This is a genomic window from Neobacillus jeddahensis, from assembly GCF_000612625.1.
Classification (GTDB): Bacteria; Bacillota; Bacilli; order Bacillales; family Cytobacillaceae; genus Neobacillus; species Neobacillus jeddahensis.
Map to the genome: position 1 here is coordinate 1 of NZ_CCAS010000017.1, position 57,342 is coordinate 57,342.

Annotated in this window: 68 protein-coding genes (1 of these 68 only partly in view); 8 read left to right on the forward strand and 60 right to left on the reverse strand. The window is 41.0% G+C overall.

The features are described 5' to 3' along the window. Positions 1-172 precede the first annotated feature (172 nt). Positions 173-403, reverse strand: coding sequence for a hypothetical protein (locus TY15_RS09890; protein ID WP_040203317.1), 231 nt, complete (start codon positions 401-403; stop codon positions 173-175). A gap of 137 nt (positions 404-540) precedes the next feature. Here TY15_RS09890 and pdaB point away from each other — a divergent pair, with 137 nt between their 5' ends. Beyond that, the gene (gene pdaB / locus TY15_RS09895; protein ID WP_040203315.1) at positions 541-1,293 is read left to right on the forward strand and encodes a polysaccharide deacetylase family sporulation protein PdaB; all 753 of its coding nucleotides are present in this window, start codon (positions 541-543) and stop codon (positions 1,291-1,293) included. Between the two features lie 88 nt (positions 1,294-1,381). Here pdaB and TY15_RS09900 read toward each other — a convergent pair whose 3' ends face one another. Beyond that, positions 1,382-2,068, reverse strand: coding sequence for a KinB-signaling pathway activation protein (locus TY15_RS09900; protein ID WP_040203314.1), 687 nt, complete (start codon positions 2,066-2,068; stop codon positions 1,382-1,384). Positions 2,069-2,217: 149 nt separating this feature from the next. Here TY15_RS09900 and gerD point away from each other — a divergent pair, with 149 nt between their 5' ends. Further along, on the forward strand, positions 2,218-2,841 hold the full coding sequence (gene gerD, locus TY15_RS09905) for a spore germination lipoprotein GerD (RefSeq protein WP_040203312.1): 624 nt from the start codon (positions 2,218-2,220) through the stop codon (positions 2,839-2,841). A gap of 70 nt (positions 2,842-2,911) precedes the next feature. Here gerD and TY15_RS09910 read toward each other — a convergent pair whose 3' ends face one another. The 8 genes from TY15_RS09910 to TY15_RS09945 form a co-directional block, all read right to left on the reverse strand. Then, positions 2,912-3,964, reverse strand: a complete 1,053-nt coding sequence (locus tag TY15_RS09910) for an Mrp/NBP35 family ATP-binding protein (protein WP_040203310.1) — start codon at positions 3,962-3,964, stop codon at positions 2,912-2,914. A 149-nt stretch (positions 3,965-4,113) separates the two neighbouring features. Continuing rightward, positions 4,114-4,836, reverse strand: a complete 723-nt coding sequence (gene cwlD / locus TY15_RS09915) for an N-acetylmuramoyl-L-alanine amidase CwlD (protein WP_275452005.1) — start codon at positions 4,834-4,836, stop codon at positions 4,114-4,116. A gap of 90 nt (positions 4,837-4,926) precedes the next feature. Beyond that, a complete protein-coding gene (locus TY15_RS09920) occupies positions 4,927-5,370 on the reverse strand; it encodes a YbaK family protein (protein WP_040203307.1) in 444 nt (147 codons plus the stop codon). A 180-nt stretch (positions 5,371-5,550) separates the two neighbouring features. Beyond that, positions 5,551-6,639: a glycosyltransferase gene (locus TY15_RS09925; protein WP_040203305.1), complete on the reverse strand. Its 1,089-nt coding sequence runs from the start codon at positions 6,637-6,639 to the stop codon at positions 5,551-5,553. Between the two features lie 196 nt (positions 6,640-6,835). Then, on the reverse strand, positions 6,836-8,740 hold the full coding sequence (locus TY15_RS25140; RefSeq protein ID WP_081799377.1) for an NTTRR-F1 domain: 1,905 nt from the start codon (positions 8,738-8,740) through the stop codon (positions 6,836-6,838). Between the two features lie 304 nt (positions 8,741-9,044). Further along, complete coding sequence (locus TY15_RS09935; RefSeq protein ID WP_042374378.1) at positions 9,045-10,274, reverse strand: glycosyltransferase family protein; 1,230 nt, start codon at positions 10,272-10,274, stop codon at positions 9,045-9,047. Positions 10,275-10,331: 57 nt separating this feature from the next. Then, on the reverse strand, positions 10,332-11,024 hold the full coding sequence (locus tag TY15_RS09940; protein ID WP_040203303.1) for an N-acetyltransferase: 693 nt from the start codon (positions 11,022-11,024) through the stop codon (positions 10,332-10,334). Between the two features lie 79 nt (positions 11,025-11,103). Then, entirely contained in the window at positions 11,104-12,087 is a 984-nt protein-coding gene (locus TY15_RS09945; protein ID WP_040203300.1) for a glycosyltransferase, read from the reverse strand. A 142-nt stretch (positions 12,088-12,229) separates the two neighbouring features. Here TY15_RS09945 and TY15_RS09950 point away from each other — a divergent pair, with 142 nt between their 5' ends. Then, the gene (locus TY15_RS09950) at positions 12,230-13,234 is read left to right on the forward strand and encodes a DUF4855 domain-containing protein (RefSeq protein WP_040203298.1); all 1,005 of its coding nucleotides are present in this window, start codon (positions 12,230-12,232) and stop codon (positions 13,232-13,234) included. A 177-nt stretch (positions 13,235-13,411) separates the two neighbouring features. On the opposite strand, the gene TY15_RS09955 is transcribed toward TY15_RS09950, so the two are convergent. The 4 genes from TY15_RS09955 to TY15_RS09970 are packed head-to-tail and all read right to left on the reverse strand — an operon-like array spanning position 13,412 to position 17,530. Next, positions 13,412-14,401, reverse strand: a complete 990-nt coding sequence (locus TY15_RS09955) for a glycosyltransferase family 4 protein (RefSeq protein ID WP_040203295.1) — start codon at positions 14,399-14,401, stop codon at positions 13,412-13,414. Beyond that, positions 14,376-15,347 carry an NAD-dependent epimerase/dehydratase family protein gene (locus TY15_RS09960; RefSeq protein WP_040203294.1) on the reverse strand — a complete coding sequence of 324 codons (972 nt, stop codon included), beginning with the start codon at positions 15,345-15,347 and terminating at the stop codon, positions 14,376-14,378. The genes TY15_RS09955 and TY15_RS09960 overlap by 26 nt, the downstream gene beginning before the upstream one ends. A 2-nt stretch (positions 15,348-15,349) precedes the next feature. Then, on the reverse strand, positions 15,350-16,426 hold the full coding sequence (locus tag TY15_RS09965; protein ID WP_040203293.1) for a Gfo/Idh/MocA family protein: 1,077 nt from the start codon (positions 16,424-16,426) through the stop codon (positions 15,350-15,352). Next, entirely contained in the window at positions 16,427-17,530 is a 1,104-nt protein-coding gene (locus tag TY15_RS09970; protein ID WP_040203291.1) for a DegT/DnrJ/EryC1/StrS family aminotransferase, read from the reverse strand. Between the two features lie 337 nt (positions 17,531-17,867). Between TY15_RS09970 and TY15_RS09975 the strand changes: the two genes are divergently transcribed. From TY15_RS09975 to TY15_RS09995, 5 genes are all read left to right on the forward strand, one after another. Next, positions 17,868-19,178: a nucleotide sugar dehydrogenase gene (locus TY15_RS09975; protein WP_040203289.1), complete on the forward strand. Its 1,311-nt coding sequence runs from the start codon at positions 17,868-17,870 to the stop codon at positions 19,176-19,178. A 202-nt stretch (positions 19,179-19,380) separates the two neighbouring features. Further along, positions 19,381-20,097 carry an SDR family NAD(P)-dependent oxidoreductase gene (locus TY15_RS09980; RefSeq protein WP_040203287.1) on the forward strand — a complete coding sequence of 239 codons (717 nt, stop codon included), beginning with the start codon at positions 19,381-19,383 and terminating at the stop codon, positions 20,095-20,097. Further along, positions 20,097-21,125, forward strand: coding sequence for an S-adenosylmethionine:tRNA ribosyltransferase-isomerase (locus TY15_RS09985; protein WP_040203285.1), 1,029 nt, complete (start codon positions 20,097-20,099; stop codon positions 21,123-21,125). The genes TY15_RS09980 and TY15_RS09985 overlap by 1 nt, the downstream gene beginning before the upstream one ends. A 177-nt stretch (positions 21,126-21,302) precedes the next feature. After that, the gene (locus tag TY15_RS09990; RefSeq protein WP_040203284.1) at positions 21,303-22,415 is read left to right on the forward strand and encodes a GAF domain-containing sensor histidine kinase; all 1,113 of its coding nucleotides are present in this window, start codon (positions 21,303-21,305) and stop codon (positions 22,413-22,415) included. A 14-nt stretch (positions 22,416-22,429) separates the two neighbouring features. Further along, the gene (locus TY15_RS09995; protein WP_040203282.1) at positions 22,430-23,071 is read left to right on the forward strand and encodes a response regulator; all 642 of its coding nucleotides are present in this window, start codon (positions 22,430-22,432) and stop codon (positions 23,069-23,071) included. Between the two features lie 346 nt (positions 23,072-23,417). Here TY15_RS09995 and rpsI read toward each other — a convergent pair whose 3' ends face one another. From rpsI to rplJ, 46 genes are all read right to left on the reverse strand, one after another. Continuing rightward, complete coding sequence (gene rpsI / locus TY15_RS10000) at positions 23,418-23,810, reverse strand: 30S ribosomal protein S9 (protein WP_040203281.1); 393 nt, start codon at positions 23,808-23,810, stop codon at positions 23,418-23,420. 22 nt (positions 23,811-23,832) lie between these two features. Continuing rightward, the gene (gene rplM, locus TY15_RS10005) at positions 23,833-24,270 is read right to left on the reverse strand and encodes a 50S ribosomal protein L13 (RefSeq protein ID WP_040203280.1); all 438 of its coding nucleotides are present in this window, start codon (positions 24,268-24,270) and stop codon (positions 23,833-23,835) included. Positions 24,271-24,548: 278 nt separating this feature from the next. After that, positions 24,549-25,298 carry a tRNA pseudouridine(38-40) synthase TruA gene (truA, locus tag TY15_RS10010; RefSeq protein WP_040203279.1) on the reverse strand — a complete coding sequence of 250 codons (750 nt, stop codon included), beginning with the start codon at positions 25,296-25,298 and terminating at the stop codon, positions 24,549-24,551. A gap of 12 nt (positions 25,299-25,310) precedes the next feature. Beyond that, the gene (locus tag TY15_RS10015; RefSeq protein ID WP_040203278.1) at positions 25,311-26,108 is read right to left on the reverse strand and encodes an energy-coupling factor transporter transmembrane component T family protein; all 798 of its coding nucleotides are present in this window, start codon (positions 26,106-26,108) and stop codon (positions 25,311-25,313) included. Then, positions 26,105-26,974: an energy-coupling factor ABC transporter ATP-binding protein gene (locus TY15_RS10020; protein WP_040203274.1), complete on the reverse strand. Its 870-nt coding sequence runs from the start codon at positions 26,972-26,974 to the stop codon at positions 26,105-26,107. The genes TY15_RS10015 and TY15_RS10020 overlap by 4 nt, the downstream gene beginning before the upstream one ends. Then, positions 26,950-27,789: an energy-coupling factor ABC transporter ATP-binding protein gene (locus TY15_RS10025; RefSeq protein ID WP_040203273.1), complete on the reverse strand. Its 840-nt coding sequence runs from the start codon at positions 27,787-27,789 to the stop codon at positions 26,950-26,952. Before TY15_RS10025 ends, TY15_RS10020 begins: the two co-directional genes overlap by 25 nt. Positions 27,790-28,368: 579 nt before the next feature. After that, complete coding sequence (gene rplQ / locus TY15_RS10030; protein WP_040203272.1) at positions 28,369-28,731, reverse strand: 50S ribosomal protein L17; 363 nt, start codon at positions 28,729-28,731, stop codon at positions 28,369-28,371. Positions 28,732-28,783: 52 nt separating this feature from the next. Next, on the reverse strand, positions 28,784-29,728 hold the full coding sequence (locus tag TY15_RS10035; RefSeq protein WP_040203270.1) for a DNA-directed RNA polymerase subunit alpha: 945 nt from the start codon (positions 29,726-29,728) through the stop codon (positions 28,784-28,786). A 175-nt stretch (positions 29,729-29,903) separates the two neighbouring features. Then, entirely contained in the window at positions 29,904-30,293 is a 390-nt protein-coding gene (gene rpsK, locus TY15_RS10040) for a 30S ribosomal protein S11 (protein ID WP_024027886.1), read from the reverse strand. A gap of 22 nt (positions 30,294-30,315) precedes the next feature. After that, positions 30,316-30,681 carry a 30S ribosomal protein S13 gene (gene rpsM, locus TY15_RS10045; RefSeq protein ID WP_026565543.1) on the reverse strand — a complete coding sequence of 122 codons (366 nt, stop codon included), beginning with the start codon at positions 30,679-30,681 and terminating at the stop codon, positions 30,316-30,318. A gap of 21 nt (positions 30,682-30,702) precedes the next feature. After that, the gene (gene rpmJ / locus TY15_RS10050) at positions 30,703-30,816 is read right to left on the reverse strand and encodes a 50S ribosomal protein L36 (protein ID WP_000868344.1); all 114 of its coding nucleotides are present in this window, start codon (positions 30,814-30,816) and stop codon (positions 30,703-30,705) included. 42 nt (positions 30,817-30,858) lie between these two features. Then, positions 30,859-31,077 (reverse strand): translation initiation factor IF-1, encoded by a 219-nt coding sequence (gene infA / locus TY15_RS10055; protein WP_034676129.1) that lies wholly within the window; start codon positions 31,075-31,077, stop codon positions 30,859-30,861. A gap of 192 nt (positions 31,078-31,269) precedes the next feature. Further along, positions 31,270-32,016 carry a type I methionyl aminopeptidase gene (map, locus tag TY15_RS10060; protein WP_040203267.1) on the reverse strand — a complete coding sequence of 249 codons (747 nt, stop codon included), beginning with the start codon at positions 32,014-32,016 and terminating at the stop codon, positions 31,270-31,272. Beyond that, entirely contained in the window at positions 32,016-32,666 is a 651-nt protein-coding gene (locus TY15_RS10065; protein WP_040203266.1) for an adenylate kinase, read from the reverse strand. Before TY15_RS10065 ends, map begins: the two co-directional genes overlap by 1 nt. Positions 32,667-32,724: 58 nt before the next feature. Next, on the reverse strand, positions 32,725-34,020 hold the full coding sequence (gene secY / locus TY15_RS10070) for a preprotein translocase subunit SecY (protein WP_040203264.1): 1,296 nt from the start codon (positions 34,018-34,020) through the stop codon (positions 32,725-32,727). Further along, complete coding sequence (rplO, locus tag TY15_RS10075) at positions 34,020-34,460, reverse strand: 50S ribosomal protein L15 (RefSeq protein WP_040203263.1); 441 nt, start codon at positions 34,458-34,460, stop codon at positions 34,020-34,022. Before rplO ends, secY begins: the two co-directional genes overlap by 1 nt. 33 nt (positions 34,461-34,493) lie before the next feature. Next, positions 34,494-34,673 (reverse strand): 50S ribosomal protein L30, encoded by a 180-nt coding sequence (gene rpmD, locus TY15_RS10080; protein ID WP_024027891.1) that lies wholly within the window; start codon positions 34,671-34,673, stop codon positions 34,494-34,496. A gap of 13 nt (positions 34,674-34,686) precedes the next feature. Continuing rightward, positions 34,687-35,187 carry a 30S ribosomal protein S5 gene (gene rpsE, locus TY15_RS10085; protein ID WP_040203260.1) on the reverse strand — a complete coding sequence of 167 codons (501 nt, stop codon included), beginning with the start codon at positions 35,185-35,187 and terminating at the stop codon, positions 34,687-34,689. Positions 35,188-35,211: 24 nt separating this feature from the next. Beyond that, positions 35,212-35,574 (reverse strand): 50S ribosomal protein L18, encoded by a 363-nt coding sequence (gene rplR, locus TY15_RS10090; RefSeq protein ID WP_040203257.1) that lies wholly within the window; start codon positions 35,572-35,574, stop codon positions 35,212-35,214. 32 nt (positions 35,575-35,606) lie between these two features. Continuing rightward, on the reverse strand, positions 35,607-36,143 hold the full coding sequence (gene rplF / locus TY15_RS10095) for a 50S ribosomal protein L6 (RefSeq protein WP_040203256.1): 537 nt from the start codon (positions 36,141-36,143) through the stop codon (positions 35,607-35,609). A gap of 31 nt (positions 36,144-36,174) precedes the next feature. Further along, positions 36,175-36,573: a 30S ribosomal protein S8 gene (rpsH, locus tag TY15_RS10100; protein ID WP_040203254.1), complete on the reverse strand. Its 399-nt coding sequence runs from the start codon at positions 36,571-36,573 to the stop codon at positions 36,175-36,177. Positions 36,574-36,603: 30 nt separating this feature from the next. After that, on the reverse strand, positions 36,604-36,789 hold the full coding sequence (rpsN, locus tag TY15_RS10105) for a 30S ribosomal protein S14 (RefSeq protein WP_007085277.1): 186 nt from the start codon (positions 36,787-36,789) through the stop codon (positions 36,604-36,606). 24 nt (positions 36,790-36,813) lie between these two features. Beyond that, positions 36,814-37,353 carry a 50S ribosomal protein L5 gene (gene rplE, locus TY15_RS10110; RefSeq protein ID WP_040203253.1) on the reverse strand — a complete coding sequence of 180 codons (540 nt, stop codon included), beginning with the start codon at positions 37,351-37,353 and terminating at the stop codon, positions 36,814-36,816. A gap of 28 nt (positions 37,354-37,381) precedes the next feature. After that, positions 37,382-37,690 (reverse strand): 50S ribosomal protein L24, encoded by a 309-nt coding sequence (gene rplX / locus TY15_RS10115; RefSeq protein WP_040203251.1) that lies wholly within the window; start codon positions 37,688-37,690, stop codon positions 37,382-37,384. Positions 37,691-37,726: 36 nt separating this feature from the next. Beyond that, positions 37,727-38,095: a 50S ribosomal protein L14 gene (gene rplN, locus TY15_RS10120; protein WP_034676100.1), complete on the reverse strand. Its 369-nt coding sequence runs from the start codon at positions 38,093-38,095 to the stop codon at positions 37,727-37,729. A gap of 39 nt (positions 38,096-38,134) precedes the next feature. After that, positions 38,135-38,398, reverse strand: a complete 264-nt coding sequence (gene rpsQ, locus TY15_RS10125; RefSeq protein WP_040203248.1) for a 30S ribosomal protein S17 — start codon at positions 38,396-38,398, stop codon at positions 38,135-38,137. 23 nt (positions 38,399-38,421) lie between these two features. Then, positions 38,422-38,622 carry a 50S ribosomal protein L29 gene (gene rpmC, locus TY15_RS10130; protein ID WP_040203247.1) on the reverse strand — a complete coding sequence of 67 codons (201 nt, stop codon included), beginning with the start codon at positions 38,620-38,622 and terminating at the stop codon, positions 38,422-38,424. After that, complete coding sequence (gene rplP, locus TY15_RS10135; RefSeq protein WP_040203246.1) at positions 38,612-39,046, reverse strand: 50S ribosomal protein L16; 435 nt, start codon at positions 39,044-39,046, stop codon at positions 38,612-38,614. The genes rpmC and rplP overlap by 11 nt, the downstream gene beginning before the upstream one ends. Positions 39,047-39,048: 2 nt before the next feature. After that, positions 39,049-39,705 carry a 30S ribosomal protein S3 gene (gene rpsC, locus TY15_RS10140; RefSeq protein ID WP_040203244.1) on the reverse strand — a complete coding sequence of 219 codons (657 nt, stop codon included), beginning with the start codon at positions 39,703-39,705 and terminating at the stop codon, positions 39,049-39,051. 3 nt (positions 39,706-39,708) lie between these two features. Further along, the gene (rplV, locus tag TY15_RS10145; protein WP_040203242.1) at positions 39,709-40,050 is read right to left on the reverse strand and encodes a 50S ribosomal protein L22; all 342 of its coding nucleotides are present in this window, start codon (positions 40,048-40,050) and stop codon (positions 39,709-39,711) included. A gap of 17 nt (positions 40,051-40,067) precedes the next feature. Further along, positions 40,068-40,346 carry a 30S ribosomal protein S19 gene (gene rpsS / locus TY15_RS10150; protein WP_040203241.1) on the reverse strand — a complete coding sequence of 93 codons (279 nt, stop codon included), beginning with the start codon at positions 40,344-40,346 and terminating at the stop codon, positions 40,068-40,070. A gap of 60 nt (positions 40,347-40,406) precedes the next feature. Beyond that, the gene (gene rplB, locus TY15_RS10155) at positions 40,407-41,237 is read right to left on the reverse strand and encodes a 50S ribosomal protein L2 (RefSeq protein ID WP_040203240.1); all 831 of its coding nucleotides are present in this window, start codon (positions 41,235-41,237) and stop codon (positions 40,407-40,409) included. 29 nt (positions 41,238-41,266) lie between these two features. Continuing rightward, positions 41,267-41,551, reverse strand: coding sequence for a 50S ribosomal protein L23 (rplW, locus tag TY15_RS10160; RefSeq protein ID WP_040203238.1), 285 nt, complete (start codon positions 41,549-41,551; stop codon positions 41,267-41,269). Beyond that, positions 41,551-42,174 carry a 50S ribosomal protein L4 gene (gene rplD / locus TY15_RS10165; RefSeq protein ID WP_040203237.1) on the reverse strand — a complete coding sequence of 208 codons (624 nt, stop codon included), beginning with the start codon at positions 42,172-42,174 and terminating at the stop codon, positions 41,551-41,553. Before rplD ends, rplW begins: the two co-directional genes overlap by 1 nt. A gap of 29 nt (positions 42,175-42,203) precedes the next feature. After that, positions 42,204-42,830: a 50S ribosomal protein L3 gene (rplC, locus tag TY15_RS10170; protein WP_040203236.1), complete on the reverse strand. Its 627-nt coding sequence runs from the start codon at positions 42,828-42,830 to the stop codon at positions 42,204-42,206. Between the two features lie 41 nt (positions 42,831-42,871). After that, positions 42,872-43,180: a 30S ribosomal protein S10 gene (rpsJ, locus tag TY15_RS10175; protein ID WP_026565521.1), complete on the reverse strand. Its 309-nt coding sequence runs from the start codon at positions 43,178-43,180 to the stop codon at positions 42,872-42,874. A gap of 480 nt (positions 43,181-43,660) precedes the next feature. Continuing rightward, entirely contained in the window at positions 43,661-44,848 is a 1,188-nt protein-coding gene (tuf, locus tag TY15_RS10180) for an elongation factor Tu (protein ID WP_040203234.1), read from the reverse strand. A gap of 130 nt (positions 44,849-44,978) precedes the next feature. After that, positions 44,979-47,060 (reverse strand): elongation factor G, encoded by a 2,082-nt coding sequence (gene fusA, locus TY15_RS10185; RefSeq protein ID WP_040203233.1) that lies wholly within the window; start codon positions 47,058-47,060, stop codon positions 44,979-44,981. A gap of 48 nt (positions 47,061-47,108) precedes the next feature. Continuing rightward, on the reverse strand, positions 47,109-47,579 hold the full coding sequence (rpsG, locus tag TY15_RS10190) for a 30S ribosomal protein S7 (protein ID WP_040203232.1): 471 nt from the start codon (positions 47,577-47,579) through the stop codon (positions 47,109-47,111). Between the two features lie 39 nt (positions 47,580-47,618). Next, on the reverse strand, positions 47,619-48,041 hold the full coding sequence (gene rpsL, locus TY15_RS10195; protein ID WP_026565517.1) for a 30S ribosomal protein S12: 423 nt from the start codon (positions 48,039-48,041) through the stop codon (positions 47,619-47,621). Between the two features lie 104 nt (positions 48,042-48,145). Beyond that, positions 48,146-48,394, reverse strand: a complete 249-nt coding sequence (locus TY15_RS10200; RefSeq protein WP_040203226.1) for a 50S ribosomal protein L7ae-like protein — start codon at positions 48,392-48,394, stop codon at positions 48,146-48,148. A gap of 205 nt (positions 48,395-48,599) precedes the next feature. Then, a complete protein-coding gene (gene rpoC / locus TY15_RS10205; RefSeq protein ID WP_040203225.1) occupies positions 48,600-52,199 on the reverse strand; it encodes a DNA-directed RNA polymerase subunit beta' in 3,600 nt (1,199 codons plus the stop codon). 96 nt (positions 52,200-52,295) lie between these two features. Beyond that, positions 52,296-55,856, reverse strand: coding sequence for a DNA-directed RNA polymerase subunit beta (gene rpoB / locus TY15_RS10210; RefSeq protein WP_040203223.1), 3,561 nt, complete (start codon positions 55,854-55,856; stop codon positions 52,296-52,298). Between the two features lie 252 nt (positions 55,857-56,108). Continuing rightward, the gene (locus TY15_RS10215) at positions 56,109-56,708 is read right to left on the reverse strand and encodes a class I SAM-dependent methyltransferase (RefSeq protein ID WP_040203222.1); all 600 of its coding nucleotides are present in this window, start codon (positions 56,706-56,708) and stop codon (positions 56,109-56,111) included. Positions 56,709-56,813: 105 nt separating this feature from the next. Then, on the reverse strand, positions 56,814-57,176 hold the full coding sequence (gene rplL / locus TY15_RS10220; protein WP_040203220.1) for a 50S ribosomal protein L7/L12: 363 nt from the start codon (positions 57,174-57,176) through the stop codon (positions 56,814-56,816). 57 nt (positions 57,177-57,233) lie between these two features. Continuing rightward, positions 57,234-57,342 carry the final stretch of a 50S ribosomal protein L10 gene (gene rplJ / locus TY15_RS10225; RefSeq protein ID WP_040203219.1) on the reverse strand. The gene runs 392 nt beyond the window's last position, so the window shows 109 of its 501 coding nt (coding positions 393-501); the start codon falls outside the window, past its right edge; its stop codon occupies positions 57,234-57,236.

The following is a 57,342-nucleotide window of genomic DNA, read 5'->3' on the forward strand; positions in this document are numbered from 1 at the left end:
AACAAATATCTCAATCGCTCAAAAGCGACTTTATTAATATATCATCCGCAATTTGTAATGTCAACAACTTTTTTTAATTTGTATTAATTACTGTCAGCAGCAACGTTTATTACTATAACAAGATAATAATTAGTTGTCAACGGAGTTTATTAAAAAAGTTAAAAATATTTCTTTATCCCTTTTTTCTATCCCTCTTACCTCTTCTCATATATTTAAAGCATTCCTGAGGAGACGCCACTCGCTTAAATAAAGCAAACAGAATTTTGTATCGCTCTTCCATTGCTCTTTTAACTATATGATCAATTCTCTCGTCCTTTAAATCAAATAATATTTCATCCATCTCTCTTTTAATAAGGTATTCCATTTCCTTTACCTCTTTATCATTAATGAGAAGCCCAAACATTGAATAACCTCCAGCGAATTTCTGTAGTTATAGTAGTCTTTTCCATTTATTGAAATTTTATAATGACTTTCTTAATCATATTTTGAAAAATTCAAGCATAGGTTGAGACAAGGATAGTATTGGACGAGGTGGGAATGATGAATTTCTTTTTTGTATTAAACGGGAAGGCTTTAAAGAATGTATCACTCATTTTGATTGCTGCTTTTTTCACAGCATGGTTTCTTTATATGGAAAACCTTGCACAGCTTCCGGTCTTTTCAGCAAAAGATGGATCGAATGCTATTTATCGAGGTGAAAAGGACCTCGCCCTTACGTTTAATATTGGGTGGGGGGATGAGAAGGCTGAACCTATTTTAGATATCCTAAAAAAGGAGAATGTAAAGTCTGCTACTTTCTTTTTAGCAGGAACGTGGGCAGAGCGACATCCTGACATTGTGAATCGTATTGCCAAAGAAGGATTTGAAATTGGAATCCTCGGATATGATTATGTGGATTACAAAGATCTAGAGGATGCAAAAATTGCAAAAGATATTTCCAAGGCTCAGGAAGTTTTTAAAAAGTTAAGTGTGAAAGACATCAAACTTCTACGTGCCCCGACAGGTCATTTTGATGAGCGTACGTTAAAAATTGCTAAGCGCTATGGGTATACGGTTGTCCATTGGAAAATTGATTCAAAGGATTGGCAAAATCCTGGGGTAGAAAAAATTGTCAACAATGTTAACAAGGCTGAAAAAGGCGATATCGTTCTTTTACATGCCTCTGATTCCGCCAAACAAACGGCTAAAGCCCTGCCGCTTATTTTGCAAGAAATTCGTCAAAAAGGCTTAAAGCTCGTATCCGTGTCTGAAATGATTGCGAACGGAGAAGTAAGTTCCAAAGAAATAAAATAGCCATTGCTCTTAAGAAAAGCGCTTGGAGCTGGAGCATTCTCGAAGTTGAATCATATAAATTCTTATCTGATATAGGAAAACCGCCCATTTACATGGACGGTTTTTTGCTCATTTTCTTTTTCTTACTATTGTTTGTAGTAGACTTTGGTTGAGCTGCGCGTTTTTGTCTTTCCTGCTCCGATTGCGTATTCAATCGATGAAGAATTAATAATTGATAGGCATTACAAGCCATTAAAGCAACCATCATTAAGTAAAGCCAGCTCTTTTCATTTTCACGCAAGACAGGCACCCACTCTACCAAGGTGACCACAATCATAAAGAATAAAGCAGGGATAAAAGCCCCACGATTAGTTTGTTTTACTTTATACCAGGCAACAATCAGTGCCACACCTAAAAGAAGGATGGCCAGTCCAAAATACGGGAGAAGCGAATCCCCTGGTTTGGCAAATTTCTCATATCTTAAGTAGATTAAATCAAATAACCCAAAGAGAATCAGTACGACTTGAACGGCATTCCAAAGCGAAGCTGATTTAAATATCCCTAATCCAAAACGGTGAATTGTTAAGTAGGAAAAAAAGCCCATTTGGCTGATGACACTAAACAAAAAGCCCATCACAATTAACCAAATTAAGGTTGATAAAATATCAATGATCTGAAATTCAGTAAAATACGGTTGAAACTCATTCCAACGAATAATAAAGCCCACAATAGCCGTGGTGACCCCGCCAACTAATAATGTGGTCATAAACAGTCTTACCCAATTACGGCTTGTCACACTCTAAACCCCCAACATCCAAAAGTACATTCCATTTTGATTGTACCAAGCTAATGGTGAAAAATCTATAATTTCATTTACCAGCGTATAATCTCCCTCTGTTTTCTTCATCCTAAAATTAAGCATTTTTATGTGAAAGGAGCTTGAAAATGAGAGGAAAAAGAACGTTGCTCCTCCTACCCATCATGTTGCTGCTAGCTAGTTGTTCTGCCAATGATTCAAGTGGCGAAGGACAAGTTGATTACGATCAGACGAAGAAAATGGTCGTTGATATTCTGAAAACAGATGATGGTAAGAAGGCAATCCAGGATGTCATGTCCGATGATAAAATGAAGGAAAAGCTTGTGATGGACCAAAAGGTCGTCTCTGAAACCATTCAGCAAACCTTAACGTCTGATAAGGCAACTGATTTCTGGAAAAAAACCTTTAGTGACGCAAAGTTTGCCCAAAGCGTAGCAAAAAACATGAAAACAGAAAATCAACAATTATTGAAGGATTTAATGAATGATCCTGAATATAGAGGAATGATGATTGAGGTTTTTAAAGAGCCTGAAATCCAAAAAGAATTAGCGGATGCCCTTAAAAGTAAAGAATACCGTGAACATTTGCAGAAGGTAATCACAGAGACCGTGGATAGTCCTCTTTTCAAAGCAAAGATTCAAGAATTGCTCTTAAAAGCGGCAGAGGAAACTAAAACGACTTCCAGCAAAGACGAGAGTGAAGATCAATCTAGTAACCAAGAAAATTCTGAAGGACAAGATAGCGGTGCCTAGCATGGCAATGAGCAGCATGCCCCGAAGTTGAAGAAGAAAGGCCTCTCCACATTAGGGAGAGGCCTTTGCTTTACTTTTTAAGCAAACTTGTTACTTTTTGGGCTATTTCTAGATAAATTTTTCCAATTTGGTGATCTTCCTGATAAACAGATGGAGCAAAGTCTTCATCGTTCCAATCAGGTTGATTAAGTGGCAGACGACCAAGCACCTCTGTATTCAATTCTTCAGCTAACTTATCTCCACCGCCGCGGCCGAATACGTATTCTTTTTCACCCGTAACCTTGCTTTCAAAATAAGCCATATTCTCAATGACTCCTAGCACCTCATGCTCCGTGCGTAATGCCATTGCTCCTGCACGGGCTGCAACAAAGGCTGCCGTTGGATGTGGCGTTGTCACGATAATTTCCTTACAAGCAGGAAGCATGGTATGAACATCTAGGGCCACATCGCCCGTTCCAGGTGGTAAGTCTAATAGTAAATAATCAATGTCTCCCCATTCCACTTCATTGAAGAAACTGTTTAACATTTTTCCAAGCATAGGGCCACGCCAGATGATCGGGGCATTGTCTTCTACAAAGAAGCCCATAGAGATGACCTGAACGCCAAAACGTTCAACAGGGATAATCTTTTCCCCACGAACAACCGGACGATTGGTGATCCCCATCATATCGGGTACACTAAAACCGTAAATATCGGCGTCAATAAGCCCCACCTTTTTCCCTAAACGGGCTAGGGCCACAGCTAAGTTGACAGAAACAGTGGATTTACCCACTCCACCTTTACCGCTGGCAATCGCTATGAAAGTTGTTTGCTTGGAATGAAGAAGATTTTTCTCCTCTTCTGGTTCAGCATGGCGATGTTGCGCTAGTACCTCTTCAGGCAACTCACTAAAGCGGATCCCAACCGTTGCAGCTCCCGCTTCTTTTAACAAATTAACAATTTGCGTTTGCAGCTGAAGTTGTTCACTTGTGCCTGTTTTAGCTATTTGCACCTTAACACTAACGTGTTGTTTTTCTTCTTTTATTTTTATTTCTTCAATCGCATCTAATTCAGCTAACGTTTTATGTAAAAATGGTTCTTTGATGCCCCCAAGAATCTCTTGGATTCTTTGTTCAGTTAACATAAAAAAACACCTCACCTAATGAATTCGTTTCCATCTCTCAGTATACCATAACTAGGCATGGAAACAGTTATCTTAATCACACTATACTACCTATAGAAATATCATTAATCTTCCTACACAAAAATAGAAGAAGGGCTTTGCACCCTTCTTTACTCTGTTTCTTTTAGTTCCTTTTCCTTAGTAAAGTAACGCAAAATGCCATTATGAATAGATGCTGCTACTTTTTCTTGGTAGGAGTCTTTTTTTAGCAAGGCCTTTTCTGTCGGATTCGAAAGGAAGCCAACCTCGACCAACACTCCCGGCTTTTTTGCATATTTTAAAATATATACTTGGTTAATGGGTTTTGCTTTACGGGTGGTATTCTCCAAGTTCTTGCGGAGTTCCTCTTGAATAAATTTGGCTGCTCTGGCATTTTCCTTGTGCTGGGGTGCATAGAAGGTTTGGGCCCCACTCCACTGTGAAGAAGGGATCGCATTTAAATGAATGCTGACAAAAAGGTCATTATCGGAGTTATTAATCATCTTTAATCGCTTTTTCAAATCCTCAACTTTTCTCCTGCTATAGCCCCTCGTATCAGGGTCCGCTAAATCTTTATCAGAATCTCTTGTCATAATCACAAGTGCTCCTTGCTCTTGAAGATAATCCCGGACTTTTCGGGTAATCTCTAAAGAAATATCTTTTTCAAGCGTTTTGCCTGTACCTGCTCCCCCATCAGGGCCGCCATGGCCAGCATCTAATAAAATAATTTTCCCTGACAATGGTAAATTCCAGGTTTTCCATGAGTTATTTTCGATAAAATCGTGCTGTAATATGAAAAATAACACAAGTAATCCCGCAATAAACCCAATTATTTTCACTCTGCGCTTTGACACCCAAATCATCCTTCCCGCTCGTCCATGTTCAATAAACTATATGGGACAAGAAGAAGATTTAGAACAGGAAGAATGGATGAGTTTGACTAGCTAGTGCAGACGTAGCTTATGACGCCTTTGTCCTTTATCAAAGCCCTCTTTGAACCATGCGTATATATATTGCTCACAAAGATAATACAACGACTCGCTCATCGCGCCTTCTTCTCCATTTCCCCAATAGAGCAAGAAATTATATAACGTATCTATTAGGTGTTTTTCTTCTTTAAAACAACGATGACGGACATCATCAAGTTTTTCTCCATAATAGCCAAATTTGCTAAACTTTGCCCCTAGAAGGAAGGCTTCAAGGGCCACATCGTAACAGGCCTCTTCTATACCGGTATTCATGACAAAACTCGATGCAAGGGGGGTGGAACCAAAATAATGTTTTACTCGTTCCTTTAGTGTATTAATGGATAGGTCCCGCAAGACGGAACGCTCATATTTGATTTGCTTTTCGCGTTTTTTTTCCTTAAAGGTTGTAATGACAGTCACTTAATTTTCACCTCTTAGAACTATTCTTCATCCCCAGTTCATAAGAAATGCAAAGAGATCGCTGTTTTCCTTTGCCAATTTTTCGCTTCGAAGAATGTTGGATATTACCGGGTTTTTTTCGATACATTATTAGTATTAAGCAGGAATATGTTTCTATGGCTCCGTTTTCTTTACAAGGGACTAAATTCCCTGTCCAATACCAAGCTTTCCTTCAAGCAGTTTCCGATTATGAAGGATTTTTAGATCCTCTGGCCGGTATTTGCCTGCCTCTTCATTATGATTATAGGCATTCGAAAAATCACCAAGATTGTAATAACAGACACACATTTGCAAATGTGGATACCATGTATAGTAGGCCGGATAGCTAAAGCTCCATCTATCCGATTCCGGCACTAATTGTGTAGCAAGATTATACCAGTAGATGGCCGCATTATATTCACGTTTCCGTTGATAATTATAGCCAATCCGGCTACATGTTTCCGCACGCGGGGTTTTGGAGAACTCAAACGATTGGAATAAGGAGCGTAGTTCATTTTCAAGGTCGCCCAGATGACGATAGCAATCCGCTTTGTTAATACAGGAATAAACCTTATCCTCTATCCACCCTTCTAGCAATGCAATATTATCATTGTAGGCCTCAATTGCTTTTTCATAATGACCATTCTCTCTTAGCTCATTTCCATAATAAAAATAATCCCTGGCTGAGAATTCATCGCCACGTTCGATTTTGCTTTGATAAATATTGAGATTTCTGCCAATAGAGTGTTTAATCTTTTTATGCGTAATCGAAATTTCGGAATTTATGATGTTTCCAAACACCTCTAAATACTGGTGGCAATCACCTTTCCAGACAAAATTCTTTGCTCTTTTTACAAGTCGGTTGCGGCGATATCGGAGGGTTACATTACCAAATTCATCTGTTCCAGCGTCATAATACATTGAGACCGAATCCACGGATGGATCTAAGGTCTCCTTCAATTCCTCAAGCTTCCTTTGGTCCGCTTCAAGTAAGACATCGTCAGCATCCAAATATAGAATATATTCCTTTGTAGCATACTTAAATGACTCATTTCTTGCAGCGGCAAAGTTGCCAATCCATTCAAAGAAAAAAACTCGGTCTGTATATTGCTTGGCTATTTCTACCGTACTGTCGGTGGATCCAGTATCGACAATATTGATTTCATCAACAATGTCTTTTATGGTCTCCAGACATCTCGCCAATACTGCTTCTTCATTTTTTACAATCATACATAAGCTTATTGATACCAAATCAATTTCTCCTTTCTACTACTAATAAATTTGCATGGTTATCTGGTTTTACACGTTTCTTTGTATCTTATTTAAACTGCTGCTTTCCCAATTGTGCTTGTACCTATTTTTCTTGAAAAAATGAACAACAGCTAGATTAAAAAAACTTCTCCATCAAGAAGGAGAAGTTGCATTATGAGCATTAATCTCTTGGCTCTTACCTCTGGTCAGAAATTGACGCATCACTATTATTTGTACTTAGCTCAGTTAAAGGATCGTATGGAGGCCCCGTCGGCGTTCCCACTAATAAAGCTATATCAACAGCATTTTCCGGAATTCCCCATGAATTCCCCGAAAAGACAAATATCGCACTATCCACAACAAATCCTCTCGTATTATAAACAACATTATTTACGATATGCCCGGTGGTGTTTGGATTTAAATAAGAAGGTTGGCGGAGAGAGTAAAAAATATTATCTTGGACCAATAAATTAGTCATATTTCCAGCCAATGTCACAAAGCCGCGATTCACTACCCAGCCTGTAGATGGTCCAGCTTGTGGTGGTCCAAAAATAACATTATCAATAATTTTATGATTTGTTCCTCCAATTCGGATAAACTCTACAGCATAAGGATTATTGCTGGTAATTGTCAATCCTTCAATTGTAACCCCATTTCCAAGGACTTGAAATGCAATGACGGCTGCTTGTAATTCAACGATGGTACCCGGATATCCTTTTAAAGTAACTCCTTCTTTATTAATGGTAATGGTTGAGGAAATGGGATATGTTCCCACCAACACATGAACAGTTCCTGTTGGTGAAACTGCCGTTACCCCTTGTTGAATTGTTCCAAACGGATTGGCCTGTGTCCCATCACCATCAACTGCCCCTGCTCGGACATATACCTCATATGGATTTGGTTCAATGGTACCTGTTGGACCAATTGGACCTGTTGGGCCTGTTACTCCTGTAGCCCCAGCTGGTCCAGCTGGTCCAGTTGGACCCTGCACCCCTGTCGGACCAATTGCTCCTGTCGCTCCACCTTGTGGTCCAGTTGGACCCTGTGCCCCTGTCGGACCTGTTGTCCCGGTGGCTCCGGTTACTCCGGTGGCTCCCGTTACTCCAGTTACCCCTGTTGCTCCCGTTGCCCCGGTGGCTCCGGTTACTCCGGTGGCTCCCGTTACTCCAGTTACCCCTGTTGCTCCCGTTGCCCCGGTGGCTCCTGTTGCTCCGGTTACTCCTGTCGCCCCGGTGGCTCCGGTCGCCCCGGTTACTCCTGTTGCTCCAGTTACTCCTGTTGCCCCGGTTGCTCCAGTTACTCCGGTGGCTCCCGTTGCTCCCGTTATTCCTGTCGCCCCGGTTACTCCTGTTGCTCCGGTGGCTCCCGTTATTCCTGTTGCCCCGGTTGCTCCAGTTGCTCCTGTTACCCCGGTTGCTCCGGTTACCCCGGTTGCTCCGGTGGCTCCCGTTACCCCGGTTGCTCCCGTTGCCCCGGTTGCTCCTGTTGCGCCTGTTGCCCCGGTTCCTCCTGTTGCGCTTGTTGCCCCGGTTCCTCCTGTTGCGCTTGTTGCCCCGGTTCCTCCTGTTGCGCCTGTTGCTCCTGTTGCCCCGGTTGCTCCTGTTGCCCCGGTTCCTCCTGTTGCTCCATTAACTTCAGCAGTTAATAAGGCTATATCATCAACCAATACGTCAGAACTTCCTGCCTCAGGCAAACTATTTATTAGCATAAATGCTTGTGTAGTACCCACTGGAGCAGGTGTGGTATTTCCATATACTTCAAGCCACACATCATTTTCTGCATTAAGGAGCCTGTCCACAGGAAGATTAGTAATCAATCCGTATCCAAGGAAATTAAATGCAGCATCATAATAAATAATTGAGATACTGATAGGTGGGCTAGGATCAGTCCCCACTTTCGCCAAAGAAGTAAGAAATTCAAATTGCTCACCAGCTTCGATAGCAACAAGTTGAAAAATAAAAGAATTAGAGTCACCGGTTAATCTTGCAGAAAAGTAACCCGAATGGGAAAATTCGCTTGTGACCTCAGCGTTAACTCCAATCCATGGAGTAAGATTTCCTGTTTCAAAGCCACCATTTGTAATCAGATCTTCAATTGACAAATTATTCACCTCCCTTTCGAATTTGCTACAACATTTTTACTATAAAAACTGCTGAGCAAACCACATTTTATGTACAAGCATCTTAGATGACAGGACACTTTCCTCTGGTAAAAGACACATTTTTGCAAAAAGGGCACAAGTCGTCTGGAACTGGACCATTCACAAAGTCAAATTTCGCCCATTTAATCAGCACCCAACAGACAGAAAAACATGAAATAGTCCACCTCCCCTTACCCCTACTGAAATCAGGTAATGAAAAAGTGAACTATATTTACATTTTCCTATGCACTTTTCAACCTAGTAACTAGGTCAGATAAAATACTCTATCTTTATTTTTTTCCAATAATCTTTGATAAACATCGATCAATCTCTTCTCCATAAGCTCCCAGCTAAAGTGTGTCTCCATTGCCCGACGAGCATTCGCACTCATCATCTTTAGCAGGTCACGGTGTTCATGTAAATAAATAAAGGCCTCGACATAATCTTCTACGGTGGGACTATGCTTATCGATCACTAATCCACAATGGTGGAACCGTATGAAATTTTCCATATCATTTCCTTTATTACAGACAACAGGGACACCATTGTTTAAGGCACTGAAAAATTTATTTGGCATCGCAAACAGTCTATTTAAAGAATTGCGAGTATCAAGGTCTATCCAGCTTACATCAACAGTTTTCATATACTGTGGGATGGAATGATAATCGACCCAATTATGAATAGGAATTCGGTCTTTTAGTGGCTCTGGAATGACAAGCTGAAATCCCCTTAACAGTCCACCAATAATACTAAAATTGAAATCAATTTTTTGATTGGTCAGTTCTGTAATACGAAGAATTTTATCTAACCCACCTCGTTGTGGATGGACAATCCCTTCATAGCAAGCCGTCAAACTACCTTCATTGAATTTCTTCGGTTCGATTATGTTTGCTAAAGGTGGTGAATTGTAGATTAACTCAATTGGAAGGTTCGGCTTTTGAATCAGATACCATGCTTTGATTGATTCTGAGACCGTGAGCAAATAATCGACTTCATCCAGCATGTGGAGCAATAAATCCATTAATTTCAGATTGTCAGGTTGTTTGTTATGTGGATCCGCGTTTAAGTCGCGGCAATCGTAAATCAATTTTATATCTTTTCCCGCTTCCTTCATCGCTCTTTTTATCCCAACTCCAGCGTAGAGGGAATAAAGAGAATGTGCATGATAGATTTCCGCATCCACTGTTAATCCAGCAGCCATTAACGGATCCCTAAAGCCGTAATGATGTTTACTTTTTATATTTAACAGCATCGTTTCGAGCGGTTCCTGACCATATTCATACGTCAGAATATGAATACCCTCATGAATAAAGGATTTGTCCAAAAACTGATCCCTAATTGTTGTAAAGTTTAACCTGCATATATAGCCATTGTACCGCGGTATAATCGATGTAACATCAAATCCGTTCTTTAAGAGACTTTTCGATTCATTTTCAAACATTCTTGAGTCAAAGAGTGTGTTAAACTTCGACAGCATACAAACTTTTACCGACATATCTACTCCTTATACCCTTATTTCGTTCTACCTCATTAACACCAAAGAGCCAAGATTCTATTTAATGATCCTCCCAGGATTACCGACCACTGTCTTATTTGCAGGAACGTCCTTTGTAATTACACTCCCCGCTCCTACAATAGCATTTTCACCAATGGTCACTGCCGGCAGGAGGGTTGCGTTGTTACCAATTTTGGCTCCTCTTTTTATCACTGGTCCCTGATGCTTGTAATTTCCCATTCCCATATATTTATCATTTGAGGATGAACAGCAAGGGCCGATAAAAACCTCATCCTCGATCACCATATCCGCTGTAATATAGCAGCCCGTTTGAATGGTCACACGCCTTCCAATAATCGTATTCGTTTCCACGATGGCATTCCGGCCGATAATGCTGTCTTCACCCACAGTTACCATTTCACGGATGCTTGATAAATCTCCGACAAAAACGCCTGACTCTAGCTTTACGTGGCGGTAAATGACACTATTACAGCCAATCGTGACATGATCTTCTATCAGTAAGGGATCAAGAATCTTCCCTGGCTTACGGGCCATTTTTTTATTAGAGGATGTCGGTTTGCCAAGAACCGTCAGTTCTCCGATTTGGACAAAATCCCCGATTTTTGTATCCTTTTTAATAATGACGTGGTGTCCGATGGTGACATTATTTCCAATGACGACATTTTCTTCGATAACGACGTTCTCACCAATCGTGACATTTACACCTAATTGTGCCGATGCATGGATCATGCACAAACCTCCCTTTCCTACTAAAAATAAGAAAATAACAGAACTTGCTGCCCTTAAGGAGACAGCTCCACTTATGCGATTATAGCTGCTGATAAATTTTTATTAACTCCCCCGCTACTCGTTCGGCCGAGTGATAGGTTTCTACATACCGTCTGCCAGCCATACCAATTTCATGGCGGCGCTGTGGGTTTTGAATTAACTCTAGCAGCACATCTGCGATCGTTTCTGGGGTTGCCTGTACAATTGGCAGGTCCGCTGGGAACTGACTGCGAACATCGTCTCGGATAAAGGCCACTACCGGCTTGCCCATGGCCATTGCCTCCACACTGAACATACCATATGTGCCACATAGTAGCTGATCAATAATGATATCTGCCTTCTGATACATCGCAAGTGCCTTCTCATGACTTATTTTTTCAAGCATCTGATACGTAAACGTCGCTTTCCCATATAATTGATTCACAGCTGCTTCTACATAATCAGATCCTTTAAAGGAACGATTTGTCGGGGCATGGATGATCACCGGATTCGTATTAGTGACAGATGGATACGAAACAGGGAAGGCCTCAAAATTACATGCGAGTGGTAGGACATAGACATTTTTGTAATAATCTTTTACATAAGGATATGCCTCATAATCTTGAACGATAGCTGTATCAATATACTGTGATAGCGTGGTAAGCTGCTTGTTTATTTCTTCATCCGTATAATAAGTCGGCGGAAGTGGATATGGATTCAACCTGCTGACCATCTCAGCCTTACGGACATCACTTCCCCAATGATGCATCACCATCTTCTTCCCCTTTTCCTTTAAAAACGGGAGGTCATTGAAATCCTGCATAAACGTGTTGGCATTATGAAAATGAAAAATATCAGTATTTTTCACCAGAAATTCTAGTTCCTTCATCACCTCAAATGCATCCGTATTGATAATGTCACCTTTATAATTCAAATAGGTGTGAAAACAGTTAAATCCGGCAGCATGGTGCCCTTGCTTCCTTAGTTCTTTACAGATAATCCCCATCTGTCCAGCAATTTCAGTTGGGGTATGCACAATTTTCATATACATCTCTCCTTCCGAATATAGTATATTCACGTTGGATAAGTTGGCTATTTGCAAAGCAATAAATGGGGACATGCGGACTCACCTTTTATTCCTGGAACTCATACGCTGTAATAGGACAAAAAGGAAAGGTGGGAATCGTTTGTCAACTAATGAATTTATGTCAGCGGAAAAGCTCGGTGTACAAAATCATCTTTGCCTGCTTCCCTATGGAGAGGACACTGATAATGGAATTACCAACTGGACTGCTGAGGATTTAATACCCTATCAATCTTATCTAGTGAATGGAGCCCCGATTGATTCAATGTTTGGAGGTTTGATCTTCAATCCAATCAGTGGAAGAAAAAATCATTTTATTTACCCGATGTATACTGATTTTGGTACATTATCAGAAAAGGATGATTGGAAACTAGCTTTAAAAAGGCTTTTTATGGACAAAGTCAATCTAGAGGCTGCTGCTAGTAACACAGCCGATGGAAAAAAAACGGATATTTGGGTGGCCATCCCCTATCCCATTCTTACGCAAACAAACTTTGGGAAAGTAGAAGGAGAAAAGATTAATTTTAAAAGAGAAGAACACAGAATCTTAGCGATGACGTGGTGGATGGACAAGTTTTTAAGTAAATGGAAAAAATCGAAGCGTCTCGACGAAAAATTAACGTTCCGAGGGTTTGTCTGGCCGCGGGCCTCGATTGACAGTCGCGATGAAAGTCTTGTTCAAAAGGTGACAGCCTTTATTCGCCAAAAAGGGTATCTATCATTGTGGTTACAGCAGTATGGTTCCACTGGATGTGTGGAATGGAAGGAGTTTGGATTTGACGCGGCCTGTACCCATCCAAACTTTTACGGAAAAACAGGACCAGACTATACCTGGATTCCCAACTCGACCGTATACGCTAAATATTTTCAGACAGGCATGCAAATTTCCTTTGGAAAAGGTCTGCTCTTTAAGGAAAATCATTTGCTAGATTATTTAAATTATGGTGTATTCAACGACTACATGAATAACAGTCTTCTCGTTTTTGATTTCCCTAATCAAACAATGCGTGATATTTATCAAAATCACCCTAACGAATATGTTTACCTCTATTCCTTCATCAAAAAAGCGTATACTCCTATTTATCCAACAGCAGCATTCCCGTCATAAAAACATGACTAACTGGTTTCAAAAGGTCGGACCTTTGAACCAGTTTTTTTCTGTCCAAAGGTGTATGCCCACTAGAATCACGATCTTGTGACAAAAGGAAAAAAGAAGCTGGGGGAAATGGAGGTAGATCTTCTTCCATTTGAACCAGCCTCACTTACATACTACTTGTTTTGCCACTTACCCTTTTAAATCTGCATAAATGGCGAGTAATTGATCGGCGATGATGTCATGTGAATGATACTTTTCTGCATACGCACGACCCTTTATGCCAAGTTCACGACGCAGCTCCGGATGGTCAAGGAGCCTTTTGGCCTGCTCATATAAATTATCTGGATTGGTATTCACAATCGCTAATTCAGCAGGAAAAGAGGCAATAAGATCAGAGCGAATATACGTTAACACAGGCTTGCCTAGTGCCATTGACTCTACACTTAGTAATCCATAGGAGCCACATAAGACCTGGTCAATGATTATATCTGCATGCTTGTATAACTTAATAACCTCCTCATGATTCATTTTCTCGATGCGGCGGTAGTCAAAATCGTACTCCGCTTTCAGTCTTTCTATCGTTGCTTCGATATAGAAGGTACCCTTAAAATCTGGATTGGTAGGAGCATGCAGGATCAGTGGCCGCTCTTTCTTAACAGATGGATAATGGGGCTGGAAATGGCTAAGATCAATCGCAATTGGAACGACGTGCACCTTCTCATAGTAGTCCTTAACATAGTCATACACTTCATAGTCTTGAACAATCGCTTCTTTAATATAGGCCGTGAGCTTCATCAATTTTGCATGTATTTCTTCATTAGGCGGTGAATCACCGGTATAGACATATGGATTGCGAATTCGTGCCTGTTCATGGAACCTTACATCGTTCCCCCAATGATGCATAATCATTTTCTTGTGTCTACTTTTGATTTCAGGCAAGTCAGCAAAGCCTGGGGATAGCGTTGTACCATAATGGAAATGAAACAGATCATAATAATCGAGTATGTGTGGGATACTTTCCTCCAGTCCTTTCCCATCGGTGTTGACAAGATAGTCTTTATAACCGAGATAGGAATGGAACGTATTATAGCCAACAGAGCAATGCCCCTTTTTTGTCAGGGCACTGCTCAATATTCCCATTTGGCCAGCAATCTCAGTTGTTCCGTGGAAAATTCTCATTTTCCTCCTCCCTTTTAAGCCATATATACGTTTTAGCAATCCCCTCTACAATGGAATGTGGCTTTTTCCAATGCAATTCAGCGTGAATTTTGTCAGCTAGAATACTCCTTCGCTGCACGACATCTACTTTCCGTTTAGGGGCAAACGTTAGTGGTAGATTTGTTTGTCCACTCGCCTTCTGAACCTCTTTAGCCAGATCGAGGACGCTTGTTTCTATCCCTGTTCCGACATTATAAACTCTTCCTATCGCGTTCTCGTCCACCGCTGCCAGTAACACGGCATCCATGGCATCTTCCACATACGTAAAATCGCGTGTCTGACTGCCATCACCAAAGATGATCAGAGGCTGTTGAGTAAGCACCGCTTCAAAAAACTTCGCCACCACTCCACAATAAGGATTTGTGGCAAGCTGGCCAGGACCATATACATTTGAAAATCGCAAAATGCTAACAGGCATTTGGTACATTTGATGATAGACATGGCAATAATGCTCCATTGAAAATTTACTCGCTGCATATGGGAGCTTGATATTATAGTACGATTCCGGGGTAGGAAGGATGTCAGCATGGCTGTAAATGGAAGTAGTCGAGGCATAGATAAACCGCTTTAAGCCCGGACAGCATTCCTGAGCCTTTTGCAGCAATAAAAAGCCGCCGTATAGGTTTGTTTCGAAATCGTCATTAATATTTTCAACTGATAAGACGAGATTTTTACAGGCAAAATGGAAGATATAGTCCACGTTTGGTAAAACCTCTTCCAACACTTTTTCATTCGTAATACTTTCTTGATAAAATGTGATCCGCTCTGATTGTGGAACGGCCGCCCTGTTGCCAGTTGATAGATCATCAATGATATAAATATGGTCACACAGGGGCATAAGCCTGCTCACAAGCTGTGATCCTAAAAATCCCGCACCGCCTGTTACGGCTACTTTTCCGAGATTCATGATTAAGTTCCTTCCCTTCTACACATATCGGTGGTGGAGAACGATGATAAAGGAAAGGATACAGCCTGCTTCGTTAATTCTGATTGGTACATCGCAAAAATAATTTCGAGAGCCTTCTTCCCTTCCGTTCCATCAATCTGCACATGCTTATCCGGTCTAGCTACCGCTTCAATAAAGTCTTCATACATATAGAGCTGTTCATTTCCATCACTTAGAAGCAGATCAAGCTCTTCATTATTGATTGGTTCTCCATCAATGTACCAGCGGGAAATTTGATTGAGTGATGGACCTTCGATGGAAATCGTCCCTTTTTCTCCAAATATCGCTAAAGAATAGCCTAAATTATTTGGCTTAGTCACTATATTAGCCTCAACAATCCCTTTTGCTTGATTTTTAAACTGAATAATACCAACGGCTACATCCTCTGTTTCCTTTAGATATGATGATTGAGCGATTTCACCGTACACGGTCTTCACATCACCGAGAAACCATTGAAGCAAATCGACAAAGTGAATGCCTTGATTGATCAGCATCCCCCCATCACTAGCCCATTTTCCCCGCCAAGCCGCAGCTGAATAATAGTCTGGGGACCGGTTAATTCGAATCGAAGAAACCCCTAGATACGGTTTTCCGATTCTTCCTTCGTCAATCAGCTGTTTAATTTTTTGCATCAACGGGCGAAACCGAAGTTGATGGCAAACCATCAGCTCCTTCCGCTGTTCTTGTGCTAGTGCAATTAATTTATCGGAATCTTCAATCGACAGTGCCATCGGCTTTTCAAGAACCACGTGCTTATGTGAGTGGAGAGCGTCCTTGGCCATCCTGGCGTGAAGTCCTGAGAAGGAGGCAATAATGACCGCATCCATTTGCGCATTTGTGAGCATTTCTTTATAATCCTGAAAGCATTCGACGGAATCGCTATGACCTGACAGGGTTTGGTAAAATTGCTTGGTTTCAGTCATTCTCGCCTCATGGAGATCACTGACCGCTACTAGCTGTGCATCCTTACAGCTAGCCAGTGCCTGAAGATGTTTTCTCGAGATAAAACCACAACCGATCAAGCCAAATCGAACTGCCATTTAGTTCCCATCCTTTTGTCGTAAAATGGCAATAATCTGATCCTGTTCCTTTTCTGTTAAAAATGGATGCATCGGAACAGCAAACAGTTTTTCTGATAACGATTCAGCAATTGGGAAATCTCCCTGCTGGTAACCTAATCCCGCATACACTTCCTGTAAGTGTAGACAGTGGGGATAATAAACACCTGTTTGAATTTGTGCGTTTATTAGTGCTTTCATGAGCTCATCTCGTCGGTCTGATTCCATGCAAAACAAGTGATAAATATGAGCACCATTTTCTGATTCCACTGGCATGGATAAATACTCCACATCTCCTAGGTGCTGACGATAGCGGTCAGCGAGCTCTCTTCTTTTTTGATTCCACTCATCTATTTTGGCAAGATTGACGAGTAAAATAGCTGCGTGTAATTCATCAAGGCGGCTGTTATAGCCGATTCGGTCATGATAATATTTTTTCGTTGTGCCATGTGTGCGGAGTTTTCTAATTTTTCCAGCCAGATCTGGATCTGACGTTGTAATGATCCCCCCGTCCCCCATCGTACCGAGATTCTTCGTTGGGAAAAACGAGAAACAAGCAGCATCGCCTAGACTGCCGACAGGACGATCCATATAAGAAGACCCGAATGCTTGGCAGGCATCTTCAATCACAAGAAGATTGTTCTTTTTCGCAAGCTTGCTTATCTTATCCATAGCAGCAGGCTGCCCAAAAAGATGAACGGGAATAATCGCCTTCGTCGCCGCAGATATTTTTCTCTCAATATCTGCAGGATCAATATTGTAGGAGACAGGATCGACATCAGCAAATACCGGAGTAGCTCCTACCCGTGAGATGGCCTCCGCACTGGCAAAGAAGGTAAATGGGGTCGTAATGACTTCATCTCCGAGCCCAATTCCATATGCCTCTAGAGTTAGAACAAGCGCATCTGTCCCATTTGCAACGGCAATCGCCTCTGCCACCCCCAGTCGTTTCGCTATTTTCCCCTCAAGCTCCTTGACCTTTGGACCTAGAACGTATTGACCGCTGTCTATCACCTCCTCCATTCCTTGGAGAATTTCATTTTTAACACTTTGAAACTGACGCTTTAAATCTACTAGGTTAATCATCTTCTTCTCCTTATCTCTATCTCAGCTATGCCCTTTCGCTTGGTTCTGTACATCTTGTCCCTTTCACGAATAGGCAAACATTTGAGCTAGTATTAAGTTGATTTCACCCTAATCTATGACTCACGAGTACAAGGTGAAACGGCTGTTAACCATTCATCTGTCATTTTCTATCTAAAATATCGAATCACTTCTTCGGTAACTAAAAATAACACTCCTATAATGGTGCGGAAATTCATCTAAATTTCACCGTTTGGTTGTTTGTCCATTACCATCCCCTCCACTGCACATATTTTAATATGTATTATATTTTTTATGGACGAGGAGAGTAGATGAATGAATGGACAGCCATGATTCACAGAGGAAAAAGGACAAAATTGCTGTTATCGGATTAGGGTATGTAGGCCTTCCCTTGTCTGTCATGCTGGCGGAAAAGGGGTTTCAGGTAAAAGGGATCGATTTAGATCACAACAAGGTCTCAATGCTGAGAATGGCTAAAAGCTATATTGGGGACGTAACTGATCTTTCGCTAAAGACGGTAATCGATAGTGGCCATTTCGCCGCAACTACTAATTTTGATGAAATAAAAGAGGTAGACTCGGTTATTATTTGTGTACCAACCCCGCTTACTAAACATAAAACACCGGATGTAAGCTTTATCATCAGTGCAGGAAAAGAAATTCAATCACGACTACAAAAAGGACAACTGGTTATTTTAGAAAGCTCCACATTTCCTGGAACAACAAAGGAAGTATTATTGCCAATTCTTGAACAAAGTGGGTTACGTGCAGGCAGCGATTTCTACCTGGCTAATTCACCGGAACGCATTGATCCCGGTAATGAAAAATTCCGAGTCGAAGACATTCCAAAGGTGATTGGGGGCGTAACTGAGAAGTGTAAGGAGGAGGCATTGTCTCTTTATAAGCAGATTTACCGCGAAGTGGTTCCTGTCTCTTCAACAGAGACTGCTGAGTTAACCAAGTTGCTTGAAAATACCTTCCGCTTTGTCAATATTTCATTTATTAACGAGATGGCCATTCTTTGCGATCAGTTACAGGTTGATATTTGGGAAGTGGTCGGAGCAGCCGCGACTAAGCCATATGGTTTCACCCCATTTTATCCCGGTCCTGGCATTGGAGGACATTGTATTCCCGTCGATCCTCTCTATCTCCAATGGAAGCTGCAGCAATTTGAGACAAGCAGTCAGTTTATCACCATTTCAGCGCAAACGAACCATAACATGATTGACTATATCGTTTCTCGCACAGAGGAGTTATTGGGGGATAAAAAGAATCTGTCTGCTGCAAAGATTTTACTTTACGGGGTTACCTATAAAAAAGATGTTGCCGATACGCGCGACTCGCCGACATTAGAAATTCTCGAGCAGTTCATCGAAAAAGGAGCCAAGGTCAGCTACCATGATCCCTATATTCCTTCATTAAAGATTGATGGGCAGGTATTGATGAGTACTAATTTAACGGATAATCTGTTAAGCGAAATGGATTGTGTGATTATTTTAACAGACCATTCGATTATTCCGCTCGATAAAATCTTAAACCATGCAGCCCTTGTCTTTGATACACGGAATGTGACAAAAGGACATACGGGTACTTCCCAAGTCGTTCGCCTTGGAGAAGGAGCTAGTTTATAATTTCTCACAAAATAAAAAAGACTGAGCAGGAGATTCCAAAACCTCTTGCTTGGTTTTTTCTTTATGTGCCAAGCTAGTAAAAATAAGAGCTCCCTTTCCCCCTCATCCAAAAGTTGTAGAAAAAGTTCATGCTTTTCTCTGAGGGAGGATTTTCCAAAAATTAATATACTTAAAACATCAAGAATAAAGGGGAGAACATAAGATGAATAAAAAAGTTGTCATGATTACCGGGGCGTCCAAAGGGTTAGGTAGAGCATTGACGTTGGCTTTTGCAAAGGAAGGAGCAAGGCTTGCAATTTGCTCAAGATCAGAAGAAGGTCTGATAAAGGTGAAGGAAGAAGCTGTAAGATTGGGTGCTGAGGTACTTGCGGTTACCGCTGATATTTCCAAGTCACGTGATGTGGAACGATTCATTGCGACAGCAGAAGAAGCATATGGTCACATTGATGTCCTGATTAACAATGCCTCAATTTTGGGTCCTAGTCCAATGCCATTGCTGCTTGATTATCCTGAAGACGCCTTCTCCGCAGTGCTTCATATTAATGCTGTATCGTCATTTCTTGTAACCAGAAGAGTGATTCCAGGGATGTTAGAGCGAAATGACGGGTCAATTATCAATGTGACATCTGAGGTAGGACACACAGGTTTTGCGGGATGGGGCGCCTATGGTATATCAAAATTTGCTGTTGAAGGCCTCACCGAAACGTGGGCCGATGAATTAAGCGAGACAAACGTACGGGTAAATATGGTCGATCCGGGCGAAATGGAAACAGAAATGCATCAAATGGCTGTACCTGATTGCGATTACCCATTAGCAAAGCCCGAGGACGTTGTTGGCATATTTTTATATCTTGCATCAAGTAAATCAGCAGGCATAAATGGCCAGCGGTTTGAGGCCCAACTAGAGGAGGAATTATAATGGAGACGAAACCGCTGAATTTTTATCTACCTGACGAACTGAATGCTTCCCACCCCCCTGAAAAACGCGGCTTACGAAGAGATCATGTTCGGATGATGGTACTGGACCGGGCTACAGGGGAAATTAGGCATGATCAATTCTTTTACCTAGCAGATTACCTCCAACCTGGAGATTTGCTCATAGCAAATAATAGTCGCACCATCCCAGCCGTTTTATATGCTAAATGGTCAAGAAACAATGAACCAATGGCATCTAAAGTGGAAGTTAGGTTAGCAAGGCGCCAACATGAAGATATTTGGGACGCACTAGTTGTAGCCAACCCTATTAACGAGGGTGATCAACTAGAATTTTCTCCTGATTTGTTTGCAACGGTGATCAGCGAGAAAAGGAATTCTCCACTTAAAAGGATCCAATTTACAAAAAAAGGCACGGAGTTATTTAATAGTATCTATGATCTCGGTGAACCGATCCGATATGAATACATTGAACAGCCATGGGGGTTGGATTACTATCAAACGGTTTTTGCCAGCCATCCAGGGTCCGTTGAAATGCCCTCGGCCGGTAGAGCCTTTAGCTGGGAGTTGATATTTAAATTGAAGCGTAAAAATATTCAGCTCGATTTTATCCAATTGCATACAGGCCTAAGCTATATGCTTGATGATCAATGGCACCAAACTCCTGATGAGAATGAGGAGGAATATCAAATCTCCGAACAGATAATGGAAAGGATTTTCCAGACCAAAGCAGCAGGCAAAAGAGTCGTTGCGATTGGTACCACTGTGGTTCGTGCGCTTGAGACGGCTGCCAGAAACGGTGCCCTTTCAGGAGTAACATCGCTCTATATCGATTCACACTATCCTTTAAAAATCGTAGACGGAATCATTACTGGACTCCATGAACCGCAGGCAAGCCACCTCGCCATGCTGTCTGCCTTTATAGCTGAGCAGCATTTACTTCAGGCCTATGATCAGGCCATCAAAGCCGGCTATTTATGGCATGAATTTGGGGATATGAATCTGATCTTATAAAATGAAGGATGGTCTGGGTACGATTTCATCTTGATGGTCTTGAAGTAAACAAATTGGAGAAGTCCCTTGCTTAACCTAAAAAGCTGTCGAGATAGACAGCTTTTTGAATTCTATGAAAGAGACACTTACCCTAATAAGCTATAATAACAGTAAATGGAGTGGCTGGAGGAGAATTGTATGTCGGGAGAGAATAAGAATATCGGCATTTTAAAGGAAATTGCTGAGCTACTAAATGAGGGAACAGATCCAAAAGACATATTAGCCGGTGTGCTAAAAAGACTTCTGCAAATAACGGAGCTTCAAACAGGTTGGATTTTTTTAATGGATGAAAATGGTGACCATCAGCTCGCAGCAGATGAGGCCCTCCCTCCTGCGTTGGCAAATGACAATAAACAAAGGATGTGCCAGGGTAGATGTTGGTGCGTCAATAAATACAACAATAATCACCTAAACAAAGCAACAAATATTATGGAATGTAAACGGATTGAAGATGCCCTCGAGGCACAGGCTGGAGAAACATGTGGGCTGACTCATCATGCCACCGTTCCCCTCAGAGCTGGAAATGAGCGTTTTGGAATACTAAATGTCGGTTCACCGAACAAAACACATTTTAAGAAAGAGGAACTTGCTTTACTCGAAGCAGTTGCCTATCAAATTGGAACCGCGTTAAAACGAATTAAACTCACGCAGCGGGAACAGGAGACTGCGCTTGTAGCCGAGCGAAATCGACTTGCAAGGGATCTTCACGATTCGGTTAATCAGCTGTTATTTTCCCTCAGCCTTACTGCACGTGCAGGAGTAGAAATGACAGAACAAGATGAAGTGAAACAAACATTTGGTTATATTCAAGACTTGGCTCAGGAAGCGCTTGGAGAAATGCGGGCATTAATCTGGCAACTACGACCGCTTGGCCTTGAAAACGGCGTGGTGAGTGCCTTGAGAAGTTATGCTGAATTGCTAGGACTATCCATTGAAACCCAAGTAACAGGTGCCACTAGTATTCCCGGAAAGGTAGAGGAAGCGTTGTGGCGAATCGGGCAAGAGGCCCTAGCCAATTGTAAAAAGCATTCCCAGACCACAGAGGTAATTTTACGTTTTCACTCTTCTATGGACGAGGCTATGATAACAATTCAAGATAGCGGTTGTGGCTTCTATTATGAAGAGAATCTCGAAATCCCCTCACTAGGGTTGAAAAATATGAAAACACGGACTGAGGCTTTATCTGGGGAATTTCAATTAATTAGCAAACCAGGAAACGGGACAGAAATACAGATCCGAATTCCATATTAGGGAGGAAAAAATTCGTGAGTATACGCATACTAATCGCCGATGACCATCACGTCGTCCGTAGAGGTCTGGTCTTTTTTCTTCGAACACAAAAGGAGTTTGAAATTATTGGGGAAGCTGCAAACGGGAAAGAGGCCATTGAATTGGCTAAATTACTGAACCCCGATCTCATTTTAATGGATCTAGTTATGCCAGAAATGGACGGAATCCAGGCTACAAAAATCATTAAACAAAAGCAACCTAACATTAAAATCATGATGCTGACAAGCTTTTCTGATCAAGATCATGTGATCCCCGCGCTAGAAGCAGGTGCTTCTGGATTCCAGTTAAAAGACATCCAGCCTGATGAGCTTGTCATTTCGATTAAAAAAATGATCGGAGGAGAAACCCAACTTCATCCGAAAGCTACTTCACAATTATTAGCCAATTTGTCCAATAAAAATGGACAAGGAAAAAATTTATTCGAAGAATTAACGAATAGAGAGTTAGATGTTCTCAAAGAAATCGCTAAAGGTAAGAGCAATAAAGAAATCGCTGGCTCATTATTCATCACAGAAAGAACTGTTAAAACCCATGTATCAAATCTTTTAGCAAAGCTTGAACTTGCGGACCGGACTCAGGCTGCCCTTTATGCAGTTAAACATAAATTAGTTGACTAAATGCAGTAAACGGATGGGATCCATAAACCATATCCGTCATTTTATGCAAAAAACCTCAAATAGAAATGATTTGAGAGCTTATGAACGATCGTAGAACGAAATAATTTTATTATGCTATTTTCAATTGATTATCCCTGAGATGAGCTATTATTATTCGGAGTAAAGGGTGGACAATGGTACATTTCTAAAAGTACAAAATTACTAACGTTACTTTAGACACGTCCCAAATGAAGTTTATTCCATTTATATAATCCGCCCACGGAAATCAACTGACAAATTGAAAAGTGCCTTGATTAAAAACAAAAGACTCCCAACCAAAAGGTTGAGAGTCTTTGAAACGTAAAGATTAACGTTTTGAGAACTGAGGTGCACGACGAGCGCCTTTAAGACCGTATTTTTTACGTTCTTTCATACGTGGATCACGAGTTAATAATCCAGCGCGCTTTAATGTTGGACGGAATTCTGGATCAGCTTGAAGTAATGCGCGAGCAACACCGTGACGGATTGCGCCAGCTTGACCAGTGTATCCACCGCCGCTTACGTTTACAAGAACATCATAGCTGCCAACAGTTTCAGTAGCTACTAATGGTTGCCTTACAACAACACGTAATGCTTCAAATGGGATATAATCTTCGATTTCACGACCATTAATTACAATTTTACCTGTGCCTGGAACTAAACGCACACGTGCGACAGAGCTCTTACGACGACCAGTACCAATATATTGAACTTGTGCCATAGTTTTATTCCCTCCCTCTTAATTAACCGCGAAGTGTGTAAACTTCAGGTTGTTGTGCTTGGTGCGGATGTTCGCTACCAGCGTATACGTGTAATTTTTTGAATGTTTGACGACCAAGAGAATTCTTTGGAAGCATACCTTTAACAGCAAGCTCGATCATTTTCTCAGCATAGTTTGTACGCATTTCTAGAGCTGTTCTAGTTTTTAAACCACCTGGGTGCATTGTGTGACGGTAGTAAATCTTGTCAGTTAATTTCTTACCAGTTAGTTCTACTTTAGATGCGTTAAGAATAATTACATGATCACCAGTGTCAACATTTGGTGTAAAAGTTGGTTTGTTTTTACCACGTAAGATTGCTGCTACTTCAGAAGCAAGACGACCAAGAGTTTGGCCTTCAGCATCAATCACGTACCATTTACGCTCGATATTGTTGGCATTTGCCATAAACGTTGTACGCATTAATTTCCCTCCTAATTAAATCCATAAAGATTATGATTTTCGCACTTTTCGTTGCAGTCAGTTATTCATTCTGTTCCGGGAATGAACGTCTTATGCACTTGTGCGGTTAGATTTCAATTCATATATTTTCAATCACGATGAAGACTTTCCGGGGCTTTATCGTGGTATTAAAAACACACACATATAATATAATAAATTCTATCCATTAAAATGTCAAGAAAATGTTACACCAGGTCAGGTTGTTTTTAAACTTGGTTAAACATATTGTCGATATTCGCTCAAGTATCTAGCTCATAAAATACTTGCCATAGATACAATCCATGGCCTGGAGCGGTTTTCCCGGCAAGGCACCGATCCTTTTTTTCCAAAATAACAGGGATTTCAGCCGCCGGGCGCTTTCCTGCGCCTACCTCAATGAGTGTTCCGACAAGAATGCGCACCATATTATACAAAAAACCATTCCCCACAAACCGAAGGGTCAGCACGTCTTTCTCGATGTTAAAATCGATTGCCTCAATTGTCCGGACTTTGTCGACTACCTCGGTCTTAGCAGAACAAAAACTAGTAAAGTCATGGGTCCCCAGTAAATATTTACTTGCCTCCAGCATCGCCTCAACATTTAAATCGTAAGGATACTGATAGGCAAAATGCCGCAAAAAAGGGTCCCTCTTGGAGGAAAGCTGCAGGAGATAATGATATTCCTTTCCAACCGCATCGAAGCGGGCATGAAAAGTTGGACTCGTCTTCTTGACCGAGCGAACCACAATATCCTCCGGCAAGAGCGAATTCAGGGCATTCTCCCATTTGCTCTCCGCAATCGGCAGCGGTGAATCAAAGTGGATGACCTGTCCTCTGGCATGGACACCTGCGTCCGTTCGGCCGGAGCCGGTCACCTTGACCAACTCGCCTTTATGCATTTTTGCTAACACAGCTTCTAGCTCTGTTTGAACTGTTCGTTTATTTGGCTGAACCTGATAACCGGAAAACCCCGAGCCATCATAGGATATGATGCATTTATACCTTTGCATGGTTTCGCTCCATTATGCACGTAATAAAAATAAAAGAATCGTTAAGATAGCTAAAACAACAAGCTGGAGGGTATCTGCTGCTTTCCAGCTCAATTGCCGATACTTCGTCCGTCCCTCACCACCGCGATAGCCACGAGCCTCCATCGCTACCGCCAATTCTTCTGCCCGTTTAAAGGAACTGACAAACAAGGGAATAAGCAGCGGAATAACCGCCTTAATTCGCTCTTTAAAGGGACCACTGGAAAATTCAACGCCACGAGCCATTTGTGCTTTCATAATCTTATCTGTTTCCTGCATTAGTGTAGGAATAAACCGCAAAGAAATAGACATCATCAATGCCATCTCATGGACAGGAAAGTGAATCTTTTTGAGCGGATTCAAAAGTGTTTCAAGTCCATCCGTTATTTCAATGGGGCTCGTCGTTAACGTCAATAGTGACGTCATCAAAATTAAAAAGAAGAATCGTAAGGAAATAAACACACCCTGCCTAACACCTTCTTCATAAATTTTGATAGGCCCCCATTCAACTAAAAGATTTCCTTCCTTTGTGAAAAGTAATTGCAAGATAAGCGTAAATAAAACAAGCCATAATACCGGTTTTAGTCCGCCATACAGAAAGCGAACTGGAATACGAGACATACCAAGCATATAAAATGTATAAACTCCGATAAGTGCATAAGTAATCCAATTATTGGCTAAAAAAATAATACAAACAAACAAGAAAATAATCAACAATTTGGAGCGCGGGTCCATTTTATGAACGGTAGAATCAGCCGGAACATAGCGTCCAAAAATCATTTTTTCCATCATGAGCGTACACCTCTGCTTAAGACCTCTGTCACGGCAGAAGATAATTCTTCGATAGAGAGATAGATTTTTTCAAGCTTAATTCCCGTCTTCTCCTCCAATTTAAGCTGGAAGCGAACTACTTCTGGAACATCCAAGCCCATTTCGACTAAATCGATAGGATCTGAGAAGATCTCTTCTGGTGTTCCTTTTTTGGCAACTTTCCCTTGTCTCATAATCACAATTTGATCAGCATATCTAGCGGCATCCTCCATACTGTGAGTGACCAGTATCGTGGAAAGCTGTCTTTCTCGATGGAGAGTATAAAACATTTCCATGATCTCATTGCGACCTCTTGGGTCTAACCCCGCGGTAGGCTCGTCCAAGACGATAACATCAGGTTCCATCGCTAATACGCCAGCTATAGCAACACGACGCATTTGACCGCCTGATAAATCAAATGGAGATTTTTCTAAAATATCTTCCGCAAGCCCAACCTGTTTTAAGGCGCGATGAGCCCTCTCTCTTGCCTCATCTGCCGAAACGCCAAAATTCATCGGACCAAACATAATATCCTTTTCGACTGTTTCCTCAAATAATTGGTGTTCAGGAAATTGAAAGACAATCCCGACCTTTTGCCGTACTTGCTTTAAATTTTTATTTTTCTGCTCAGCCTTAATTTCATGATTACCTATTTTAACTATTCCTTTTGAAGGTAACAGGAGCGCATTTAAATGCTGCAGTACCGTCGATTTTCCTGATCCAGTATGGCCAATAATTGCCATAAACGTTCCAGCTGGAATATCAATTGATACATCCTCGATTGCCAATCTTTCAAAAGGGGTGTTTGCCTGATAGCGATATTCTACTTGCTGAAGCGAGATGTCCATAGCTCTGTCACCAACTCTTCTTCTGATAAATAATACTTGGATAAGTTAATCCCTTTTTGGCGGAATGCTTTACTCATTTTCACGGAGAAAGGGATATCCAACCCCAATTGAATCAGTTGTTCATCCATGGAGAATATTTCTTCTGGTGTCCCCTCACGAAATACTTCCCCACCATTCATGACAATGATCCGGTCTGCTTTCGCCGCTTCGTCGAGGTCGTGCGTAATCGATATAACAGTGAGGGATTTCTCCTCTTTTAACACTCTCACTGTCTCAAGTACTTCCTCGCGTCCTCTTGGGTCAAGCATGGATGTTGCTTCATCTAAAATAATAATCGCAGGCCGTAGTGCTAATACCCCTGCAATGGCAACCCGTTGCTTCTGTCCACCCGATAGATGGTGAGGTTCCTGTAACAGAAATTGATCCATTTTGACTTTGCTTAACGAATCATGAACCCGCTCAACCATTTCATCCCTTGGGATCCCATTGTTTTCTAAACCAAATGCCACATCATCCTGTACGGTGGTGCCGACAAATTGATTGTCCGGGTTTTGAAAGACCATGCCAAGTTTTTTGCGGATATCCCAAATGGACGCTTCGGTAAGTGGCAGTCCACAGACAGTAATTTCACCTTCTTGTGGAAACTGCAAGCCATTTAGGAGTTTTGCCATCGTAGATTTCCCTGAACCATTATGACCAACAATCGCCAGCCATTCACCCTCATAGATGTCAAAGCTAACATTATTTAAGGCGTAGCGCTCTTCTGGATCGTATTGGAATGAAACACCCTTTAGTGAAACGATTGCTTCTTTCATTGCCTCTCCTCCTCTCAACTCAGCTCAACTAAATGATCATATCTTTTACTAGATGATATTCACTTCGTGATCTAGAACTGAATCCATCCATCACTTTAACCAAATAACATAAAGGGGTCTGTGAGCAAAGCTCAACTTCACCTAATTCAAAATGAAAAATGCCTATTTTACACTTTGAATTAGGTGAAATGATTTGTTATTGTTATGGCACCGCTCTACTTTCAAATACAAAAAAAGCCCGCACCTCGTCCCCAGGCAGCACGAGAATAAGCTGCAATAAAAGGGATTTCTATAAAAGAAATGGGAGGAGGTGCATGAGCTAGACGAGACGTAAATCAATTTCGGCACATTTAGGATGCTCAATTGACAAAAACATAAATGAAATCAAAACAAGAAGAACAGGCAAGCTGATTTCAAGTTACGGTTAAAAACTTCTCCAAAAACACATTCTGGAGTTACGCTCATCATAACACTCGTTTTGGCTTGGGTCGAACAGATATTAAACTTTCCTTTACAGAAAAAGGGCAAAGAACAAGTTTGTTTGAAAACTGTCCCGCGCCCTTGTTGTCTGTGAGTGTATTAAACTAACTCGATAATAACCATTGGTGCACCGTCACCGCGGCGAGGTCCAAGTTTCATAATACGAGTGTATCCACCTTGACGCTCTTGGTAACGAGGAGCGATATCAGCGAAAAGTTTTTGTACAGCATCTTGACCATTTTCAGCATTAGCAACTTCATTACGAATGTAAGATGCAGCTTGACGGCGAGCATGTAAGTCCCCGCGTTTACCTAAAGTGATCATTTTTTCAACAGTTGAACGAAGTTCTTTCGCACGAGTTTCTGTTGTTTCGATGCGCTCGTTAATAATTAAATCTGTAGTTAAATCACGTAGCATAGCTTTACGCTGTGCACTTGTGCGTCCTAACTTTCTGTATGCCATGAAGGGTTCCCTCCTTTGTTGAAGTCATAAAACGGATATTGCTCTTGTAAGACTAGTCGTCTTTACGTAAGCCTAATCCAAGCTCTTCTAGTTTTGCCTTCACTTCTTCGAGTGATTTGCGGCCTAAGTTACGAACTTTCATCATATCTTCTTCAGTCTTATTAGCTAATTCCTGAACAGTGTTGATTCCAGCACGCTTTAAGCAATTATAAGAACGAACAGAAAGATCGAGTTCCTCAATAGTCATCTCTAGAACTTTTTCTTTTTGGTCTTCTTCTTTTTCAATCATAATTTCTGCATTTTGAGCTTCATCGGTTAATCCAACGAAAATATTCAAATGCTCGGTCAAAATTTTCGAACCAAGAGCAATCGCTTCTTTTGGCCCAGTGCTTCCATCTGTCCAAACATCTAGCGTTAGCTTATCATAATTTGTCATTTGACCTACACGAGTATTTTCTACTTGATAGGACACACGTGAAACTGGCGTATAGATAGAGTCAATTGGAATCACACCGATTGGTTGATCTTCTCTTTTGTTCAGATCAGCAGGTGTATATCCACGACCACGTCTTGCCGTTAAACGCATGCGAAGATGTCCATTTGTAGCCAATGTCGCAATATGAAGGTCGGGATTTAAAATCTCTACATCACTGTCATGAGTAATATTACTTGCTTTGACAGGTCCTTCACCTTGTACATCAATTTCAAGTGTTTTTTCTTCGTCAGAGTAGATTTTTAAAGCTAATTTTTTAATGTTTAAAATGATGGATGTTACATCCTCTACGACGCCTTCAATTGTTGAGAACTCATGAAGCACCCCATCGACCTGAATCGATGTAACAGCGGCACCTGGGAGTGAAGATAATAGGATACGACGTAAGGAGTTACCCAAAGTGGTACCATATCCACGCTCAAGTGGCTCTACGACGAACTTACCATACTTGGCATCATCGTTGATCTCAACCGTCTCGATTTTTGGTTTTTCTATTTCGATCATCAAATAACCCTCCTTCAAAACGTCGAAACCTCAATTAGATTATCTCTAATTGAAATTCCCCCATGTATACGTTCCCGTTTTGTGCACAACAACTGGAATAAATCTTCTGTAATAGTACAAAAAACCAATATCATATCCCATTATAGACACATGATACAAAATCTATACAGAAAAATTAAACACGACGGCGTTTTGGTGGACGGCATCCATTATGAGGAACAGGTGTAACGTCTTTAATTGCAGTTACTTCTAGACCAGCAGCTTGAAGAGCACGGATTGCAGCTTCGCGTCCTGCGCCAGGTCCTTTTACAGTAACTTCTAAAGTTTTCATACCATGTTCGATGGAAGTTTTAGCTGCAGTTTCAGCTGCCATTTGAGCTGCGAATGGAGTAGATTTACGAGAACCTCTAAATCCTAACGCACCAGCACTTGACCAAGAAATTGCGTTACCATGAACATCAGTGATTGTTACAATCGTATTGTTAAACGTTGAACGGATATGAGCGATACCTGATTCAATATTCTTTTTAACACGACGTTTACGTGTATTAGTTTTACGTGCCATTTAAATTAACCTCCTTTGCCGATTACTTCTTCTTGTTCGCAACAGTCTTACGAGGACCTTTGCGTGTACGAGCGTTGTTTTTCGTATTTTGTCCACGAACCGGTAAACCACGACGATGACGTAATCCGCGGTAGCAGCCGATTTCCATTAAACGCTTAATGTTAAGAGAAATTTCACGGCGAAGATCACCTTCAACTTTTAATTTGTCGATGATGTCACGGATTTTGTTTAATTCGTCTTCAGTCAAATCACGTACACGAGTATCTTCAGAAACACCAGCTTCTGCTAATACTTTTTGTGCAGTGTTTTTACCAATACCATAAATGTAAGTCAAAGAGATAACTACACGTTTTTCACGTGGAATATCTACACCAGCAATACGTGCCATAATGAGCGCACCTCCTTAAAATTAACCTTGTTTTTGTTTATGTTTAGGGTTTTCACAGATAACCATAACTTTTCCGCGTCTACGGATAACTTTGCACTTTTCGCAGATCGGTTTGACAGATGGTCTTACTTTCATTATCCTAACCTCCTTAATAGTACGGAGTGCAAGCAAGCATTTTTATTTGAAGCGGTAAGTAATTCTTCCGCGTGTTAAGTCATATGGAGAAAGCTCAACAGTTACTTTGTCACCAGGAAGAATTCGAATGAAATGCATACGAATTTTACCAGATACATGAGCTAGCACAGTATGACCATTTTCTAATTCTACCTTAAACATGGCGTTCGGCAAAGTTTCAAGTACTTTACCTTCGATTTCGATTACATCATCTTTGGCCATCGTTCTCGACTCCCTTCTCTTATTCAGATAGCGTTCTTATTAATAGTAGTGTACAACAAGTCTTCACATTTGTACGAAAGTCCTGCAACCTTACAATCTTAACATATTGAGCAGCATTCTGTCCGCTAGTAACTTTTACAAATTACTATTTTTTCGGATTCGAATGGGTGTTAGCCCTGAAATCACCAAAATTTACATTTTAGTCAAGATTTCAAATCCTGTTTCAGTGATGGCAATCGTATGCTCAAAGTGAGCACAACGTTTTTCATCAACTGTTACAACCGTCCAATCGTCGGCCAATGTTTTCACATACCGGCTTCCGGCATTAACCATCGGTTCAATTGCAAGTACCATCCCAGGCAATAGAAGCGGACCTTTGTTTGGTAGACCAAAATGAGGAATTTCTGGATCCTCATGTAAGTCTTGCCCTACTCCGTGTCCTACATACTCGCGTACAATTGAAAATCCATTTGCTTCCACATACTTTTGAATCGCATGGGAGATGTTCGAGAGTCGCTCGCCCGGTTTTGCTTCATTTAAGCCTTGATAAAGGGATTCCTCTGTAATGTTTAAAAGAAGCTGGGAATTTTCATCAATCGTGCCAACAGCATAAGTCCAAGCAGAATCGCCATGATACCCTTTATAACAAGCTCCAATATCAATACTGATAATATCACCGTCATGAAGAACACGACTACCTGGAATTCCATGAACAAGAACCTCATTCACGCTTGTGCAAATACTGCCGCGAAAACCATTATACCCTTTAAACGAAGGAATTGCATCTTGAGAGAGAATAAACTCTTCTGCAATTTGATCCAATTCTTTTGTGGTAATACCAGGGGTTAAATGTTTTTTTAACTCTTGGTGGGTAAGCGCCACAATTCGTCCGGCTTCACGCATGATTTCAATTTCCCTAGGGGTTTTGCAAATGATCATTAAACTAAGTCCCCAAGTAATTGCTCGATCTCAACAAATACCTTTTTAATATCTTGTTGACCATCGATCGTACGAAGATAGCCTTTTGTTTCATAAAAAGTAAGTAATGGTTCTTGTTGTTTAATGTTAACGTCCAATCGATTTTGAACCGTTTCTGCGTTATCATCTGCTCGTTGGTACAGCTCTCCGCCACATTTGTCGCAGACACCCTCTTTTGCAGGAGGATTAAAGACAAGATGATATGTCGCTCCACAGTCCTTACAAATACGACGTCCTGTTAAACGATCCATTAAAATACTTTTATCCACATTTATATTAATTACATAGTCAATTCTTTTACCTAAATCAACTAATAGATTTTCCAACGCCTCTGCTTGAGGTACAGTTCTAGGAAACCCATCTAAAAGGAAGCCTTTTTGACAGTCTTCTTTGCTTAATCGTTCACGAACAATACCGATTGTTACTTCATCAGGAACAAGTTCGCCCTTATCCATGAATGATTTAGCTTGTAAGCCTAGTTCTGTTCCTTCTTTCATCGCTGCACGGAACATATCTCCTGTTGAGATATGAGGGATGCCGTATTGCTCGACGATTCTTTCAGCTTGAGTACCTTTACCGGCACCAGGAAGCCCCATTAATACTAAATTCACACGTGTTCCCCCCTCGTGCTATAAATAGGTTTTTGGGGAGCAAATGCCCCCAAACCTTTTACTTTATAAAACCTTTATAGTGACGTTTAACTAGTTGTGCTTCAAGCTGTTTCATCGTATCAAGTGCAACACCGACCACGATAAGCAAGCTTGTTCCTCCAATTTGAGCCGATTGCGGTAAATTCGCCAATTTAATAAAAATAGTCGGAAGGACAGCAATAACTGTAAGGAAGATTGCACCAACAAAGGTTAAACGGTATAAGACGCGTGTTAAATATTCTTGCGTGCTCTTACCAGGACGAATCCCAGGTATATAGCCGCTTTGCTTTTGTAAGTTCTCCGCTGCTTGTTCAGGGTTCACTTGAATAAAGGCATAGAAATAAGTAAACGCGATTATTAGAGCTGCATACAAGGTCATCCCGATTGGATGAGAGTAATCTAAGTTTTTCGTAATCCAAAGCGTTACATCATTTGTTGGAAAAAATGATGCGATTGTTCTAGGGGTTACAATGAATGAAACCGCAAAGATAACAGGAATAACACCCGCCGCGTTAACTTTTAACGGCATGTGAGTGGATTGCCCGCCAACTGGATTTCGACCAGCAACAACACGTTTGGCATACTGGATTGGTATTTTACGATTAGCTTGTTGGATGAAAATAACCCCAACGACAATTGCAACAATTGCAAGAAGGATTATGAGCACCGTCACAATTCGTAAGAATAAAGCATCCCCTGCGTTCTCAAACTGTTGAACATAAATTTGATTGATAGTTGAAGGCATACCAGCAACGATACCAGCAAAGATGATGATGGAGATCCCATTTCCAACACCTTTTTCAGTAATTTGCTCGCCCAACCACATCAAGAATGAAGTACCAGCAGTTAACGTAACAGCAATTAAGAGATACGTACCAATACCAGGGTTTTCAATCAATTGTCCACTAGCTAAGTTATTAAAGCCATAGGACATACCTAATGCTTGGATAAATCCAAGCACAATAGTAAAATAGCGGGTAATCTGAGCAATCTTACGACGGCCAGATTCTCCTTGCTTGGACCATTCCGTAAATTTCGGAACCACATCCATTTGTAAAAGCTGGATGATAATCGAAGCGGTGATATACGGCATAATACCCATTGCAAAGATGGAGAATTGTTTTAACGCTCCACCTCCGAAGGTATTTAAAATACCGAAAACACTTAGCTTATCCTGACTAGCAAGTACTTCAGCATTTACATTTGGTACTGGTATAAAGGTACCAAGTCTGAATACGACCAACATTAAAAGCGTAAATATGATCTTACGTCTTATCTCACCCACGCGCATAAAATTGGAGATTGTTTGGAACATTAGATCACCTCAGTAGTTCCACCGGCAGCTTCGATCGCTTCCTTAGCAGCAGAGGAGAATTTGTGAGCTTTTACAGTCAACTTTTTCTCTACGTTCCCTTTAGCAAGAATCTTAATTCCTGCTCTCTCATTGCTTACAACACCTGATTCGATAAGAAGTTCTGGAGTAACTTCTGTACCTTCTTCAAAGCGATTTAAGGCATCAAGATTTACAATGGCATATTCTTTACGGCTAACGTTTGTAAAGCCGCGTTTTGGTAAACGACGGTATAAAGGTGTTTGACCACCTTCGAAACCAATGCGTACACCGCCACCAGATCGAGCATTTTGACCTTTATGACCTTTACCCGCTGTTTTCCCTTGACCAGAACCGATTCCGCGTCCTAAACGTTTACGTTCTTGACGAGAACCTTCTGCAGGTTTTAATTCATGAAGTTTCATATTGGCACCTCCTTATGAAAGAAAAACAATTAATTATTGTTCTTTAACTGTAACAAGGTGAGCAACTTTGTTAATCATACCGCGAATAGCAGCGTTATCCTGATGCTCAACTGTTTGATTTAACTTACGTAAACCTAAGGCAGTAACTGTCGCGCGTTGGTCCTCAGGGCGACCAATTACGCTGCGGTTGAGGGTAATTAAAAGTTTCGCCATTTGATTTCCCCCCTTATCCTAACAGTTCTTCTACTGATTTACCACGTAATTTAGCTACGTCTTCAGCACGTTTTAATTGTGTTAAACCATCAATAGTTGCACGAACCATGTTAATTGGAGTGTTAGTTCCTAATGATTTAGAAAGGATATCAGCTACCCCGCCTAATTCAAGAACGGCACGAACTGGACCACCAGCGATTACTCCAGTACCTTCAGAAGCAGGTTTTAGAAGAATTTCACCAGCACCAAAACGTCCAATTACTTGGTGAGGAATTGTACTTCCAACCATTGGCACTTCAACTAAGTTTTTCTTTGCATCTTCGATGGCTTTACGGATAGCATCTGGTACTTCTTGCGCTTTACCAGTACCGAAACCGACATGACCGTTTTTATCCCCAACTACTACAAGAGCAGAGAAACGGAAACGACGTCCACCTTTAACAACTTTCGCAACACGGTTAACCGTAACTACGCGTTCTTCAAGTTCAAGTTTGTTTGGATCAATACGACGCATCTTTTTGTGTCCCTCCTTTGTCTATTAAAATTGTAAGCCGTTTTCGCGAGCTGCATCAGCTAATGCTTGCACACGTCCGTGGTATAGGTATCCTCCACGATCAAAGACAACAGAAGAGATACCTTTTTCTACCGCACGTTTAGCCACTAATTCGCCGACCTTTTGTGCAGCTTCAAGGTTGCTTGTAGATTCAAGACCGAAATCTTTTTCTATTGTAGAAGCACTTGCTAAAGTTACTCCATTCATATCATCGATTAATTGAGCATAAATGTGTTTGTTTGAACGGAACACATTTAGACGTGGACGAGCTGAAGTACCGCTAAGTTTCGCACGAACACGAGCGTGTCTTTTCTTGCGAGTAGCGTTTTTATCAAGCTTCGTAATCATTTACGTCACTCCTTTCGTTTACCTATGAGGCATTACTTACCTGTTTTACCTTCTTTACGACGAACGAATTCTCCTTCGTAACGAATTCCTTTACCTTTGTAAGGCTCAGGAGGACGTACTTGACGGATATTGGCAGCCAATGCACCAACACGTTCTTTGTCAGTACCTTTAACAATAACTTTTGTGTTAGCAGGTACTTCGATTTCAAGGCCAGCTTCAGGTTCAATTTCAACTGGATGTGAGTAACCAACGTTTAATACAAGCTTGTTACCTTGCTTTTGAGCACGGTACCCAACCCCGATCAATTCTAATCCTCTTGTAAAGCCATTGGAAACACCTTCAACCATGTTCGCAATTACCGCACGAGTTGTTCCGTGCAATGCTCTGTGTTCTTTCGCATCAGAGGGACGAGTGATTGTTACAAGATTTTCTTCAACGTTGATTGTGATATCAGGATTAAAAGAACGAGTTAATTCGCCTTTAGGTCCTTTAACCGTAACAGTATTGTTATTTAAAGTAACTGTAACTCCTGCTGGAATTTCAATTGGTTTTTTTCCTACGCGAGACATTTAGTGCACCTCCATTCATTCAAAAACTCGATTACCAAACGTAAGCTAATACTTCGCCGCCGATTTGTTTTGAGCGAGCTTCTTTATCTGTAATAACACCTTGTGATGTTGAAACTAATGCGATACCAAGACCGTTAAGAACGCGTGGTACCTCATTTGATTTAGCGTAAACTCGAAGTCCAGGCTTGCTTATGCGCTTTAGACCAGTAATAACGCGCTCGTTATTTGCACCGTATTTTAAGAAGATACGGATGATACCTTGTTTGTCGTCTTCGATAAATTCGACGTCACGTACGAAACCTTCGCGCTTTAGAATTTCAGCGATTTCTTTTTTCAAATTAGAAGCAGGCACTTCTAACTTTTCGTGACGCACCATGTTCGCATTACGAATGCGAGTAAGCATATCAGCAATTGGATCTGTCATGACCATTATTTTTACCTCCTTCCCAGACTTGGGGTTTTACCAGCTAGCTTTTTTAACACCAGGAATTTGTCCTTTGTATGCTAATTCACGGAAACAAATACGGCAAAGCTTAAATTTACGGTATACAGAGTGTGGACGTCCGCAACGTTCGCAGCGAGTATACTCTTGTACTTTGAATTTAGGCGTGCGTTGTTGTTTCGCAATCATTGACTTTTTAGCCACGTTTTCGCCTCCCTTATTTAACGATTACTTTTGGAATGGCATTCCAAATTGAGTTAAAAGTTCACGTGATTCTTCATCAGTGTTTGCAGTCGTTACGATAACGATATCCATACCACGAACTTTGCTTACTTTATCGTAATCAATTTCAGGGAAGATTAATTGTTCTTTAATACCCAATGTATAGTTACCGCGACCGTCGAATGCTTTCTTAGAAACACCACGGAAGTCACGTACACGAGGTAAAGAAACAGAAACTAATTTATCCAAGAATTCGTACATGCGCTCACCGCGAAGAGTAACTTTTGCACCGATTGGCATACCTTCACGAAGACGGAAGCCAGCGATAGATTTTTTCGCACGAGTTACAACAGGTTTTTGACCTGTGATCGTTGCTAATTCCTCAACTGCATTATCAAGAGCTTTGGCATTTGCTACTGCATCACCAACACCCATGTTAATAACGATTTTTTCAAGTTTAGGAACTTGCATTACTGATTCATAGTTGAACTTGCTCATTAGAGCTGGAGTAACTTCTTTAACAAACTTTTCTTTTAGGCGGTTCACTTATGGTACCTCCCTTCTAAAATTTAAACTATTTATCTAATACTTCACCGGATTTTGCTACGCGTACTTTCTTGCCATCAACCATAGTGTACCCTACACGAGTTGGGTTACCAGTTTTCGGATCGATAGGCATAACATTTGATACATGGATTGGAGCCTCAAAGCTGATAATTCCGCCTTGTGGGTTCACTTGAGAAGGTTTAGAGTGTTTCTTTACGATGTTTACACCTTCGACAAGAACGCGGCTGTCTTTAGGATAAGCTGCCAAGATTACTCCTGTTTTGCCTTTATCCTTACCAGAGATCACTCTGACTTTATCACCTTTTTTAACATGCATCCGTAAGCACCTCCTTAAAGGCAATTTGGATTTAAATTATAATACTTCTGGAGCTAATGATACGATTTTCATGAAGTTGTTATCGCGAAGTTCGCGAGCAACTGGTCCGAAGATACGAGTTCCACGAGGGCTCTTATCATCTTTGATAATAACACATGCGTTTTCATCAAAACGAATGTATGAGCCATCAGGACGGCGCGCACCGCTCTTTGTACGAACAATAACTGCCTTAACAACGTCACCTTTTTTAACAACGCCACCAGGTGTTGCTTGTTTTACTGTACAAACGATCACATCACCGATACCAGCAGTTTTGCGACCAGAGCCACCAAGAACTTTAATCGTAAGTACTTCACGAGCACCAGAGTTGTCAGCAACTTTTAAACGTGATTCTTGTTGAATCATGTGTGTAACCTCCCTTCGGAATGAAGCTTATCCGAACAATTAAATAATAACTGCTTTTTCTACAACTTCGACTAAACGGAAGCGTTTAGTAGCTGAAAGCGGGCGAGTTTCCATGATGCGTACTACATCGCCAATTTTTGCTGTGTTTTGCTCATCATGAGCTTTAAACTTTTTAGAGTATTTAACGCGTTTACCATATAAAGGATGCTTTTTGTGTGTTTCTACTAGTACAGTAACGGTTTTATCCATTTTGTCAGAAACAACGCGTCCAGTGTAAACTTTGCGCTGGTTACGTTCACTCATTGTGTGAACCTCCTCTCAGGTAATTACTTGTTAACGCTGATTTCTCTTTCACGAACAACTGTCTTCATGCGAGCAATCGATTTACGTACTTCACGAATACGAGCTGTGTTTTCAAGTTGTCCTGTCGCCAATTGAAAGCGAAGGTTGAAAAGCTCTTCTTTTAGAGATTTTACTTTTTGTTCAATTTCAGCAGTGGTAAGGTCACGTAGTTCATTAGCTTTCACTTGATTCACCACCAATTTCTTCTCGTTTTACAAACTTACATTTAACTGGAAGTTTGTGCATTGCAAGTCGAAGTGCTTCACGAGCGATTTCTTCTGAAACCCCAGCAATTTCGAACATAACTTTTCCAGGCTTAACAACAGCTACCCAGCCTTCAGGTGCCCCTTTACCGGAACCCATCCGTACTTCTAATGGCTTAGCAGTGTATGGCTTGTGAGGAAATATTTTAATCCAAACTTTACCGCCACGTTTCATGTAACGTGTCATTGCAATACGAGCAGCTTCGATTTGACGATTTGTAATCCAAGAAGCTTCCATTGCTTGTAGGCCGAATTCACCGAAAGTTACTTCAGTACCGCCTTTTGCTTGACCGCGCATCTTTCCACGGTGTTGACGGCGATATTTTACGCGTTTTGGCAATAACATGATTATTTGCCTCCTTCCGCATTTTTCTTCTTAGTAGGAAGGACTTCTCCCTTATAGATCCACACTTTTACGCCTAGCTTACCATAAGTAGTGTCAGCTTCAGCAGTAGCATAGTCGATATCAGCGCGAAGAGTATGAAGTGGAACAGTTCCTTCGCTGTAATGTTCAGCACGAGCGATATCTGCACCGCCTAGACGACCAGATACTTGTGTTTTGATACCTTTCGCACCAGCACGCATTGCACGTTGAATAACTTGCTTTTGTGCACGACGGAAAGATACACGGTTTTCTAATTGACGAGCAATATTTTCAGCAACTAATTTCGCATCAAGATCAGCTCTCTTGATCTCAAGAATGTTGATATGAACGCGTTTGCCAGTTAATTGGTTTAATGCTTTACGAAGTGCTTCAACTTCAGTACCGCCTTTACCGATTACCATACCAGGCTTAGCTGTATGGACTGTAACGTTCACACGGTTAGCAGCACGTTCGATTTCTACTTTAGAAACAGAAGCATCTTTTAAACGTTTCGTGATATACTCACGAATTTTAAGGTCTTCGTGTAAAAGAGTAGCGAAGTCTTTACCTGCGTACCATTTAGATTCCCAATCACGGATGATTCCGATACGCAAACCGACTGGATTTACTTTTTGACCCACAGCTTATCCCTCCTTCTTTTCTGTTAATACGATTGTAATGTGGCTTGTGCGTTTGTTAATTTGGCTTGCACGGCCCATAGCGCGAGGACGGAAACGTTTTAAAGTTGGTCCTTCGTCAACGAATGCTTGCGAAACAACTAGATTGTTAACATCCATTTCATAGTTGTGCTCAGCATTTGCCATAGCTGATTTTAATACTTTCTCTACGATTGGAGAAGCAAACTTTGGCGTAAGATTTAAAATAGCCACCGCTTCACCAACTTGCTTACCTCGGATTAAATCAACGACTAAACGTGCTTTACGAGGAGCAATACGAACTGTTCTTGCAACAGCTTTAGCTTGCATTTGGATGCCCTCCTCTCTTAACGTCTTGTTTTCTTGTCATCATTACCATGGCCTTTGTAAGCACGAGTTGGAGCAAATTCTCCAAGCTTGTGTCCTACCATGTCTTCAGTAACATATACAGGCACATGTTTGCGACCATCATAAACTGCGATTGTGTGGCCGATAAATTGTGGGAAGATCGTAGAACGGCGAGACCAAGTTTTAACAACTTGCTTACTCTCAGTTTCATTCAACTTTTCGACCTTAACCATTAAATGATCATCAACAAATGGTCCTTTTTTTAAGCTGCGACCCATGAAGGAACCTCCCTTCGTGACTGTTCTACGGTTCTATTTGTGAACCGTAGGATAGCCCCGTTATTTTTTACGACGACGTACGATAAACTTATCTGATTTGTTTTTCTTTTTACGAGTTTTGTATCCAAGAGTTGGTTTGCCCCATGGAGACATTGGTGATTTACGTCCGATTGGTGAACGTCCTTCACCACCACCGTGTGGGTGATCGTTAGGGTTCATTACAGATCCACGTACAGTTGGGCGCTTGCCTAACCAACGATTACGACCGGCTTTACCAATGTTGATTAATTCGTGTTGTTCATTTCCTACTTGACCGACAGTTGCACGGCATTCAGCAAGAATCATACGAACTTCACCAGAATTTAAACGTACAAGTACGTATTTTCCTTCTTTACCAAGCACTTGTGCGCTTGTTCCAGCAGAACGAACCAACTGGCCGCCTTTACCTGGTTTTAACTCGATGTTGTGTACAACAGTACCAACAGGAATGTTAGCTAGTGGAAGAGCATTACCCACTTTAATATCAGCCGCAGGGCCTGACATTACTTCCATACCAACTTCTAGGTTTTTAGGAGCTAAGATATAACGCTTTTCTCCATCAACATAATTAATTAATGCAATGTTTGCAGAACGATTTGGATCGTACTCAATAGTAGCAACGCGTCCTGGAATGCCATCTTTATTACGTTTAAAATCGATGATCCGATATTGACGCTTATGGCCGCCACCTTGATGACGAACAGTTAACTTACCTTGGTTATTACGGCCGCCTTTTCTCGTTAGCGGAGCTAAAAGAGATTTTTCTGGAGTGCTAGTTGTGATTTCAGCGAAATCAGAAGTAGTCATTCCGCGACGACCATTGGAGGTAGGTTTGTACTTTTTAATCGCCATGTTATTTCCCTCCTCTTCTTGTTAGGTTCTTATGCTTCAAAGAATTCGATTTCTTTGCTGTCAGCAGTTAATTTTACAATTGCTTTACGACGTTTGTTTGTGTAACCGCCGAATTTACCCATACGTTTGAATTTACCTTTATAGTTCATGATGTTTACTTTTTCAACTTCAACGCCGAAGATTTCTTTAACAGCATCTTTGACTTGAGTTTTATTAGCTCTAACATCAACTTCGAACGTATATTTCTTTTCAGCCATTAGGTCAGTAGAACGCTCAGTGATAACGGGGCGCTTAATGATATCGCGTGCATCCATTATGCAAGCACCTCCTCTACTTTTTCAACCGCTGCTTTAGTCATGATTAATTTATCATGATTTACAACGTCCAATACGTTGATTCCATCAGCTGTTACTACTGTTACTCCAGGAATGTTACGTGCAGATAATGCTACGTTTTCATCTAGATCAGCAGTTACGATAAGTGCTTTCGTTTCAACAGAAAGGCCACCTAATACTGTTTTGAAATCTTTTGTTTTTGGTGCATTGAAAGCAAGGCTTTCAAGTACTAAGATATTTTCTTCTAACACTTTAGATGAAAGTGCAGATTTGATTGCTAAGCGACGTACCTTTTTCGGTAATTTGTAGCTGTAGCTGCGTGGTGTTGGACCGAAAACAGTACCACCTCCGCGCCATTGTGGTGAACGGATTGATCCTTGACGTGCACGACCAGTTCCTTTTTGACGCCATGGTTTACGACCACCGCCGCGTACTTCAGAACGAATTTTTGTTTTATGAGTACCTTGACGTAATGAAGCACGTTGCATAACAATCGCTTCGAATAATACGTGTTGGTTAGGCTCAATACCAAAAACTGCTTCATTAAGCTCGATATCACCAACTTGTGAACCGTTTTGGTTTAATAATGCTACTTTAGGCATTCCTTTGTTCCTCCTTTCTTAAAAGGTATTTATGCTTTAACCGCACCTTTGATTTTTAATAATGCTTTTTTAGGGCCTGGTACGTTACCTTTGATTAAAAGCAAGTTACGTTCAACATCAACCTTGATAATTTCAAGATTTTGAACAGTAATTTGTTCTCCACCCATACGTCCTGGTAATAATTTACCTTTGAATACGCGGTTTGGAGCAACTGGTCCCATTGAACCAGGACGACGATGATAACGTGAACCGTGAGCCATTGGGCCGCGTGATTGTCCGTGGCGTTTGATAACACCTTGGAAACCTTTACCCTTTGAGATTCCTGTTACATCTACGATATCTCCTTGAGCGAAAATATCAACTTTGACTTCCTGACCAACTTCATATGCTGCTAAGTCGTCTCCGCGGAATTCGCGAATGAAGCGCTTAGGAGCAGTATTTGCTTTCGCAACATGTCCCTTTTCAGGTTTGTTAGATAACTTTTCACGTTTGTCTTCAAAACCAACTTGAACGGCAACATATCCGTCACTGTCAACTGATTTCTTTTGAAGAACAACGTTTGGAGCTACCTCAACAACAGTAACGGGGATTAAAGTGCCGTTTTCTGCAAATACTTGAGTCATACCAATCTTTCTTCCTAAGATTCCTTTGGTCATGTAAGTCACACCTCCTAATTTTGTGTTTGTTTTTATTTTGATTAAAGTTTAATTTCGATATCAACACCAGATGGTAAATCTAAACGCATTAACGCATCAACTGTTTGTGGAGTTGGATTAACGATGTCGATTAGACGCTTATGTGTCCGTTGTTCGAATTGCTCACGTGAATCTTTGTACTTATGAACCGCACGAAGAATAGTGTAAACAGTTTTTTCAGTTGGTAACGGAATTGGACCAGATACAGCCGCACCTGAACGTTTTGCTGTTTCAACGATTTTTTCTGCAGATTGATCAAGGATTCTGTGATCATACGCTTTTAAACGGATACGAATTTTTTGTTTTGCCATTATTTTCCCTCCTTTATTCGCCTATTTTTGAAATAGACATTCTCAGTGAAAATTTCCCACACACTCGCCATGGCAAAGCGGCCGGGTGTGTCAGCAACCTTCCACATCATCGCAGTCAAAGACCAACATTGTCTATTATACATAAAACATAAAGCAAACGCAACATTTATTATCATTTTTTCTTTATGTCTCTGTTTTGAACACTTTTCTTATTATAGCGGCTGTTTCTTGTTTTTTCAACTATTAATATCAATATCCAAAAATGTCCTAATTCAAAATAAGAGAAGGGAATATTTCGAATATATTTATATAGAAGAAACTCGTCTTTCAGCAGTGTTAACGTGGTCTATTTATTTCCGTTCCAGGTCCTCCAAACAACAAACTGAGTAAATCGAAAGGAGCTTATTCAACCTTCTTCTATTATAAATGTACACAAAAAAACAGATGGATCGTCACCCATCTGCTTTCGTTATTTATCAATTACTCAGTGATTGTAGTGATTGAACCTGAACCTACAGTACGGCCACCTTCACGAATTGAGAACTTAGTTCCTTCTTCGATCGCAACTGGAGCGATAAGCTCAACAGTCATTTCAATGTGGTCGCCAGGCATAACCATTTCAGTACCTTCTGGAAGGTGTACAACACCAGTGATATCAGAAGTACGGAAATAGAATTGTGGACGATAGTTTGAGAAGAATGGAGTGTGACGTCCACCTTCTTCTTTTGATAAAACGTAAACTTGTGCTTTGAACTTTGTGTGTGGAGTGATTGATTTTGGCTTAGCCAAAACTTGTCCACGTTCGATTTCTTCACGTGCTACGCCACGAAGAAGAGCACCGATGTTGTCACCAGCTTCTGCATAATCAAGAAGCTTACGGAACATTTCTACACCAGTTACAGTAGTAGATTTTGGTTCTTCAGTGAAACCTACGATTTCAACTACGTCACCAACTTTAACTACACCACGTTCTACACGTCCTGTAGCAACTGTTCCACGGCCAGTGATTGAGAATACATCCTCAACAGGCATCATGAAAGGTTTGTCAGTGTCACGAGTTGGAGTTGGGATCCATTCGTCAACAGCAGACATAAGTTCGTTGATTTTTTCTTCCCAAGCAGCTTCGCCTTCTAATGCTTTAAGAGCAGAACCTTTGATAACTGGAGTGTCATCGCCAGGGAAGTCGTATTCTGTTAATAGATCACGAATTTCCATTTCTACTAATTCAAGAAGTTCTTCATCGTCAACCATATCACACTTGTTCATGAAAACAACTAGGTATGGAACACCTACTTGACGAGAAAGAAGAATGTGTTCACGAGTTTGTGGCATTGGGCCGTCAGTTGCAGATACAACTAGGATACCGCCGTCCATTTGTGCTGCACCAGTGATCATGTTTTTAACATAGTCAGCGTGTCCTGGGCAGTCTACGTGTGCGTAGTGACGAGCATCAGTTTCATATTCAACGTGTGCAGTTGAGATTGTGATACCACGTTCTTTTTCTTCTGGTGCACCATCAATTTGATCGTATGCACGAGCTTCTGCTTTACCAGTTTTTGCAAGAACAGAAGTGATTGCTGCTGTTAAAGTAGTTTTACCGTGGTCAACGTGTCCGATTGTACCAATGTTAACGTGTGGCTTTGAACGGTCGAATTTAGCTTTTGCCATTTGGAAAATCCTCCTTTGGATTATAAAAGTTAAGTATATTTTTTTATGGAAGCTGTGAATTGGTTGTCCCATCTTCTCAGCTTCCACAACTTACAATAGTATTTATACTTTATATAAAGGTAGAAATCAATTATTCACCTTTATTTTTTTTGATAATTTCTTCAGAAACTGATTTTGGAACTTCTTCGTAGTGATCGAAGTGCATAGAGAATACTCCACGACCTTGTGTACTTGAACGAAGAGCAGTTGCATATCCAAACATTTCTGAAAGTGGAACCATCGCACGAACTACCTGTGCATTACCACGTGCTTCCATACCTTCTACACGGCCGCGTCGAGCAGTGATTTGTCCCATAATATCGCCTAGATATTCTTCAGGGATAACAACTTCAACTCTCATCATAGGCTCAAGGATAACTGGCTGACATTTTGAAGCAGCATTTTTAAGTGCCATAGATGCGGCAATTTTAAACGCCATTTCAGAGGAGTCAACATCATGGTATGATCCGTCAAATAATCTTGCTTTAATATCAACTAGTGGATATCCTGCAAGAACACCACGTTGTAAAGCATCTTCAAGTCCAGCTTGTACTGGAGCGATGTATTCACGTGGAACAACACCACCGACAATACCGTTTTCGAATTCGAAGCCTTTACCTTCTTCGTTAGGAGAGAACTCAATCCAAACGTGTCCGTATTGTCCGCGACCACCAGATTGACGTGCAAACTTACCTTCAACTTGTGCAGAAGCACGGAATGTTTCACGGTAAGCAACCTGTGGTGCACCTACGTTAGCTTCAACCTTAAATTCACGACGCATACGGTCAACGATGATATCTAGGTGAAGCTCACCCATACCAGCGATGATGGTTTGACCAGTTTCCTGATCTGTGTGTGCGCGGAAAGTAGGATCTTCTTCTTGAAGTTTTTGTAAAGCTTGACCCATTTTATCTTGGTCAGCTTTAGATTTTGGTTCAACTGAAAGTTGAATTACTGGCTCTGGGAATTGCATAGACTCAAGGATAACAAGGTTTTTGTCATCACATAGAGTATCACCAGTAGTTGTATCTTTCAGACCTACAGCTGCTGCAATGTCACCGGCATAAACCTTAGAGATTTCTTTACGGCTATTTGCATGCATTTGTAGAATACGACCAACACGTTCACGCTTTCCTTTAGTGGAGTTCTGAACATATGATCCAGATTCTAAAGTTCCAGAGTAAACACGGAAGAATGTTAACTTACCAACATAAGGGTCAGTCATAACTTTGAATGCTAGAGCAGCAAATGGCTCTTCATCACTTGAGTGCTTTTCAATTACTTCATCTTCCGAATCCGGAACATGACCTTGAATAGCTGGTACATCTAATGGTGATGGAAGATAGTCAATGACAGCATCTAACATTAACTGAACACCTTTGTTTTTAAAAGCTGATCCACAGATAACTGGGAAGAACTCAACATTAACGGTACCTTTACGAATCGCTGATTTTAGCTCTTCTTTAGTGATTTCTTCACCACCAAGGTATTTTTCCATTAATTCTTCATCTAACTCAGCTACTGCTTCTACTAACTTTTCACGATATTCATCAGCTTGGGCTTTGAATTCTTCAGGAATGTCACGCACTTCAATATCTGTGCCTAGGTCATTACTGTAGAATACTGCGTTCATTTCCACAAGGTCAATGATTGCTGAGAATTCGTCTTCAGCACCAATTGGTAACTGAATTGGGTGAGCATTTGCTTGAAGACGGTCATGGATGGTTCCTACAGAATAGAGGAAGTCAGCTCCAATTTTATCCATCTTGTTTACAAATACAACACGTGGTACTCCATAAGTTGTAGCTTGACGCCAAACTGTTTCAGTTTGTGGTTCTACACCTGATTGAGCATCTAGAACGGCTACAGCACCATCAAGAACACGTAGGGAACGCTCAACTTCAACAGTGAAGTCTACGTGTCCTGGAGTGTCAATGATGTTTACGCGGTGGTTTTTCCATTCTGCTGTTGTCGCAGCAGAAGTAATTGTAATTCCGCGTTCTTGTTCTTGCTCCATCCAGTCCATCTGAGAAGCACCTTCATGTGTTTCACCGATTTTATGAATCTTACCAGTGTAATAAAGGACACGCTCAGTGGTAGTCGTTTTACCGGCATCAATGTGTGCCATGATACCGATATTACGAGTGTTTTCTAAGGAGAACTCTCTTGCCATTGGGTCTTTCTCCTTCCTAGTATGAAAGTTTTTATATTGAAGGTTAGATTACCAACGATAGTGAGCAAACGCTTTGTTTGCTTCTGCCATTTTGTGTGTATCTTCACGTTTCTTAACAGATGCACCAGTGTTATTAGCTGCATCCATGATTTCGTTAGCTAAACGCTCTTCCATCGTTTTTTCACCGCGAAGACGCGCATAGTTCACTAACCAACGAAGACCTAAAGTTGAACGGCGATCTGGACGCACCTCAACTGGAACTTGATAGTTAGCACCGCCAACACGACGAGCTCTAACTTCAAGTACAGGCATGATGTTCTTCATCGCTGCATCGAAGATTTCCATTGGCTCTTTGCCAGAACGTTCGCGAATTGTATCGAACGCAGAGTAAAGAATTTCTTGGGATTTACCTCTTTTACCGTCAACCATCATTTTGTTGATTAAACGAGTAACTAATTTAGAATTATAAAGCGGATCTGGTAATACGTCTCTTTTTGCTACAGGACCTTTACGTGGCATGTATTTTCCTCCTTTCAAAGAAGCTTCTATTTAGGTTGATTATTTCTTAGCTGCTTTTGGTCTCTTAGTACCATATTTAGAACGACCTTGCATACGGTTGTTAACACCAGCAGTATCAAGCGCTCCACGTACGATGTGATAACGTACCCCTGGTAAGTCCTTTACACGTCCTCCGCGAATAAGAACAACACTGTGCTCTTGAAGGTTGTGGCCGATACCAGGAATGTAAGCTGTTACCTCAATACCATTTGTCAAACGTACACGTGCATATTTACGTAACGCTGAGTTTGGTTTCTTTGGAGTCATTGTACCAACACGAGTACATACTCCACGTTTTTGAGGTGAAGATACATTTGTTTGTGATTTCTTGAAGCTGTTATAACCTTTGTTTAACGCAGGTGATTTTGACTTTTCCTCTTTTGATTGACGAGGCTTGCGCACTAATTGGTTAATAGTAGGCATGAATTTTTCCTCCCTTCGATTTTTTGTAAGCCCACACATCCAGGTGGTTCATTTTTTTGCAAAAACAAAGTTTTTGCAGACTACTCTATCTACAAAAACAGTTTTTAACGGATAATAGCAACAGTTGCCGCACCAACATCAATTCCACATGCTTTACCGAGTTTTTTCATCGAATCCACATGTAGGATCGGGACGTTTACCATTAAAGCTTCTTCAACGACTTTTGCTGTAACTTTTTGTTCAGCATCGTCTGCAACGACAAGCTCTATGACGTTTCCCTCTCTTAGTGCTTTCACTGTTTGTTTTGTTCCTATAACAAACTTATGTGCCTGCAATACTTTTTCATAAGACATAAATCATATCCTCCAAAGTATCAGGTGAATAGGAGCACCTTTGATATAGTATCATCTTACCAATTAGATGTCAACAGTAGTTTCTCTTTTTATTGCAAACAACTAAATGTAAGTTATTTCCTTTAAATAGGTACCTGCTGAAATGCAGGTACCATCTATAGGATGCTCAAGCGCTGATATTGAATCGTCGCTTGAGCATGTTTCATTAATCTACAGCAACTGTTTCTTCGGAAGTGGTATCGCGAAGAATCGGCTCTGCTTTTCGATAACGCTGCATACCAGTTCCCGCTGGAACAAGTTTCCCGATGATAACATTCTCTTTCAAGCCGAGTAATTCATCACGTTTACCTTTGATCGCTGCATCTGTAAGAACTCTTGTTGTTTCTTGAAACGATGCGGCAGATAGGAATGAATCCGTTTCAAGAGATGCTTTTGTAATACCAAGTAAGACTGGACGTCCTGTTGCAGGCAATTTACCTTCAAGTAATGCTTTTTCATTGGCATCCGTAAACTGGTGAATATCAAGAAGTGTACCTGGAAGTACCTCTGTTTCACCTGCATCGCTAACACGAATTTTGCGGAGCATTTGACGAACCATTACTTCGACGTGTTTATCGCCAATTTCAACCCCTTGCATGCGGTAAACTTTTTGTACTTCACGCAATAGGTATTCTTGTACAGATCTAACGTCTTTTACTTTAATTAATTCCTTCGGATCGATAGAACCTTCCGTTAATTCCTGACCACGGGCAACTTGATCGTTGATGGCCACTTTCACTCGAGCTGTATATGGGGCATTGTAAGTGCGTGATTCCACTTCGCCTTGTACGACGATTTCATGCTGGCGATCACGTCCTTCATTAATACCCACAACCACACCATCGATTTCTGAAATAACGGCTTGACCTTTAGGGTTACGCGCTTCAAAAATTTCTTGGATACGCGGTAAACCTTGTGTAATATCGTCTCCTGCTACACCGCCTGTATGGAATGTACGCATCGTTAACTGTGTACCTGGTTCACCGATGGATTGCGCAGCAATGATACCAACTGCTTCACCCACTTCAACCTCTTGACCAGTTGCCAAGTTACGTCCGTAACATTTCTTACATACACCATGACGAGTGTTACATGTAAAGGCAGAACGGATTTTTACAGTTTCAACGCCTGCACCAACAATGGTTTCAGCTAAATCTTCTGTAATGAGACCATTTTCAGGAACAAGAACTTCTCCTGTTTCAGGATGCTTGATCGCTTTGCGTGCATAGCGGCCAATTAAACGTTCATCCAATCCTTCTATAATCTCTGTACCGTCTTTTAAAGCACTAATTGTAAATCCACGATCAGTTCCACAGTCGTCCTCACGAACAATAACATCTTGCGCAACGTCAACAAGTCGACGTGTGAGGTATCCTGAGTCAGCTGTTTTAAGTGCAGTATCGGCAAGACCTTTACGGGCACCGTGTGTGGAGATAAAGTATTCTAAAACCGTTAATCCTTCACGGAAACTTGACTTGATTGGTAACTCAATGATCCGTCCAGCCGGGTTGGCCATCAGACCACGCATACCAGCAAGCTGTGTAAAGTTAGAGGCGTTACCACGGGCACCGGAATCACTCATCATAAAGATTGGATTTGTTTTATTCAAGGATTTCATTAGTTTCCCTTGAATGGTATCCTTGGCAGCACTCCAGATGGCGATAACACGATCATAACGCTCATCTTCCGTGATTAGACCACGTCTAAACTGCTTCATTACGTTATCTACTTTTTCTTGTGCTTCATGAAGAATTTGTTGTTTTTCAGGAAGTACGACGATGTCAGCCACACCAACAGTAATACCAGCTTTTGTTGAGTGTTTAAAGCCTAAATCCTTCATGCGATCAAGCATTTTCGACGTTTCAGTAATTTTGAAGCGTTTGAATACTTCTGCAATGATATTTCCAAGGATTTTCTTTTTAAACGGATCAATCAATGGCATTTCCTTGATTCGCGCTTTTACGTCTTCACCTTTTTCAACGAAATAATTCGCTGGTGTTTCAACTTCTAAATTATGTCTAGTTGGTTCATTGATATATGGGAAAGATTTAGGAAGAATCTCGTTAAAAATAAGTTTACCAACCGTAGTGATTAATAACTTATTGTTTTGTTCTTCAGTAAAGGTTTCATTTCCCAATGAACGAGCATGAACCGCAACACGTGTATGAAAATGAACATACCCATTTTGGTAAGCAAGGACAGCTTCACTTGTATCTTTAAATACCATTCCTTCACCAACTATTCCCTCACGTTCCAGGGTCAAGTAATAGTTACCTAATACCATATCCTGAGAAGGCGTAACAACTGGTTTACCATCTTTAGGGTTCAAAATATTTTGTGCAGCTAACATCAAGAGACGAGCTTCTGCTTGTGCTTCTGCTGAAAGTGGAACGTGAACAGCCATTTGGTCACCATCAAAGTCTGCGTTATAAGCAGTACATACAAGTGGATGTAAACGGATTGCTCGGCCTTCTACTAATGTTGGTTCAAACGCCTGAATTCCCAATCTATGCAATGTAGGGGCACGGTTTAATAGAACTGGATGCTCTCTGATAACATCTTCTAGTACATCCCAAACATCAGGTGAAACTCGTTCAATTTTCCGTTTAGCTGACTTAATGTTATGGGCCAGACCTTTTTCAACTAATTCCTTCATAACAAATGGTTTGAATAGCTCCAACGCCATTTCTTTTGGAAGACCACATTGATACATCTTAAGGTTTGGACCTACAACGATAACGGAACGACCAGAGTAGTCAACACGTTTACCTAGTAAGTTTTGACGGAAACGACCTTGTTTACCTTTAAGCATATGCGAAAGCGATTTTAACGGACGGTTACCAGGACCTGTAACAGGACGACCGCGACGGCCGTTATCGATTAAAGCATCAACTGCTTCTTGAAGCATACGCTTTTCGTTTTGAACGATAATGCTTGGTGCACCAAGATCCAATAAACGCTTTAAACGGTTATTACGGTTAATAACACGACGGTAAAGATCGTTTAAGTCAGATGTTGCAAATCTGCCTCCATCCAATTGAACCATTGGACGAAGTTCTGGAGGAATAACCGGAAGTACATCTAGAATCATCCAATCAGGCTCATTACCAGAACCACGGAATGCTTCTAATACTTCAAGGCGTTTGATCGCACGTGTGCGTCGTTGACCTTGTGCAGTTTTTAACTCCTCTTTTAACGCATCAACTTCCTTGTTTAGATCGATATCGGAAAGAAGCTTTTTAATGGCCTCTGCCCCCATCGCTGCTTGGAATTTATTGCCGTACTTTTCACGATAGGCACGATATTCCTTTTCAGATAAAAGTTGCTTCTTATCAAGTGCAGTATCACCTGATTCTGTTACAACATATGATGCGAAATAAATAACTTCCTCCAACGCACGTGGGGACATGTCTAAAACAAGACCCATACGGCTTGGAATACCTTTAAAGTACCAAATATGAGAAACAGGTGCTGCTAATTCGATGTGACCCATACGTTCACGACGAACCTTAGCACGCGTTACTTCAACTCCACAACGGTCACAAACGACACCCTTATAACGGACACGCTTGTATTTACCACAATGACATTCCCAATCCTTTGTTGGACCAAAAATTCGTTCACAGAATAAGCCGTCTTTTTCAGGCTTTAACGTACGATAATTAATGGTTTCAGGCTTCTTAACTTCTCCGAAAGACCATGAACGGATTTTATCCGGTGAAGCAAGACCAATTTTCATATACTCAAAATTATTAACGTCCAGCAAGGGGCCTACCTCCCTTTCGATCTCCAGGTTTTACCCTAATTGCTACATAAAGCCCTCAGCGCACGAATATTCGTGCGCTAAAAGCCAATGAATTCATTACTCCTTTGAACCTACTTTTTCTGATTCAAAGTTTTGTGCCTCAGGGACAATATTTAACGTATCGACTTGTTGTAAGTCGTCTTCATCTTCCATATCGCGCATTTCGATCTCTTCTTCATCACCAGATAAGATTTTAACATCCATACCAAGACTTTGAAGTTCTTTAATTAATACTTTGAATGATTCAGGAACACCTGGTTCCGGAACATTTTCACCCTTCACAATCGCTTCATACGTTTTCACACGACCAACAACATCATCGGATTTAACCGTAAGAATCTCTTGTAAGGTGTAAGCTGCACCGTAAGCTTCAAGTGCCCAAACTTCCATCTCACCAAAACGCTGTCCACCAAACTGAGCTTTACCGCCAAGTGGTTGTTGTGTAACAAGTGAGTATGGTCCAGTTGAACGAGCATGTAATTTATCGTCAACCATGTGAGCCAGTTTAATCATATACATGACACCAACTGATACACGGTTATCAAATGGTTCTCCAGAACGACCGTCATATAGAACCGTTTTTGCATCCCGATCCATACCGGCTTCTAGAATCGTTCCCCATACATCTTCTTCACGTGCACCATCAAATACAGGTGTTGCGACATGAATGCCAAGGTATCTTGCAGCCATACCTAAGTGTAACTCAAGTACCTGACCGATGTTCATACGGGATGGTACCCCTAATGGGTTAAGCATGATGTCAACTGGTGTACCATCTGGTAAGTAAGGCATATCTTCTTCCGGTAAAATCCGTGAGATAACCCCTTTGTTACCGTGACGTCCAGCCATCTTATCACCTTGGTGAATTTTACGTTTTTGAACGATATAAACACGGACAAGTTGGTTTACACCCGGTGGTAGTTCATCACCATCTTCACGATTGAAGACTTTTACGTCATGAACAATCCCGCCGCCACCATGTGGAACTCTTAGTGATGTATCACGAACTTCACGTGCTTTTTCACCAAAAATAGCATGTAAAAGACGTTCTTCTGCTGTTAATTCGGTCACGCCTTTTGGTGTAACTTTACCAACTAATAAGTCGCCATCTTTTACTTCCGCACCAGTTCGAATAATACCGCGCTCATCCAGGTTACGAAGAGCATCTTCCCCTACGTTTGGAATATCACGAGTAATTTCTTCTGGTCCGAGCTTTGTATCACGAGATTCTGATTCGTATTCTTCGATATGAATGGAAGTGTAAACATCATCTTTTACTAGACGTTCACTCATAATGATGGCATCTTCATAGTTATAACCATCCCATGTCATAAAGGCAACAAGAACGTTACGTCCTAATGCTAATTCACCAAGTTCCATTGAAGGACCATCAGCTAGAATTTCGCCTTTTTTCACCCGGTCTCCTACCGCAACGATTGGACGTTGATTGTAGCAAGTACCTTGGTTAGAACGAATGAATTTTAATAATCGATATTTTTTAAGATCGCCTTTTACGTCTTGGCCATCTACTTGTTTAATTTCACGAACCCATACTTCACGCGCTTCTACATGTTCAACAATACCATCATGCTTACAGATAACAGCTGCACCAGAGTCTTTCCCTGATACATATTCCATTCCTGTTCCAACTCTTGGCGCTTCTGGCTGCATAAGCGGCACGGCTTGACGCTGCATGTTCGCACCCATTAAGGCACGGTTAGAGTCATCATTTTCAAGGAAAGGAATACAAGCTGTCGCTGCGGACACTACTTGTTTTGGTGATACATCCATGTAGTCAATGCGGTCTCGGTTAACAACTGTGTTTTCCCCACGGAAACGAGCAACTACTTCATCATCAAGGAAGGAACCATCGTCTCCTAATCTTGAATTCGCTTGTGCTACTACATAGTTATCTTCTTCATCCGCTGTTAAGTAATCAATTCGGCTTGTTACTCTTCCTGTGTCAGGGTCAACACGACGATATGGTGTTTCGATAAATCCAAAACGATTTACCTTTGCATACGATGACAACGAGTTGATTAGCCCGATGTTCGGACCTTCTGGCGTTTCAATCGGACACATACGGCCATAGTGAGAGTAGTGAACGTCACGAACTTCCATCCCTGCACGTTCACGTGTTAAACCACCAGGTCCTAATGCAGATAGACGACGCTTGTGCGTTAATTCAGCAAGCGGGTTGGTTTGATCCATGAACTGTGACAATTGGGAGCTACCAAAGAATTCTTTGATTGACGCAATCACAGGACGAATATTGATCAATTGTTGTGGCGTGATCGTTGCTGTGTCTTGAATAGACATTCTTTCACGAACCACACGTTCCATACGGGATAACCCGATTCGGAATTGATTTTGTAGTAACTCCCCAACAGAACGAAGACGTCTGTTTCCTAAGTGGTCGATATCATCAGTATCGCCTACTCCATGTAATAAATTAAAGAAGTAGCTTATCGATGCTATGATATCAGCAGGAGTGATATTTTTAATTGGTTCTGCCACATAGGCATTCCCTAGTACATTAATCACTTTTTCATTTTCATCGCCAGGAGCATAGATTTTAATGTTCTGAAGAATGATTTCTTCATCAACAACGCCGCCAACTGGATTAGATGCTTTAAAGTTAACGTTTTTCTCTAGTGCAGGAATGATTCTGTCAAGGTTTCTCCGGTCTAGGACGGTTCCTTTTTCAGCAATAATTTCACCTGTCTCAGGGTCAGCAAGTGACTCTGCTAAACGTTGGTTGAATAAGCGATTTTTAATATGAAGCTTCTTATTAATCTTGTAACGACCTACATTTGCTAAATCATAGCGCTTAGGGTCAAAGAAACGTGATACTAATAAACTCTTTGCGTTATCAACGGTTGGTGGTTCACCCGGACGAAGACGCTCATAAATTTCTAGTAACGCTTTGTCAACACCTTCAGTGTTATCTTTTTCTAGTGTGTTGCGGATGTACTCGTTGTCGCCGATCAATTCAATAATTTCTTGATCAGAACCGAAGCCAAGTGCACGCAAAAGAACCGTAACGGGCAGTTTCCGAGTACGATCTATTCTCACATATACGACATCTTTGGCATCTGTTTCATACTCCAGCCAAGCGCCGCGGTTCGGAATTACAGTCGCTGTAAAACCTTTCTTTCCATTTTTATCAAGTTTTCCACTGAAGTAGACGCTCGGTGAACGAACTAATTGTGATACAATAACGCGTTCTGCCCCATTTATGACAAATGTACCTGTTTCTGTCATAAGCGGGAAATCACCCATAAATACATCTTGGTCTTTCACTTCACCAGTTTCTTTGTTCACAAGACGTACTTTTACACGTAATGGAGCAGAATATGTAACGTCCCGTTCTTTTGATTCTTCAACCGAATACTTTGGATCGCCAAGGCTGTAATCAATAAATTCCAGTGATAGGTTACCAGTAAAGTCTTCAATTGGTGAAATATCTTGAAACATTTCACGCAATCCCTCATCCAGAAACCATTGATATGAAGAGGTTTGGATTTCAATAAGATTTGGTAATTCTAAAACTTCACTGATTCGTGCGTAACTTCTTCGTTGGCGGTGTCGTCCATACTGAACTAGTTGACCTGTCAACTGATTCACCCCTCAAATCAAGCGTTATTTATTAAATCTATACATCTAACAAGAGAACAAAAGTCCATCCCATTAGACAAAAAGAAAAAGGGTTTTTTACTCAAAAACCACATTTTCACATTTTGATATTATTTTGTCATCATTTCCTTCTTATCCCATTTTTATACTTATGAATAAGCATTTTTTAGGAATAAATCGGAAATTATTATGATGGCATTTTATAATGCTATCACAACGACAAATACGAGTCAACTATTTTATTGCCCTAATGATAAAATAACCTTTGGATTTGTTGACCGTTTCAACTATGGAAAACAGTGTGTTTAATTTTTCTATTGCTGATGGTGCTCCTTGCTTCTTTTGGATCACGATCCATAACTCACCACTTGGAACAAGATGTTCAAAGCTTTGTTCAAAAATGTCGTGAACCGTCTTTTTCCCAGCCCTAATTGGTGGGTTTGTTAATATGGCAGCAAAATTATTTTGCTTAACACTTAACAATCGGTCGCTTTCATAAATATCAACATTTTCAATTCGGTTTTGGGAAGCATTTTCCTTCGCTAACTGGATTGCACGTTCATTGACATCCACCATGTGAACGATAGCATCTGGATGACCCTTCGCAATTGATAAGCCAATTGGTCCATAGCCACAGCCTACATCAAGAACATTCCCATTTACCTCTGGCATGACAAAAGACTCTATGAGTAAACGTGAGCCAAAATCTACTTCTCTTTTTGAAAATACACCATTATCTGTTTTAAAGCGAAACGAGTATTGCCGTAAGGTGTAATTCCAATATTTTGGATCACTTTCAACGTTTTGCGTTTGAGAATAGTAGTGTTCAGTCATTTAGACTCACCTCCGGAGAGTAGATATAGAAGATAGTAAGAGGTATCTAGTTTTTTAATTAAGCCAAAAAAAGCCCGCTATGCAGCGAGCTTTTTTATAGGTAAATTACTTAACTTCAACGTTAGCTCCAACTTCAGAAAGTTTAGCTTGAATTTCTTCAGCTTCTTCTTTAGAAACGCCTTCTTTGACAGCTTTTGGAGTGTTGTCAACAAGGTCTTTTGCTTCTTTAAGACCAAGGCCAGTGATTTCACGAACAACTTTAATAACTTTGATTTTTTGATCGCCAGCGCTAGCTAGGATTACATCAAATTCAGTTTGTTCTTCAACAGCAGCACCAGCAGCGCCGCCAACCATTGCTACAGGTGCAGCAGCAGTTACGCCAAATTCTTCTTCGATTGCTTTTACAAGATCGTTAAGTTCTAAAACAGTCATAGATTTAACTGCTTCAATGATTTGTTCTTTAGTCATGATTAAATTTCCTCCTTAGTTTTCGTTCAAATTTATTTGGTTTACGCTAAGCTTAGCTTACGCGCCTTGTTCTTCTTTTTGATCTGCCACAGCTTTTGCAGCAAGAGCAAGATTGCGAATTGGTGCTTGTAGTACGCTGAGTAACATAGAAAGTAAACCTTCGCGT

Bases quoted from the DNA above. Each gene is read 5' to 3' on its own strand.
- TY15_RS09890 (WP_040203317.1), bottom strand. From the start codon at position 403: ATGTTTGGGCTTCTCATTAATGATAAAGAGGTAAAGGAAATGGAATAC.
- pdaB (WP_040203315.1), top strand. From the start codon at position 541: ATGAATTTCTTTTTTGTATTAAACGGGAAGGCTTTAAAGAATGTATCA.
- gerD (WP_040203312.1), top strand. From the start codon at position 2,218: ATGAGAGGAAAAAGAACGTTGCTCCTCCTACCCATCATGTTGCTGCTA.
- TY15_RS09910 (WP_040203310.1), bottom strand. From the start codon at position 3,964: ATGTTAACTGAACAAAGAATCCAAGAGATTCTTGGGGGCATCAAAGAA.
- TY15_RS09935 (WP_042374378.1), bottom strand. From the start codon at position 10,274: ATGTCGGTAAAAGTTTGTATGCTGTCGAAGTTTAACACACTCTTTGAC.
- TY15_RS09940 (WP_040203303.1), bottom strand. From the start codon at position 11,024: ATGATCCATGCATCGGCACAATTAGGTGTAAATGTCACGATTGGTGAG.
- TY15_RS09945 (WP_040203300.1), bottom strand. From the start codon at position 12,087: ATGAAAATTGTGCATACCCCAACTGAAATTGCTGGACAGATGGGGATT.
- TY15_RS09955 (WP_040203295.1), bottom strand. From the start codon at position 14,401: ATGAGAATTTTCCACGGAACAACTGAGATTGCTGGCCAAATGGGAATA.
- TY15_RS09960 (WP_040203294.1), bottom strand. From the start codon at position 15,347: ATGAATCTCGGAAAAGTAGCCGTAACAGGCGGTGCGGGATTTTTAGGA.
- TY15_RS09965 (WP_040203293.1), bottom strand. From the start codon at position 16,426: ATGGCAGTTCGATTTGGCTTGATCGGTTGTGGTTTTATCTCGAGAAAA.
- TY15_RS09970 (WP_040203291.1), bottom strand. From the start codon at position 17,530: ATGATTAACCTAGTAGATTTAAAGCGTCAGTTTCAAAGTGTTAAAAAT.
- TY15_RS09975 (WP_040203289.1), top strand. From the start codon at position 17,868: ATGGACAGCCATGATTCACAGAGGAAAAAGGACAAAATTGCTGTTATC.
- TY15_RS09980 (WP_040203287.1), top strand. From the start codon at position 19,381: ATGAATAAAAAAGTTGTCATGATTACCGGGGCGTCCAAAGGGTTAGGT.
- TY15_RS09985 (WP_040203285.1), top strand. From the start codon at position 20,097: ATGGAGACGAAACCGCTGAATTTTTATCTACCTGACGAACTGAATGCT.
- TY15_RS09990 (WP_040203284.1), top strand. From the start codon at position 21,303: ATGTCGGGAGAGAATAAGAATATCGGCATTTTAAAGGAAATTGCTGAG.
- rpsI (WP_040203281.1), bottom strand. From the start codon at position 23,810: ATGGCACAAGTTCAATATATTGGTACTGGTCGTCGTAAGAGCTCTGTC.
- rplM (WP_040203280.1), bottom strand. From the start codon at position 24,270: ATGCGTACAACGTTTATGGCAAATGCCAACAATATCGAGCGTAAATGG.
- truA (WP_040203279.1), bottom strand. From the start codon at position 25,298: ATGCAAAGGTATAAATGCATCATATCCTATGATGGCTCGGGGTTTTCC.
- TY15_RS10015 (WP_040203278.1), bottom strand. From the start codon at position 26,108: ATGATGGAAAAAATGATTTTTGGACGCTATGTTCCGGCTGATTCTACC.
- TY15_RS10020 (WP_040203274.1), bottom strand. From the start codon at position 26,974: ATGGACATCTCGCTTCAGCAAGTAGAATATCGCTATCAGGCAAACACC.
- TY15_RS10025 (WP_040203273.1), bottom strand. From the start codon at position 27,789: ATGAAAGAAGCAATCGTTTCACTAAAGGGTGTTTCATTCCAATACGAT.
- rplQ (WP_040203272.1), bottom strand. From the start codon at position 28,731: ATGGCATACAGAAAGTTAGGACGCACAAGTGCACAGCGTAAAGCTATG.
- TY15_RS10035 (WP_040203270.1), bottom strand. From the start codon at position 29,728: ATGATCGAAATAGAAAAACCAAAAATCGAGACGGTTGAGATCAACGAT.
- rpsK (WP_024027886.1), bottom strand. From the start codon at position 30,293: ATGGCACGTAAAACTAATACACGTAAACGTCGTGTTAAAAAGAATATT.
- rpsM (WP_026565543.1), bottom strand. From the start codon at position 30,681: ATGGCACGTATTGCTGGTGTAGATATTCCACGTGAAAAACGTGTAGTT.
- rpmJ (WP_000868344.1), bottom strand. From the start codon at position 30,816: ATGAAAGTAAGACCATCTGTCAAACCGATCTGCGAAAAGTGCAAAGTT.
- infA (WP_034676129.1), bottom strand. From the start codon at position 31,077: ATGGCCAAAGATGATGTAATCGAAATCGAAGGTAAAGTACTTGAAACT.
- map (WP_040203267.1), bottom strand. From the start codon at position 32,016: ATGATCATTTGCAAAACCCCTAGGGAAATTGAAATCATGCGTGAAGCC.
- secY (WP_040203264.1), bottom strand. From the start codon at position 34,020: ATGTTCCAAACAATCTCCAATTTTATGCGCGTGGGTGAGATAAGACGT.
- rplO (WP_040203263.1), bottom strand. From the start codon at position 34,460: ATGAAACTTCATGAATTAAAACCTGCAGAAGGTTCTCGTCAAGAACGT.
- rpmD (WP_024027891.1), bottom strand. From the start codon at position 34,673: ATGGCGAAACTTTTAATTACCCTCAACCGCAGCGTAATTGGTCGCCCT.
- rpsE (WP_040203260.1), bottom strand. From the start codon at position 35,187: ATGCGTCGTATTGATCCAAACAAACTTGAACTTGAAGAACGCGTAGTT.
- rplR (WP_040203257.1), bottom strand. From the start codon at position 35,574: ATGATTACGAAGCTTGATAAAAACGCTACTCGCAAGAAAAGACACGCT.
- rplF (WP_040203256.1), bottom strand. From the start codon at position 36,143: ATGTCTCGCGTAGGAAAAAAACCAATTGAAATTCCAGCAGGAGTTACA.
- rpsH (WP_040203254.1), bottom strand. From the start codon at position 36,573: ATGGTCATGACAGATCCAATTGCTGATATGCTTACTCGCATTCGTAAT.
- rplX (WP_040203251.1), bottom strand. From the start codon at position 37,690: ATGCATGTTAAAAAAGGTGATAAAGTCAGAGTGATCTCTGGTAAGGAT.
- rplN (WP_034676100.1), bottom strand. From the start codon at position 38,095: ATGATTCAACAAGAATCACGTTTAAAAGTTGCTGACAACTCTGGTGCT.
- rpsQ (WP_040203248.1), bottom strand. From the start codon at position 38,398: ATGAGTGAACGTAACCAGCGCAAAGTTTACACTGGACGCGTTGTTTCT.
- rplP (WP_040203246.1), bottom strand. From the start codon at position 39,046: ATGTTATTGCCAAAACGCGTAAAATATCGCCGTCAACACCGTGGAAAG.
- rplV (WP_040203242.1), bottom strand. From the start codon at position 40,050: ATGCAAGCTAAAGCTGTTGCAAGAACAGTTCGTATTGCTCCTCGTAAA.
- rpsS (WP_040203241.1), bottom strand. From the start codon at position 40,346: ATGGGTCGCAGCTTAAAAAAAGGACCATTTGTTGATGATCATTTAATG.
- rplB (WP_040203240.1), bottom strand. From the start codon at position 41,237: ATGGCGATTAAAAAGTACAAACCTACCTCCAATGGTCGTCGCGGAATG.
- rplW (WP_040203238.1), bottom strand. From the start codon at position 41,551: ATGGATGCACGCGATATCATTAAGCGCCCCGTTATCACTGAGCGTTCT.
- rplD (WP_040203237.1), bottom strand. From the start codon at position 42,174: ATGCCTAAAGTAGCATTATTAAACCAAAACGGTTCACAAGTTGGTGAT.
- rplC (WP_040203236.1), bottom strand. From the start codon at position 42,830: ATGACCAAAGGAATCTTAGGAAGAAAGATTGGTATGACTCAAGTATTT.
- rpsJ (WP_026565521.1), bottom strand. From the start codon at position 43,180: ATGGCAAAACAAAAAATTCGTATCCGTTTAAAAGCGTATGATCACAGA.
- tuf (WP_040203234.1), bottom strand. From the start codon at position 44,848: ATGGCAAAAGCTAAATTCGACCGTTCAAAGCCACACGTTAACATTGGT.
- fusA (WP_040203233.1), bottom strand. From the start codon at position 47,060: ATGGCAAGAGAGTTCTCCTTAGAAAACACTCGTAATATCGGTATCATG.
- rpsG (WP_040203232.1), bottom strand. From the start codon at position 47,579: ATGCCACGTAAAGGTCCTGTAGCAAAAAGAGACGTATTACCAGATCCG.
- rpsL (WP_026565517.1), bottom strand. From the start codon at position 48,041: ATGCCTACTATTAACCAATTAGTGCGCAAGCCTCGTCAATCAAAAGAG.
- TY15_RS10200 (WP_040203226.1), bottom strand. From the start codon at position 48,394: ATGTCTTATGAAAAAGTATTGCAGGCACATAAGTTTGTTATAGGAACA.
- TY15_RS10215 (WP_040203222.1), bottom strand. From the start codon at position 56,708: ATGACTGAACACTACTATTCTCAAACGCAAAACGTTGAAAGTGATCCA.
- rplL (WP_040203220.1), bottom strand. From the start codon at position 57,176: ATGACTAAAGAACAAATCATTGAAGCAGTTAAATCTATGACTGTTTTA.